The following is a 57671-nucleotide window of genomic DNA, read 5'->3' as shown; positions in this document are numbered from 1 at the left end:
CCCCGCCTGAAGCACGGTCACCTCGTAAGACAGACGGTCCAGCCGCGGCAGCGCGAGCAGCAGCAGCGCGATGCCGAGCGGGGCCAGCACCAGCTTGTAGCCCAGCCCCAGACCCAGTGCTTTTCCCCGGCCCCGCAGGCCGGACAGCCGCAACTGGTAGCCCACGGAGAAGAGCGTGAGCGGGGTGAGCGTCGAGCCCAGCCGCGCCAGCACCCCATCCACCCACGTGGGAAACGCCCACGGATGGGTGAGCAACGCGAGCACCAGCGCCACCAGGGGCATGAAGCCCACCAGCTTCTTCCACAGCGCCGCCGGGTGGGTCTCCCTCTGCGCGGCGCGCGCGGCGTAGATCGTCGCCACCGTGGCCAGCGCCAGGAACGAGCCCAACTGGTCGATGACCACCGCCACCCGCAGGGCCTCGGGACCGCGCAGGCCCTCGATGAGCGGCAGGCCCACGAACGACGTGTTGCCCAGGCCCCCCGTGAGCACGAGCGCCGCCACGCTGTCGGGCGCCAGCCCCAACCGGGGGCCCAGCGCGTGGAACAGCAGCCAGGCCGCGCCGAAGATGACCCAGGGCACGGCGGCGGACAGCAACAGCTCGGGCGCCAGCGTGAGCCCGTGCACCGAGCGCAACACCAGCGCGGGCAGCGCCACGTTGATCACATAGGCGTTGATGACGTGCGCCGTGTGCTCGTGGAAACGGCCACTGCGCCGGGCGGCCATCCCCAGCAGGAGGCTGGTGAACAGCAGGCCGAGAACGGAAATCATGACACCTGCCTCATGAAGGGCGTTTGAGCACCAGGGGCCACAGTTTCGCCAGCGCGGCACGCAGCTCGGTCGCGTTGCGGTAACGGTCCTCCGGGCGCTTCTCCATCAGCTTCAACACGACGCGTTCGAAAGGCTCCGGCAGCGCCGGACAGAGCAACCGGGGGGGCCGGGGCGCCTCCTGTACATGCAGGAACATCAACGGCACGGGCTGCGAATGGCGGAAGGGAAGTTGCCCGGTGAACAACTCATACGCCACCACGCCCAGGGAGTACAGGTCCGAGGCGGGTGACACGGGGGGAGTGCCCATCACCTGCTCGGGCGCCATGTACTCCGGGGTGCCGAGCGTGGCGCCCTGGGCCGTGGTGCCCGGCACGTGCTCGCTCTTGGCCAGGCCGAAGTCCATCAGCTTGAGCACCCCGGTCCGGGTGATGAAGAGGTTGCCGGGCTTGATGTCCCGGTGCAGCACCCCGCGCGCGTGCGCGTGCTCCAGGGCCACGGTGGCGTGGGTGAGCCAGCGCAGGGCAGCGGCCAGCGTGGGCCTGCGCTCCTGCAGGAGCTGGCGCAGGTCCATGCCCGCGAGCAGCTCCACGGTCAGGAAGTGCCGCTCCCCATCCCACCCCACGTCGAAGACGCGCAGGATGTTGACGTGCTCCAGCGCTCGCGCGTGCTCCACCTCCCGGCGAAAGCGCGTGACCAGCGTCTCCTCCGCGTGGGGCACCGCCAGGACCTTGAGCGCCACGTGCTGGTTCGTCTTCAGGTCCAGCACCTCGTACACCGCGGCGGTTCCTCCCGAGCCCAGCCACTTGCGCACCTGGTAGCGGTCCGCGACCACCTGACCCGGCACCAGGCCGCGCGCCACGACGGGAGCGGGCAGGGGCGTCACCGCCCCCTGGATGAGCGTGCCGCGAGGGGACACCGGTGGCGTCGCCGGCCGCAGGGTCTGCTCCAACGCATGGCTCGGGCGCCCACCCGGAGGCGACGCGGGGTGCCCTGGCGACGAGTCGCTCAGGTAGGTCACGCCACCGCCATCATCATCCGTCGAGTGCACCGCATCCTCCTCCCGCCAGCGCCGCGGCTGGCCCATCCCCGCTCACGTCTCCAGCAACGAGACGTGGGAAGGAGCCCCATTGCCCTCGATGTCCAGGTGGGGCGTGGGCAGGTTGTACTCGGCGGCGGCGGTGGTGGCTTCCACCATGATGGGGCCGGCGATCTCCGGGGGCTCGCCCTGGCACAGCAGCTCCACCACGTGCTCCAGCGTCCACTTGCCCAGCCGCTTCACCACCAGACGCGAGCCCTCGAGCTGGGCCGTGTCCATCAGTTGCTGGCTGGCCGCGAGCTTGGCCTCCGCCGAGTCTCCCAGGTAGCCGCGCGCCAGCGACAGCACCCGGTCCACCACCGTGTTCCACGCCTGCAGGTGCGTGCGATCCTGCGCCTCGTCGATGATGTCCAGGCCCACCTGCAGCCGCTCCATGCGCTCGAGGAACTGCTGCACCAGCGGCCCGCGGATGATGCGGCCGTGCTGCGGGGCGAGGATCTCCACCGCGGGCGTCAGCTTGCGGATGGCCGCCACCGCGCGCACCAGCGCCGTGTTCACCGGCATGTAGATTTGATGGAAGGCGCGGATGCCCGTCCAATCGGACTCGTCCGCCCACAGGCCCTGGGCCTTGGAGTCGGTGAGGCCGCCGAAGAGGTCCCCCGTGAAGAGCACCCGCGTCTGCGGATCGTAGAGCATCACCGCGCCCCGGAAGTGGCAGAAGGGCGAGGGCACGGGCAGCAGCTTGTGGCCGGTGGGCACGCTCAGCCCCTGGGAGAACTTCTCCGTGGGGATGAAGCGGTTGCGCGGCAGGTTCTGGTGGACGATGAGCCGCCAGGTGTCCTCGGAGCACAGGATGCTCGCGCGCGGCGAGTAGCGCGCGGAGATGATGCTCGCCGAGGAGCCCACGTCCGGATCCTGGTGGTTGATGAACAGGGCCGACAGCCGATCCATGCCACCAATGAGCGAGGCCACCTTGGTGTGGATGATGGAGAAGTCGCTGCTCGAGCCCGGATCGATGAGCAGGTTGAACTCCGCCGGCTTTTGCGTCCTCGAGTCCGTGCCGCGGAAGCGGCGCAGATAGGGGTTGGCGTAGAAGATATTGCCGGGTTCGCGCTTGCCCACCCAGAAGGTCTCGGGGGCGATCTCCACGGACACGCGGTGGGGATCCTGGGGGTGGTTCGGCGTCAGGGTACCGCTGCTCATGACGTTCCTTCACGCAAGAGGGGGCTCGACGGAGGCGACATTAACAGCCCGGGCGCCGCCGCGATGGCCGTCGCTCCAGGCAGACGGCCTGGAGGGCGCTCCCCCCTGCTATCTCCTGGCGCTCGCGAGGTCCACTCCCGCAGACTGCCCATTCGACATGAGCGACCTGGGCGAACGGTGGGTGAAGGAAGCGCGGGCGCTGGTGGGCGGCCTGCCGAGCACCTACTGGTACCTCTGGACAGGCACGCTGGTGAATCGCCTGGGCTCCTTCGTGGTGCCCTTCCTGGCGCTCTACCTCACGCGGGAGCGCGGCTTCCGGGTGGAGGAGGCGGGCGGGGTGGTGGCCCTGCACGGCGCGGGTGCCGTGCTCGCGGGACTGGTGGGAGGAACGCTCGCGGACCGCATCGGCCGGCGCGCGACCCTGCTCGTGGGCCTGTGGCTCGGCTCGGCGGCGATGCTCGCGCTGGGCCTCGCCCGGGACACCTGGCAGATCTGCGGGGCCGCCTTCCTCCTGGGCCTGCTCGGCGAGCAGTACCGGCCCGCCGTCTCCGCCGCCATCGCGGACGTGGTGCCCCCCGAGCACCGCGCCCGCGCCTTCAGCCTGCTGTATTGGATCATCAACGTGGGTTTCTCACTCGCCCTGCCCCTCGGGGGATTCGCCTCGCGCGCGGGCTTCCTCACCCTCTTCGTCGCGGACGCCTGCACCACCTTCCTCTATGGCGTCATCGTCTGGTGGAAGGTGCCGGAGACGCGCCCCACCCACCTGCCGCGCACCGCGTCCACTCCCGCGCGCTCGCTCCCCTCGCTCGCGCCCTTCCAGGACACGGTGTTCCTCGGCTTCTCCCTGCCCATCCTCCTCACCGCGATGATCTTCATGCAGTACAACGTGACGCTGCCCCTGGACCTGGCCGCGCGGGGCATGACCCCGGCCACGTTCGGCTTCGTGCTCTCGGCCAACGGCGTGCTCGTGGTGCTCCTGCAACCCTTCGCCGGCCGCCTCCTGGGCTCGATGCGGCGCTCCACGGCGCTCGCGATGGCCTCGGCCCTCACGGGACTGGGCTTCGGGCTGCACGGGCTCGGCGCACAGGTGCCCCTCGTCCTGCTCGCGGTCACGGTGTGGTCGATCGGAGAGGTCCTCCAGGCCCCCGTTGCCTCGGCCGTGGTCGCCGACCTCGCCCCACCCCACCAACGCGGCGTCTACCAGGGCGCGTACGCCACCCTGTGGGCCGGCTCCGCCTGCCTCTCGCCCCTGCTCGGCACCTGGCTGCTCGGACACCTCGGCCGCGCGGCCCTGTGGGGAGGGTGCCTCGCGGTGGGCCTGTTCGCGGCCTCCTGGCACCTGGCCGCCGCCGCCTCCCGCCGCCGCCACATGGACGCCCTGCGCCAGCTCTACCCCGACGTGAGCACCGCGCGCGACTGAGCCCCACCGCGCCCGCCCTCCAGCCACTCGCTCGAACGCCCGCTCGCCCACCCGCCTCGCTGGCGCGGCGTGTCATCCACTTCGCTTCGAGTGAAGGAGTGCTCACCAGTCGGCATCCGAGATGTCCTCGAGTGTCAATGATCCACGGAACAGGCAGCCGAGAGCCCGGACAGTCACCACTGTGAAGTGCCTGTCATGACTTCCTACCTCCTCACCGCCTTCCTCTCACAGGCCATCCTCGTACCTGGAGTGACGCTGGCCCAGGCCAGCCCTCCACCCGCGCCTCCCCAGGAGGCCACCGCGCAGCCACCTCAACCCGAGGTGTCGGACCCGATGCTGGCCCCTGTCCCCCCGGCTCCCGTCCAGGTGAGCTCCTGGGACGAGGCGCTCCAGTTGCTGCGTCAGCGCTCCACGGAGCTGGGGACCGCGCTGGCCCGGGTGGAGACGGCCTCGGGCCAGCGGCGCGTGGAACTCGCGGGCCTGCTGCCCACCCTCAATGGCTCCGCCTCCGTCCAGTACAACCTGCTCGGCCCCACCGTGGCGCTCGGAGGCGCGCCCGGAAACGGAACGGGCGGAGGTGGAGCGGGTGGAGGTGGAGCGGGCGGTTTCACGACGACCTCGCCCCTGGGCACCGCCAACGTGGCGGCCTCCCTGCCCCTGTTCGATCTCCAGGCGGTCCACTCGCTGCGCGCGGCGGACGCGTCCCGCCAGGCCGCGGAGTTCTCCCTCGGCGAGACGCGGCGGCAGCTCACCCGCACGCTGGCCCAGACCCTGGCCCAGGTGGCCGCCTCCGAGCGCCTCGCCGAGGTCAACCGCGTCAACCTGCGCTCCTCGCTGGAGCGGCTGGCGCTCGCGCAGCGGCGGATGGAGCTGGGCGCGGGCACCCGCCTGGATGTCATCCGCCTGGAGCAGGACGCGGAGGCGGCGCGCGCGCAGGTGGTGTCCGGCGACGAATCGCTGCGTCAGGCACGCGACGCCCTGGGCTTCCTGCTGGGCAGCCCCCAACCGGTCGGGCTCGGCGGCGGGCTGTCCCTGGAGGAGCTGATCCACCGGGGCCAGCGGGAGTGCCGCGCGCTGCAGGAGCTCCAACAGCGGCCGGACCAGGCGGCGGCACGCGCGCAGGTCGAGGCCGCGGAACGCCAGGTGTCGGCGGCGCGCTCCCAGTACCTGCCCACGCTGCAGGCGCAGAGCAGCGTGACGGCCCTCACGGTGGACCCGGGCTTCGCGCGCGTGCCCATCTGGAACATCGGCGCGGTGCTCACCCTGCCCTTCTATGACGGCGGCGTGCGCGAGGGGCTGGTGTGGCAGGCACGCGCCCAGGAGGACATCGCGCGGCAGGCGGCGGTGAACGTGGAGCGCTCGGCCACGGTGGAGGTGCGCCGCGTGCGCCGCAACGTGGACGTGACGGGCGAGCAGCAGCGCATCGCCCAGCGCGCGAGGGAGCTGGCGGCGGAGAACGACCGGCTCACCCGCCGCTCCTTCGAGGTGGGAGCGGGAACGAGTCAGGACCTGGTGGTGTCGGCGGCGGCGCTGCGGCAGGCGGAGCTGAACCTGGTGGTGAGCGAACTCCAGTTCTTCCAGGCGCGAATCGAATCATTCTTGGTGGAGGCTGCATGCGACTGGTGAGTCGTGGTGTAGGGGTGTGGTTGACGGTGCTGGCCCTGGCCGGCTGCCAGAGTTCCGGCGGCAACGCGGGCGGTCCCCAGCAAGGCGCGGGAGGTCCGGGAGGCGCCGCCGCGGGCAAGCCCATGCAGGTGGAGGTGCTCAAGCTCGAGCCCGGTCCGGTGCGCGACATCGGCGAGTACCTGGGCACGCTCATCTCCCGGCGCAGCATCAATCTCTATCCGCAGGTGGCGGGCTACGTGCAGCGCATCGCGGTGAAGCCCGGTGAGCAGGTGAAGCAGGGCCAGCTCCTACTGGAAGTGGATCCTCGGCTCGGGCGAGCGGGAGTGCAGAGCGCCCAGGCCCAGCGCAGCTCCGCCCAGGCCCAGCGCCAGTTCGCCCAGAGCACGCGCCAGCGCGCCGAGCAGTTGCTGCGCGAGGGGCTGATGAGCCGTCAGGACTATGAGCAGGCGGTGTCGCAGGCGGCGGCCGCCGAGGCCAACGCGCGCAACGCCGAGGCCCAACTGTCCCAGCAGGAGGTGGAGCTCGGCTTCTACCGGGTGACGGCGCCCTTCGACGGCGTGGTGGGCAGCATCCCGGTGAAGGTGGGCGACTACGTCACGTCCCAGGTGGCGCTCACCAGCGTGGACCAGAACCGCGCCCTGGAGCTGTCCGTGTTCATCCCCGCCGAGCGCGCGGCGGACGTGGAGGTGGGACGCACGCCCCTCGAGGTGCTCGATCAAGACGGCAAGCCGGTGGTGAGCGCCCCCGTCTTCTTCGTGGCCCCCGCGCCCAATCCGACGACGCAGCTCGTGGAGCTCAAGGCCGCCTTCGACAACGCGGTGGGGCTGCGCAACGGCCAGGTAGTACACGCCCAGGTGGTGTACTCCGAGCGCCAGGCGCTGCGCCTGCCCACGTACGCCGTGTCGCAGCAGAGCAGCCAGTTCTTCGCCACCGTCGTGGCCGAGGGGGATGGAGGCATCAGCGTGGCACAGCGCACGCCCGTGAAGCTCGGCCAGCTCCAGGACAACCACTACGAAGTGCTCGGCGGCCTGAAGCAGGGCACGCCCGTCATCATCGGCTCGCTGCAGGCCATCCGCGACGGCCAGCCCATCGACCCCAAACCGGCGAAGCCGAGGCCGGAGCAGGAGGAGCAGGGCGTGGGAGGCGCCGCGAACACCGGCACGGGCGAGCCCGCCGACACGGGCACCGCGGGCCCTCGCGACGCGGGCACGGGCGGCACGGACGGGGGCAGGTGACGGCACATGTTCTCCGACTTCTTCATCAAGCGGCCCATCTTCGCGAGCGTCATCTCCATCCTCATCACGCTGGTGGGGGCCATCTCCATCCCCAGCCTGCCCGTCGAGCAATACCCCAACCTGGCCGCGCCCCAGGTGACGGTGACGGCCAACTACCTGGGCGCCTCCGCCGAGACGGTGGAGAGCGCGGTGACGACGGTGCTGGAGCGCCAGCTCAACGGCCTGGAGGGCATGCGCTACATCTCCTCCACCAGCAGCAACAACGGCCAGAGCACCATCACCATCACCTTCGAGCCCGAGCGCGACATCGACGTGGCGGCGGTGGACGTGCAGAACCGCGTCGCCACCGCCTCGGCGCGCCTGCCCTCGGAGGTGAACGCGCTGGGCATCGTCATCAACAAGGCACAGTCGCAACTGCTCGTCTCCTACGGCCTGTATGACAAGGAGAAGCGCTATGACATCGGCTTCCTGAGCAACTACGCGGACGTGTACATCCGCGACGCGCTCCTGCGCGTCAAGGGCGTGGGCGACGTGCGCATCTTCGGCGAGCGCCGCTTCGCCATGCGGCTGTGGTTGGACCCCACCAAACTCGCCAGCCGTGGCCTCACCGCCGCGGACGTGACGAACGCGCTGCGCGAGCAGAACGTGCAGGTGGCCGCCGGCCAGGTGGGCCAGCCCCCCGCTCCCGCGGGCCAGTCGTATCAAATCAACGTGCAGGTGCTCGGCCAGCTCTCCACCCCCCAGCAGTTCGAGAACATCGTCGTACAGCGCGGTCAGGATGGCTCGCTCGTGCAGGTGCGGGACATCGGCCGGGTGGAGCTGGGCGCGGAGAACTACAACCAGATGCTGCGCTTCAACGGGCAGGAGGCGGTGGGCCTGGGCATCTCCCAGCTCGCCGGTTCCAACGCCCTGGAGGTGCGCGCGAACGTGGAGAAGGAGCTCGAGCGGCTCAAGGCCAACTTCCCGCCGGGGCTCGTGTACGAGCGCGCCTTCGACACCACGCTCGCGGTGCAGTCCTCCATCGACGAGGTGATCCACACGCTGTTCGAGGCCATCGTGCTCGTCATCGTCGTGGTCTTCATCTTCCTGCACGGCTGGCGCAGCATCCTCGTGGTGGCCACGACGCTGCCCGTGTCCCTCCTCGGCACGTTCGCCTTCGTGAGCGCGTTCGGCTTCTCGCTCAACACGCTGACGCTGCTCGGCCTGACACTCGCCACGGGCCTCGTGGTGGATGACGCCATCGTGGTCATCGAGAACGTCGAGCGCGTCATGGAACAAGAAGGAGTGGACGCGCGCGAGGCGACCCACCGGAGCATGAAGCAGGTGGGCGGCGCGGTGGTGGCCACGGCCCTGGTGCTCTCCGCGGTGTTCGTCCCGGTGTCCTTCTTCCCGGGCACCTCGGGCTCCATCTACCGGCAGTTCGCCCTCACGCTCGCCTTCTCCATCAGCCTGTCGGCGCTCGTGGCCCTCACGCTGTCCCCCGCGCTGTGCGCCATCCTGCTGCGGCCCCAGGAGGGCACCAAGTGGCGCGTCTTCCGCTGGGTGGACAAGACGATGAACACCTTCCGCGACCGCTACGCGCGCTTCCTCGGCCGGCTGCTCGGGCCGCGCATGCGCTGGGCGCTCTTGGGCCTGTTCGTGGTGCTCATCGGCGTCACCGCGCTGCTCTACCGCGTCACCCCCACCGGCTTCATCCCGGAGGAGGACCAGGGCTACCTGATCGTCGCGGTGCAGGGCCCCGAGGGCTCGTCGCTGGACTACACCAAGCAGGTGCTCATCCAGGCCGAGGGCATCCTCAAGGAGCAGAAGGAGGTGGCGAGCCTGTTCACCGTCGGCGGCTTCTCGGTGCTGGGCACCGGCCCCAACTACGGCACGCTCTTCGTCAGCTTGAAGCCCTGGGAGGAGCGAGAGGAGAAGGAGCAGAGCCTGGCGGGCATCATCGAGCGGCTGCGCGGGCCGTTCGCCGGCATTCCCGGAGCGCGGGTGCTGGCCTTCCAGCCGCCCACCATCCGCGGCGTGGGCAGCGTGGGCGGCTTCGAGTTCGTCCTGGAGGATCAGCTCGGCACGCGCACGCTCGACGAGCTGTCCGCGGCGACGCAGCAGCTCACGGGCAAGGCCAACCAGGGAGGACAGCTGCGCAGCGTCTTCTCCTCCTTCACCGCCACCACCCCGCTGCTCACCGTGTCCGTGGACCGGGAGAAGGCCAAGGCGCTGGGCGTGTCCCTGGACGCGCTCTACTCCACGCTTCAAATCTTCATGGGCAGCCAGTACGTGAATGACTTCACGCTCACCAACCGCGTCTACCGCGTCTACGTGCAGGCGGCCACGCCCTTCCGCAACGAGCCACGCGACATCTCCGCCTTCTACGTGCGCTCGACGACGGGAGAGATGGTGCCCCTGGAGAGCCTCATCACGGTGAAGCCCGTCACCACCGCGCAGAACATCCAGCACTACAACCTGTTCCGCTCGGCCTCCATCAACGGCCAGGGCGCGCCGGGCACCAGTACCGGCCAGGCGCTCGAGGCCATGGAGGCCGTCGCCCGGCAGAACCTGCCCAACGGCTACACCTTCGAGTGGACGGGCCTGTCGCTCGAGCAGAAGGAGGCGGGCGGCAAGGTGCTGCTCATCTTCGCGCTGGGCATCGTGTTCGTGTTCCTGGTGTTGTCCGCCCAGTACGAGAGCTTCGCCCTGCCCTTCGTCATCATGCTCGCGGTGCCGGTGGCCATGATGGGGGCGCTGGGCTTCCAGTTGATACGAGGGCTCGTCAACGACGTCTTCTGCCAGGTGGGCCTGTTGATGCTGGTGGGCCTCGCCTGCAAGAACGCCGTGCTCATCGTGGAGTTCGCCGAGCAGCTGCGCCACCAGGGCAAGGGCGTGGTGGAGGCGGTCATCCAGGCGGCGGACACGCGCCTGCGCCCCATCCTGATGACATCCTTCGCCTTCCTCCTGGGCGTGCTGCCCCTGGTGCTGGCGTCGGGCGCGGGCTCCTCCTCGCGCAAGTCCCTGGGCACGGCGGTGTTCGGCGGCATGCTCCTGTCCACCTTCATCAACCTCATCTTCATCCCCGTGCTCTACACGCTGGTGGAGACGGCCCGCTCCCGGCTGCTCAAGCGCCACGAGCACGCCAGGCCGCCTCCCTCGCAGCCCACCGGGGGCGAGGGAACGCCGCACCCGGCGTGACGGGACTCGAGTGAAGACAGGCGGCGGCGGGTGGAGCCGAGGAGGCCCACCCGCCGCCGTTCCTTTTTCAGCGGGGCTCAGCGCGTGTAGCGCTGCACGGTGGCACCGGAGGAGCCACCCGTCACCAGAACCTGTCCCGTGTGCAGGAGCGTCGCGGCATGGGCCGAGACCGGGGCCGGCAACGTCCCCGCGGACAGCCACGCATCCGTCGCCGGGTCATACAGCGACGCCTGCCCGGTGGAGTGAGTGACCAGCACCTCGCCCGAGTAGAGCCGCGTCGCGCTGATGGCCGTGCCACCCGAGGGGAGCGAGGGACCCGTGGTCCACGGGGTGGTGGAGCTGTACGGATCGTAGAAGTCCACCTCGTCATGGCCGCCACCGAGCACCATCACCTTGCCCGAATTGAGCCGGACGGCGACATGGCCGGTGCGCGCCCTCGGCATGGGCGCCGGCATCGACCAGTTGTCCGTGTCCGGGTCATACACCTGCGCGTCCTGGAGCACCCAGTCGAAGAACCTGCCACCCGTCACCAGCACCTCGCCTGAGTAGAGCAGCGTCGCGGTATGGCCGGCGCGAGGCATGAAGATAGAGGCCGCCGGGCTCCACGTGTTGGTCGCCGGGTCGTACAGATCCACGGAGTCCGTCTGGAGCGAGACCTCCGGATTGAGCCCATCGGTGGTGTCGCCCCCCACCACCAACACCTTGTCCGAGCCGAGCAGGGTCGCCGTGTGATTGCCGCGAGGCACGCTCATGCTGTCCGCGGACGACCAGGTGCCCGTCTTCTTGTCATACACCTCCGCGGAGTGGCGCCAGTAGAGCGGAAACTTGCCGATCCACCCGCCCGCCACCAGCACATTGCCCGATTCGAGCCGGGTCGCGGTGTGCTGGGTGCGAGCCCAGTAGGGAGACCCCGTGGCCACGGACACGTTGGAATAGGGGTTGAACACCTCGGCGGTGGTGCCACTCACCACCAGCACCTTGCCCGAGGAAAGCAGGGTGGCGGTGTGGCCGGAATGAGCGGAGGTCAGGTCACCCGTGAGGCTCCAGGAGCCCACGGACTGGGGCTCCAGGTCCGCCAAGGCGGCGAGGGAAGCGGCGGGGGCGCTGGACAGCTCCCCGCTGCGAATGGCGAGCTGGGACGGCTCTTCGGCCGCGGGCCCGCCACAAGCTGGAAACAGGAGGGCGACAGCGAGGGAGGTGGTGAGGTTCACGATGCGCATGCGTTCGGCATCCTTTCGCCTCGTCTTTCCGAGGCAAAGCAGACATACCATCAGGGGGTTGGAGGCGGGGGTAAAGGCATTCAGACGCACGCGGCCATGAAACTGCTGCAAAGTTACAGACCCAGCCGTGACGCTGCTGCAAAGTTACAGAGCTGGTGGGCCCGCAAACGTTGCGAAGAATCTCCGATGGGATTGAACTCTTCGTCCTACTTTTCACTCGTGGGAAAGCGCACCAGCACTCGCTGATCGCGCTCGCGCTGGTAACCAACGGTGAGCATTTCCCCACCCACCTGCACGCAAGCGCCATGAGGAGGACGCGGATGTTTTCCCAGCCATGATTCCGCCTCTTCGCGTGTAGCGAAGGAGCAGAGGGGAAGCAGAGGCGCATCGAGGTGAGCCAGGAACCGGGCGAAGTCCCGCGCGCAGCCCGCCTCGTGGACGAAGTGAAGGGCCAACGCGGCGGAGTGGAGGCCCTCCAGATCCTCCGGTGAGGAACTGAGTGCGGAGTGAGCCTCGTCGAGCGCGCGCCAGAGCAGATCCTGTCCCTGCTCTATTTCTGGCCTTCGCAGGGCTTCAAGGGGAGGAAGCCGCAACAGCAGGGGTTGTCCACTCGCGCGGGAGTAGCCAAGGGTATAGCGCTCTCCCGCGATCCGCAGGGACCCGCTGGGAGGAGGCTCGGAGTGAGTCTTCAACCAGGCATCAAGCTCTTCCCGGCTGGAGAAGGAGCCAAGGGATGGAAGAGATGTGCCTGAGAATGCAGCGAGATAATCCTCGAAGTTCTGCCCATGCCCATCGAGCAGGAAGTAGGAGACATTCAAGGCAGGAAGGAGTGCCTCGACGAGATCAGATGAGGCATCGAGACAGTCCTGGGCCTTGCGAATGGCGCCCACCATCCTGTCCACATTGAAAGTCATTGTCACTCCAAGGTGAAGCTCCGCCACATCCTTCTCGCCATGGACACGACCTCCTATGTAGCCGACTTATGGGGTATGTCCACTAAACTCCAAACCAGAACAGACTCACATCTCATCCACTCGGTGAGCTGACGGATGAGCGCCCGCCGCCGTCTCTTTTTCAGCGACCTCCCGGACGGCCTACCGCGAGTGGGCACTCACCGGCCCCGCACGTTCGAAGCCAAGCGCCGCCGGCAGGACGTACTGTCCAAACAAGACGAGCGGCAGCACCGAGCCGGAATCGTTGTAATGGCTGGTGTTGAAGGCGGCGGTGAGGCCGAGTGAGGGCGCCACGAAGAGATACTGGCCCCCCGTACCGCGTGCGAACGTCACCTCCACCGGGATGTCCTGGAGGGTGAAGCGGGCGCTCCACCACAACCGTGCGTAGCGAGCGTCGCCCAGCGTGCTGTGCGGTTGGCCCGACTCGGACACCCATGCCTCGGAAACCAGACGCTCGCCGTGCCACGTCCCGCCATCGAGGAACACCTGGCCCAGTTTCAGGAAGTCGCGCGGACGCAACCGCAGGTGCCCGCCCGTATCCGTCCCCCGTCGGCCCGCTGGCTGCCACTCGAAGTCCGCCACCCCCAACGGGTGGAAGAGCCACTGGCGGGAGAGTTCCGGGATGGACATGCCACTGGCACGCTCCAGGACCGCGCCCAGCAGGACCACGCCCCCCGTGCAGTAGCGCGCCACCGTGCCCGGCTCCTCCTTCATGGGAACGTCCACCATGAAGCGGGCCCAGTCGTCCGCGCGATACATCTTCTCTTCATTCCCTGGCGAGTTCGCATCCCAGTCATCGCACGCCAGACCCGTGCGCATCTCGAGCAGATGGCGCAGCGTCATGCGTTCCTTGCGTGGGTCTGGGTTGCGCACGGGGGCGAGGTCCGGAAGGAACGACAGAACAGGCACATCCAGGTCCGGCAGCAGACCCCGCTCGTGGGCCATGCCCACCAACAGCGAGGTGATGCTCTTGGTGGCCGAGCGCAGATCATGCGCGGTCTCGCGCGCGAAGCCGTTCCCGTAGCGCTCGTAGATGAGCCGGCCATGGCGGGCGATGAGCACCGCATCCGGCTCCTCCTGCCTGCCTTCCGCCACGTCGTGCTCCAGCCACTCCAACCACGAGCGCCGCACGCCCTCTTCTTCCAGTGCCGCCACCGCCCAGCCGTCGTCGCGCGCGTCCGGGGGTGAGCCGGGACCCGTGAGCACGCGCCCTCCCCCACAGGCGCTCAAGAGCAACAACAACAGGCACCGCGAGACGGCCTTCCTGGACATGGTCCTACCTCCTCATGACGGCTCGGCCCACGGGAATACCGGCGAGCCGGGCCCCACACCAACCATGAATCCGCCTCTTCGCGAGTGGCCCCCGCACCTCAGATCGAACTCGAATCCCAGACCCCAGAACTCCTCACCCCCCCACGTCTTCTTGTTGCTCATCTCGCGTCTCCCCTCTCACCGGTACGATGACCGCGACGGTTGTTTGACATTCAACAGCCCACCATGCACGGATGAACCCTGGACGACAGGGCCCGCATCTCGAGAGTTGAGAAAAACGGGCGGCGGAGGGAGGAAGAAAGCCGCGCCGTTTCCCCGGTATGAGACGCTCGCGTGCGGGTGTAGAAGCCCCGCACGCAGGAGGCTTCACATGGTGGTTCGCCCCGCCCGACATATCGAGAACGTCCGCTACGCCATCCGCAACGTCGTGGCCGAGGCGCACCGTCTGGAGACCCAAGGTCAGCACATCCTCTACCTCAACATCGGGGATCCGCTGAAGTTCGACTTCCAGACGCCCCCGCACCTCATCGAGGCGGTGCACCGGGCCATGCGCGATGGCCACAACGGCTACGCGCCCTCGGCGGGCATCCTCACCGCGCGCGAGGCCATCTCCCGCGAGTGCGAGCGCGTGGGCATCCCCAACATCACCCCCGAGGACGTCGTGGTCACCACCGGCGCGAGCGAGGCGCTGGAGCTGGCCCTCACCGCCCTGCTCGATCCCGGCGATCGCGTCCTCCTGCCCAGCCCCGGCTACCCCCTCTACAACGCCCTCATGGCCAAGCTGAACGCCCAGGGCGTGCCCTACTCGCTCGACGAGGAGAATGGGTGGTCGCTGGACCTGGAGGAGATTGATCGGCTGTGCACGCCCGGCACGCGCGCCCTCATCCTCTGCAATCCCAACAACCCCACCGGCGCGGTGCTCGACCGGAACGTGCTCGAGGGGCTGCTGGAGATCGCCCGGCGGCGCGGCCTCGTCATCCTGTCGGATGAAATCTACGACAAGCTCATCTACGACAAGCCCCACGTGGCCACGGCGTCGCTCGCCACGGACGTGCCCATCCTGACCTTCAATGGGCTCTCCAAGGGCTATCTCGCCTGTGGTTGGCGCGTGGGGTGGATGGTCTTCTGCAACGCCCACCTGATGCCGGAGCTGCGCGCCGCGGTGCAGCGGCTCGCCGACGCGCGGCTGTGCGGACCCGCGCCGCAGCAGTACGCCATCGCCCCCGCGCTGGACGGGCCGCAGGATCACATCCCCGAGATGATGGCGCGGCTGCGCCGGCGCCGTGACCTGATGGTCCGCCGCATCAACGCCATCCCCGGCCTGTCCGTGGTGGAGCCCGCCGCCGCCTTCTACGCCATGCCCCGGCTGCAACTGCCCGGGGTGACCTCGGACGAGGCCTTCATCATGTCCCTGCTGCGCGAGACGGGCGTGCTGTTCGTCCACGGCAGCGGCTTCGGGCAGAAGCCCGGCACCACCCACTTCCGCGTGGTGTTCCTGCCCTCCGAGGACGTCCTCACCGCCGCCTTCGACCGGCTCGAGGCCTTCGTCCACGCGCACCACGCGCGCTGACCTCACGGCCCTCCCTCGCCGGGAGGAGGGGCGGGGGAGCGCAATCGGAACCCCGCGCGGGGCTCGCGTGTTATGTGAGGCCCCATGCCTCCCCGACGCCCTGAAATCCTCGCGCCCGCGGGCGACCTCGAGTCCCTGCGCGCCGCGCTCGCCAGCGGAGCGGACGCCGTCTATTTCGGACTCGACGAGGGCTTCAACGCCCGGGCCCGCGCCGACAACTTCTCGCTCGCCCGGCTGCCGGAGACGATGGCGCTCGTCCACCGCGCCGGTGCCCGCGCCTACCTCACGCTCAACACCCTCATCTTCGAGCCCGAGCTGCCCGGCGTGGAGCGGCTGCTGCGCGGCGTGGCCTCGGCGGGCGTGGACGCGCTCATCGTGCAGGACCCGGCCATCGCCCTGCTCGCGCGCGCCATCTGCCCCCAGTTGGAGCTGCATGCCTCCACGCAGATGACCGTCTCCAGCGCCGAGGGCATGCGCTTCGCCCGGGGCCTGGGCGTCACCCGGGTCGTCGTCCCCCGCGAGCTGTCCACCGCGGAGATCCGCCGGCTGGCGGAGCACACGGACATGGAGCTGGAGGTCTTCATCCATGGCGCGTTGTGCGTGTCCTGGAGCGGCCAATGCCTCACCAGCGAGGCGTGGGGTGGGCGCTCGGCCAATCGGGGCCAGTGCGCCCAGTCGTGCCGGATGCCCTACGATCTCGTGGTGGATGGACAGACGCGCGAGCTGGGAGAAGTGCGCTACCTGCTCAGCCCCAAGGACCTGGCGGGCGTGCGCGCCGTGCCCGATCTGGTGGACATCGGCGTCCACAGCCTGAAGATCGAGGGCCGCCTCAAGGGCGCGCAGTACGTGACCACCACCGTGCAGGGCTACCGGCGGTGGGTGGACGGTGTCGTCGCGGGCAAGCCGGACGAGAAGCAGCTCGCGAGCGACCTGGCCGACATGTCCCTCACGTACAGCCGCGGCCTGTCCAATGGCTTCCTCGGGGGCTCGGATCACCAGACGCTCGTCGAGGGCCGTTTTCCCAAGCACCGGGGCCTGTACCTGGGCCGCGTGCGCTCCGTGTCGGGCAAGGAGGTGCTCGTCACCCCCGAGGAGCGTCCGTGGACGGGCGCGCTCGGCCTGGGCGAGGAGCGGCCCCAGGGGCCCGAGGGCAAGGTGTCCTCTCCCCTCCCCGGCGAGCAGCCCACTCCCGCCACCGTGGAGCCCCGTCCGGGCATGGGTGTCGTCTTCGACGCGGGCACGCCCGAGGACAAGCACGAGCCGGGCGGCCCCATCTTCCGCGTGGAGCGGCGCGGCAATGGTTGGGTGCTCGGCTTCGGGCACCCGGGGCCGGACCTGCACCGCGTGGCGCCCGGCCAGCGCGTGTGGCTCAACAGCGACCCCGCCCTCGCCCGCCGCACGGAAGCGCAGCTCGCCCAGGGCGAGCCCGAGGGCCGCGTCCCCCTCACGCTCCAGGTGTCCGGCGCCGAGGGCACCCCGCTGCGCGTGCGCGCGAGCGCCTGGGGCCATGAGGCTTCCGCCGAGAGCCCCACCCCGCTCACGCCCTCCAAGGGCAAGGGCCTGGACGAGGCGCTGCTGCGCGACAAGCTGGGCGCCTGCGGCGGCACGCCCTTCACCCTCGCGCACCTGGACCTCGCCGGGCTGACGCCGGGCCTGCACCTGCCCGTCTCCGAGCTCAAGGCGCTGCGCCGCGACGTCGTGGCCGCGCTCACCCCGCTCGTGGAGAAGGGGCCCGTGCGCACCGTGACGGAGACGCCGGTGCTCGACTCCGTGCGCGGCGCGTTGCTCTCCCGCGTCGCCGGACAGGCCGTGGAGCAGGGAGCCGACGCCGGCCCGCGCCTGCTGCCCCTGTGCCGCGACGACGCGCAGTTGGAGGCGGTCATCGCCGCCGGCCTGCGCGAGGTGGAGCTGGACTGGATGGAGATGGTGGGCCTGCAACGGGCGGTGGAGCGGGCGCGCGCGGCCGGGCTGCGCGTGACGATCGCCACCGTGCGCGTGCAGAAGCCGGGCGAGGAGGGCTACGACGCGCGCCTGGACAAGCTGCGGCCCGACGCGGTGCTCGTGCGCCACTGGGGCGCGATGATGCACTTCCTCGAGCGCCCTTCCGGCCAGCCGCGCCCGGTGCTGCACGGGGACTTCTCGCTCAACGTCACCAACTCGGTGACGGCGGCGCACCTGCTCGGCCTGGGGCTGGACACGCTCACCTGCTCGCACGACCTGGACGAGACGCAGCTCTTCGCCCTGCTGGAGCACGCCCCCGCGCACCGCTTCACCGTGGCGCTGCACCACCACATCGCCACCTTCCACACCGAGCACTGCGTGTACTCGCACACGCTGTCCAACGGGCGCGACTACCGCAGCTGTGGCCGGCCCTGCGAGCGCCACCAGGTCTCGCTGAGAGATCGCATCGGGCTGGAGCACCCGGTCATCGTGGACGTGGGCTGCCGCAACACGGTGTTCAACGCCCAGGCCCAGAGCGCGGCCTCCCTGGTGCCCAGGCTGCTGGAGCGGGGCGTGCGCCGCTTCCGCGTCGAGTTCGTCCGCGAGTCCCAGGCCGAGGCCGCGCGTGTGCTCGCCGCCTATCAGGAGCTGCTCGCGGGCCGGTGCGCTCCCGCCGAGGCGGTGCGGCGCGCGGCGGTGCACGAGCAGTTCGGCGTGACGCGGGGCACCATGAAGGTGCTCGGCTGAGCCTCGCCACGGGGCCTCGGGTGGTGACTGCTGTCACCACCCGATGACGGCGGACACCAGCCCGAGGGGGGCTCACCGCCCATGTACCCTCATGTACTCCCCTGGGCTGCCCGGCGGTTTCCAAGGATTCCAAGAGGATACGACTCTTCCCCCCCATCCTGGGAAGCCACTGGAGTCTGGCCCGTCTCCTGCTAAGGCAGCGACCGCGCGCCGCTCGACGGCGATCCGCTCTCCCCCTCACGAGGAGTCCCCGCCATGGCCGTCAACTCCATCAATCCCCGCTCGCTTCAGGCACTCCTCCTCACGGCCCTGAGCCAGGCGCGCGAGACGACCCCCACCCCGCCTCCTGCCCCGAGCCTCGAAGCGCCTCCGTCGGCGGAGCCGAACCCGTTCCAGGACCTGTTCTCGACCGACGGCTTCGATGCCTCGGGCACGGGAGGCACGCAGGATCTGACCCAGCAGCTCCAGGCGCTCATCGAGACGATGAGCCAGATCACGAACCTGCTCAACGGCGAGCCGGGCGCGGGTGAGGAGGGTGGAGTGCCCGAGCTGGGCGGTCCGTCCGGTGGAAATCCCCTCCCGCAGCAGGCCGGTCCGGCGCCCACCACGCCTCCCGCGCCCACCACGCCTCCCGCGCCCACCACACCTCCGGCGCCCACCACGCCCGAGTCGCAGAAGACCGCGGGACCCCAGGCGCCCAAGGGCAACAACCCGACGGGCGGCGCGGGCAACACGATGGACTTCACCAACGACGGCGACAAGCCGATGACCGTCACCTTCACGACCAACCCGGGTCAGCAGCAGATCCCGCCCGTGACGATCCAACCCGGCCAGACCATCCGGCAGGAGTTCCCCCAGGGCTGGAGCGGCAACTTCCGCAGCGACAAGGGTGATGGCACCGCGGTCACGCTGGGCGAGGTCGCCTTCAACGGCGCCGGCAACCAGACCTTCTACGATGTGAGCTACATCGAGGGGAACAACGCCAGCATGACGATCGCGCCGGAGAGCGGCCCGGGCAAGACGTCCGGCACCCTGGAGAACCTCGTCGAGGGTGCGCCCGAGAACATCCTGGCCCGGGACGCCAACGGCCAGGTCTACGGCATCAAGAAGACCACCACCTCCGAGGTGCGCGACCCGGAGATCATCAACTACTACCGTGGCAAGGTCGGCGCGGACGAGGGCTACGTGGACCCCAAGGACGACCTGAGCACGCTGGGCACCAGCGACACGCACCTGGAAGTGCACCTGAAGGACGTGTTCTAGCCCCAAGCCCCGTTCCAGGACCCGAGGCCCGGCCGCTCCCGCTGAACCCGGGCGCCCGGGCCTCATGTACATTGTCGGCATGATGGTCGGCATCGTGGGATATGGACGTTTCGGCCGTGCGCTCGGAGGACTGCTGGAGGAGGCGGGGGTGCCCTACCGGGCCCTGGATCCCCTGGCGGACATCCCCCAGCCCCACCGCGCTGCATCACTTCCAGCGTTGATCGCGGACGCCACGCACCTGGTGGTGGCGGTGCCCGTGGCGCACATGCGGGCGGTGCTCCAGCAGATGAGCCCCCACCTGCGCCCCGAGCAGCTCGTGCTGGACGTGGGCAGCGTCAAGGTGAAGCCCGTGCACGCCATGGCCGAGGTGCTCGGCGCCCGGGTGCCCTGGGTGGGCACGCATCCGCTCTTCGGACCCCTCAGCCTCGCCATGGCCGAACGGCCCCTGCGCGTGGTGGTCTGCCCCAACCCGCTCCACCCCGCCGCCACGCCCGAGGCCGTGCGCTTCTTCGCGCGCCTGGGCTGCGAGATCATCGAGCAGAGCCCCGAGGGGCATGATCGAGTGATGGCGCATACCCACGCGCTCACCTTCTTCGTGGCCAAGGGCATGGTGGACGCGGGCTCGGGGCTGGACGTGCCCTTCGCGCCCGCCAGTTTCCAGGCGCTCTCACGCACCATCCAGCTCGTGCGCTCGGACGCCGGACACCTCTTCAGCGCCATCCAGCACGACAACCCCTTCGCGCGCGAGGCCCGGGGACACCTGCTCGAGGCGCTCGGCAACGTCCACCGGGAGCTGGACGCGCTGCCCACCGAGGCGCCTCCGTCCGACGCGCCGCCGCTCACCCTGCCCACGCTCGACTCGGGCCTGCCGGAGCTGCGCGAGACGCGGGAGCACATCGATCAGATAGATCAGGAGCTGGTGGAGCTGCTCGCGCGGCGGGCGGAGTTGTCCCGGCGGGCGCTGCGCACCAAGGCCGAGGCGGGACAGCCCGTGCCCGACCCCGCCCGCGAGGACGCGATGATCGCCTCGCGCCGCGCGTGGGCCTCCGAGCGGGGCCTGGAGCCGGACGGAGTGGAGGCCATCTTCCGCGCCATCCTGCGCTTCTCACGGCGGGACCAACATCGCCGCGGGTGAGGTAGGGTGGCCCCCATGCGTTCCTGGTTGCTGCTCGCCGCGCTCCTGCCCCATGCCGCGCTGGCGTCCGAACATGGGCTGTCCCTTGGTGCCACGGCCGTGATCCTCACCAACGGAGCCACCTACAACGTGCTCAGTCCCCGGCCCGGTCTGGAGGCCGCCTATACCTACGGACGCGATGCCTGGCGTCTGGGAGGCGGCGTGCGCTGGGCTCCCGGGGGAGGCGGCGCGCTGCCCGCCGAGCTCTACGCCCGCGTGCTGCTCACCCCTCCGTCGGGTACCTGGCGGCCCGCGGTGGGTCCCGAAGTGGGACTCAGCGGGCTGCCCTTCATCGTCCCGCCCCGAGGGGGCTTTCCCGATGATCTCGCGAACGAGGAGGCCCGCGAGTTCGCGCCCGTCTACGTCGCCGTGCACGCCCAGCCCCTGCGCTTCGTCTTCCGCTCCTTCACCGTGAGCGCGCTGGAGTTGCAGTGGGGCACGCCCATCAACCGGCCGGGAGCGGCCCTGCGCCTGCAGCTCGGCTTGCTGCACCTCGGAGTGGTTCTATGAAGTCCTGGTCCACCGCCCTGCTGGCCCTCGCCCTGGGCTCCTGTGTCTCACGTCCCGCGCTGGACGAGGCCGTGCTCGCGCGTGTGCGCGGCTTCAGCGAGGGCGTGGAGCAGACGCGCCTCATGGCCGACGTGAACGCCCTCGTCGCCGCGCACCTGGAGGACACGCCGCTGTCGTGCGATCTCTTCGAGCCCGGGACGAACTCCGAGCGCCGGCCCGTGTGCCACATCACCCGGGATCGCAGCCGCCAGTGGATGCGCGAGCGCCTGGAGTCGCTCGGCCTGCGCGTCACCCCGCACACCACGGAGGATCCGCGCTTTCCCACCACCAACCTCATCGCCGAGCTGCCGGGCACCGAGCACCCCGAGGAGATCGTCCTGGTGGGGGCCCACTACGACGCGTATTTCCAGGGAGCGGACGACAACAGCTCGGGCGTGGCCGCCCTGTTGGAGATGGCGCGGCTGGCCTCGGGCCAGCGCTTCAAGCGCACCGTGCGCTTCGTCGGCTTCGATCTGGAGGAACTCGGCCTGGTGGGCAGCACGCGCTATGTCCAGTCGCGCCCGGGCGAGCGCATCGTCGCGTCGATCGTCTTCGACTGCGTCGGCTACCGGAGCACGGAGCCGGGCTCGCAGCAGGGGTTGCCGGGCTTTCCCCTGCCCCCCAAGGGTGACTTCATCGCCGTCATCGCCAACGAGGCCTCGCGCGCGCAGATGGAGGAGCTGCACGCGATGGGCGGCCGGCTCGGGCTCGTGCCGGTGATTGGCATCGTCACCCCCGGCAATGGCTCCGGTGCCGCCTCGGGCAACCTCATGCGCAGCGATCACGCCCCCTTCTGGCTCGCCGGCCAGAACGCCCTGTTCCTCACCGACACCGCCAACTTCCGCAACCCGAACTACCATCGGGACACCGACGTGCCCGCCACGCTCGACGCGGACTTCCTCACCGGCGTCACCCGGCTGTCCGCCGCCGGGCTCGCCTACTGGGCCGAGGGCCCCCTGCCATGACACCCGCCACGCTCCTCGTCCTCGCCGCGCTCGCCGATGCCCCGGCGGCGCCGCCCCCCGCGCACCAGCTCTCCGTCTACGCCCGCTCGGGCCTCACGGCGTACCTCTCCTCCGCGCGCACCCAGGGAGGCCTGGGCGGCGGCGTGGGCGTACGCGACACGCTCCAGGGGCTGTGGCTGCTCCAGGCGGACGTGAACGGGCTCACCGGCCTGGGCTCGGTGCTCGAGGTGCGTCTGGGCGCGGGGGTGCAACGTCCGGCGGGCTGGTGGCGGCCCGCGGCCCTGGTGTCCCTCACCGGGCTCTTCGGGGATCAACTCGGCTTCGTCATGCCCGGCGAGTCCGAGTACTCACGAGGCCCCGCGCTGGGCGTGGGCCTGACGCTGGCACCCGCGCGCTTCTCGCTCGGGAGCGCCCAGGTGTCACTGGTGGAGCTGGGGGTGGGCCTGGGCGGCGATGGCGTCGGCCGGGGCCCCCTCTACAGCCTCACGCTGCTCGAGGTGGGCGTGGCGCTGTAGGAAAAGCGCCCCGCCCGGCATCCCGAGCCTCAGGCGCCCGCGAAGCGGACCTGGGCCTTGCTCATGACGTACTCGACCGCCATCAGGTGCCAGGCCGCCTGATCGATGCGGGCGAACTGGTGCGGCTCCTCGCGCAGGGAGGCGGCGGCCTGCTCCAGCGGAATCCCGAGGGCGGCGGCCTCGGCCTTGAGGACCTCCTGCACCTTGGCCTGGGTGAGGGTGACGCCGTCGCGCGCGCAGATGGCGCCCAGCGCCAGGCCGATGCGCAGTCGGTGACGGACCGCGGCCCGGGTGGGCTCGTCCTTCAGCCACGTCTGCAGCGACTCCTCCTGCTGCTTCTCGGTGAACTTGAGCTCGGTCACGGCGCGGCCCTCGCTCGAGCCCCAGCGGCGGCGGACCTCCTCGTCCACGAGCGCCTCGGGGATGTCCACCTGCGTGCGGGCGGCCACCTCGTTGAGCACCATCTCCTGGGCCTGGAGCCGCAGCAACTGAACCGTCTCCTGCTCCAGCTCCTTCAACACGCTGTTCGTGGCCGCCTCCACCGTGTCCCCCCGGCCAAAGGCCTTGAGGAACTCCGGGCTCGTCGGATCCGGGAACTTCACCTCGCGCGCGGCCTGGATCTGCACGGCGAAGCGCGCGGGCTGACCGCGCAGCGACTCGACGGGGTAGTCCGTGCTCAAGACGATGTCCGCCAGCACGGTCTCTCCCGGCAGGTGGCCCACCAGCTGCTCGTACAGTCCGGGCAGCAGGGGCGCGGGCGCCAGGGGAACCCAGACATCGGCGCGCACGCTGAAGGGGATGAGCTTGCCGTTGGAGTAGCCCACGAGGTTGAGCAGCACCTCATCGCCCCAGGCGATGCGCTCGGTGCGCGGACGCATGCGCTCGGTGGCGTGCGCGCGCGCCAGATCCTGGAAGCGCTCCTGGATCTGCTGGGCGGTGATGCGCTCGGGGGCGGGCACGGTGATGGACAGACCCTCCAGTGACGGCGCGGTCACTGGAGGCAGTTGCACCGGACTGCCCTGTGCGGCCTTGCGGGCCAGCGGGAGGGAGAGCGGAACCTCGAAAGGCTTCTTGGCGGGAGGAGAAGGTTTCTGGGTGGAGTCCATGAAGGGTCCTTTCGAGGCCGCAGACTACCTCAACCGCCGAGGAGCTGCTTGAAGCCCTGGGTCGCGTTCTTGAGCGGGCCCGCGAGGCCCTCGATGACGGGACCGGCCAGGCTGGCGGCGGTGGAGACGGCCGCGCCTACCTGCGACAGGACGGGGATGTTGGTGGCGGCGAGCGCGGAGCCCCCGGCGGTGATGCCCGCGGTGACCTTCTGGCCCATGGTCGCGTTGGGATCCTTGAAGGTCTTCGCGGCATTGGCGATGTCCATGCCCGCCACGGCGATGTTGAGGCCCGGAGCGAAACGCCCGGCCGCCTTCGCCAGGGCACCGGTGCCGCCCTTGAGCATGTCCGCCATACCGGCCGCGCCGGAGAGGACGCCCTGACCCGCCGCCATGGCGGAGGACGCCGAGCCGGCCATGGCCGACGGGCTGGAGTGGCCCGCGGCCTGGGTCGACGCGTGCCCCACCTGGCTGCCTGGTCCGAACCCCGGAGCCTGATGCGCGCCACCCAGGCCACCCATGAGCTTCTGCGCGCCGCCCATCAGGGTCGAGGCGATCTGGCCCACGCCGCCCATCAGGGCCGAGGCCATCTGGGTCGCGCCGCCCGCGCTGATCCCACCCGAGGCGGCCGCCTGGTTGATGCCGCCCAGCATGCTGGTGGCCATCTGGTTCAGGCTCGCCAGCGCGCCCGTGGCGGCCTGATGCGCGGCGGCCGGTCCACCCTGGCCTCCCGTCAGGCCCCCCAGGAGCTGCTGGAACGCGGCCATGGGCTGCTGGGCCATCGCGAGGGCCTGCTGGAAGCCGCCCGGAACGGTCCCGGACTGCGCCGCCCCGCCCGCGCCACCCGCCGCGCCCGCGCCACCGGCCCCGCCACCCAGGCTCTGGGCCAGACCCACGCCACCCTGGGCCAGACCGACCGTGTTGTTGGCCAGACCCATGGCGTTGTTGGCCTTATCCATCCGACTCGTCTTGCCAGCCGTGAAACCATCGGCGGGCTTGGCGCCGGGGGTGGCGGTGCCTGCCGTCGGGTTCGCCGCAGCCGGGGTGGTGGGGCTGGTCGTCGGCTTCGACGCGGAAGTGGAAGCGGGGGCGGGAGAGGGAGGCGGAGAACGAACGCGCATGGGATCACCTGAGAGCAGAAGCGATTTCGATAGAATAACCAGAAAAGGACTGCTTCCTGGTAGTGGGCACAAGGGATTATCGCGCCGCGCCTCGGGAAGTTGCGCCCTCTTATTTGCAAGACGTTTGCCAATTCCTGAGAAAGGGAGACCCACCCTCGCCCGGCCGCCTTGCTAGCGGCCCGGAGACGAGGAGGGTGGAGGATCATCCAGGGAGAGCTCGAACAGGGGCGCGACGACGGAGGAGTCATCCGCGTCCGAGACGAGCCACAGGTGCAGACGGCCCTGCTCCACCCGCGCCGTCACGCCCTCCAGCTTCACCTTGCCCTCCACGTGCTCGAGCCACAGGGGAGTGCCGTCCCGGGCCAGCATGCCCACGGCCGAGCCCACCACGGCGCCATCGGCATAGGGGCCATGGGTGTCCTCGGCGGCGGCGGTGAAGACGACGCGGCCGTCCGGCAGCGGCGCCGCGTCCGAGAAGGACAGCCGCACCGAGCGGGTCCGGCCCAGCTTCCAGCGCTTCACGTCGCGCACCAGCTCCGGGCCGGGAGCAACACCGGCCTCGAGGGCGCGCGCGAAGCCCTCGCCCGCGATCATCACCACGGCGTCCGAGCCCTCGTCGCTGTTGCCCCGGTTGAGCAACCACAGGTGTCCGCCCGTCCAGACGGCCCCCTCCACGTTGACGGGGCCCAGCTCCCGGGCGAGCCGGGCATACAGGCCCGAGAAGTCCACCTCGCGCACGGTGCCGCCCAGCCGCCCATCCGCCTGGAGGGGGATCAGCGCCCCACGCATCCGCGCCGGGGCGCTCCCGGAGGGAACCGCCAGCAAGGCCCCCTGGGGCGCCGAGGCGAGGCCCTCCACGAGACAGAGCGCCTCCAGGTCCGGCTTCACGGCCTTGCGGTCCGCCGGGTCCCGGGGCAGCTCGCCCGGAAAGAGTCTCACCCAGTGTCCGGGCCCCTCGCCCTGGAGTGGAAAGGAGGCGAGTGACAGGGAATCGTCCGCGACGACATGCAGCCAGTCGCCCACCCGCACGAGGCCGCTCGCGGCGGAGACATAGGCCGTGCCCCCGGCCATCTCGGGCACCGGGAGGGTCAACATCCGCGAGCGCGTGAGTTGCAGCGGCGGCGCACGCCGGGGCCTTGGCGCCTTGGTGGCGCGCGCTCTCTCCTGGCAACCCGAGGACAGGCACAGCAGGAAGGCGGCGAGGAGACGGGAACGGAGGGCGGAGATGGGCATGGAGCGGGAGGACCTGGGGGCTTTCTATACCGGTGCGCGCCCACCCGGCTGCGCGGCGTGGCTCCGCGAGCGCCCGAGGCCCTCCGCCCCCCCGGCTCAGGACTCCTGGCCGAGGATGACGCGCAGCTCCTCGATCAGCTCCTTCTCCTCGGCCCGAAGCTGGCCGTCGCTCGCGATGAGGGCGCGCACCGCCTCGAAGACCTCGTCCGGACGGTCGCGCAGCAGCGCCAGGTCGGGCGCGGGGGGCGTGCCCCCGTGCGCCAGGAGCTTCTTGAGGGCGGCGAACTCCAACTCCGGAACGTTCCAACTGCGCGCCACGCCCTGGATGAGGCCCGACTCCCGCGCGTCGAGCCGCCCATCACTCCAGGCCAGTTGGATCATCAACTTGAGCACTTCGATGTTGAAGCGATCGTCCGCCGTGATTTGGCTCATAGGGTTCTCCCGGGCCCCGAGCCTCGCCCGTCCCGCCGCGGACCGCCACGACGTTCTTCCCGGTCGCGCCGCCAACAGTCCTTCCGTCGTCTGGTCCACATCCTCCGTCCGGAGGTGTCCACCTCCCGCCGGTCACCTCGGGCGCGGCCTCCCCCCGGGTCCACGTAAACCCTCCATTCCCAGCAATCCCTCTCAGGACGGGGACGCTCGTGCACATCTCCAGCCCATAACTGCGGCGGCGCTGAAGAACCGTCAGTCCGGCAAACTCCTGACAACCTTCGCCGCGCGTCCCTCAAGTCTTTGTTTACACGTCTCCAGGCAGGGTCCGTTCTCTCGGAGAGACAGCGGGCTTCTGGAGTCCTGGCCGGGCGGGGCGGACTTTTCCATCCGCATCGCGATGCCCGCGCGCGGTGAGCAATGAATGGCGAGACCCGCCTTGACGAAAGGGGTCATCGAGCGCTCTCTTTTCCTGCAAGGGATTGAGAGCCGTCCGGGACACCCCTCCTCCTGACGGCCAGGCGCGAGCAACCCGCGCCATCCCCCAAGCGGGAGAAAGCGCCATGCGTGAACATCTGGAGACTTCGACGGGACTGGCCCTCACCGCCGGCACCTACTCGGGCTATTCGCTGCACGCGCACGAGCCCGATCAAGGCATCAACCTCATCCTGTCGCAGCCCGGCATCAGCAGCAGCCGGGTGACGCGGCTGAGCCCCACCGTGGTGTGGGCCCTGCCGGAGCCGGGCACGGAGCTGCCCCCCCGCGAGCGCCCCGTGCAGCTGCTCCTGGACGACAATGGCCGCACCATCGGGCCGCTGCGCGGGGAGATCTTCTGGAGTGATCCGCGCCGCGCCGACGCGCCCTTCGGCATCCAGTTCGTCGACGTGACGCTGGAGCAGGGCCGGCAGATCCTCTCCGCGCTGGACTCGGCGGCGCGCGAGGGACGCGCCCTGCCCGCCGTGTCGCCGCGGCCCATCGAGGAGGCGCTCGTCGATTCCGAGCGCATCCGCTCCATCCTCAAGTCCGTGTGTGTCATGCAACACCAGGGGCTGCTGCGCCAGCCGGGCCGGACGCTGCGCGTGTCGCTCGAGTACTTCGACGTCGAGACCTCGCGGCTCCACTGGCGCCTGGAGGAGCCGTCGGCCCGGTGGGGGCAGGCGCCCCATGACATCGAGGTGGTGGGCTACAACTCCGCCTTCCGCATGCGCGTGCCGGAGCTCGAGGTGCGCGGCGACCGGTTGGTGACGCCCATTCCCCGGCGGCTGTGGCGGGTGCGCCACCGCGCGCGCCGGCGCGTGCCCGCTCCCGCCGGCCTGATGGCCCGCTTCCACCACCCCCTGTGGAACGAGCTGGGCGCGCTCGAGCGGGAAATCCAGGACGTGTCCTTCACCGGCCTGTCCCTGTTGGGCTCGGCGGACGATCTCGCCTTCCCGGGCCTGCTCCTGCAACCGCTCGAGCTCCTCCCCGAGCACGGCGAGCCCTTCCTGCTGCGCGGAGAGGTGCGCTACGTGGGCAAGCCGCGTCCGGACGGCCAGCGGGTGCTGGGCCTCCAGGTGACGCCCCAGACGCCCGAGGACGAGGCGCGCTGGATGCAGCTCGTCTCCCAGGCGCTCAGCCCCGACACGCGCGAGGGCGAGCAGTGGCTCGAGCCGCTGTGGCAACTGCTCGCCGACACGGGCTACCACCAGCTCGCGGGCGACACGCCGGAGGACTTCGAGCAGCAGCGCGCCAGCTTCGTCGACACGAGCCTGCGCGCGGCGCGCGAGCCCCAGCTCTTCTGCCAGGCGGTGTGGCCGTCGGAGCGGGGCGTGGAGGCCACGCTGTCCTCGGTGCGCGCCTGGCATCATGGCTGGCTCGTGCACCAGCTCGCCAAGCGCCCGGGGGCTCCCGTCCCGGAGGTGGCCCCGGGGCGGATCCTGCGCGAGCTGCACCTGCGCGCGCTGGAGCACGCGCAGAGCGCCCCCGACTTCCGCTGGCTGCTCGGCTACGTCGACTCGAGCGTGCCCTTCTTCGAGCGCGTCTACCTGTCCTACGCGCGCCAGCACGCCGACACGGGCGAGGCCCTGGTGCTGCCCGTGCACCTGTGGCGCGCGCGATGCGACGAGCCGAGTGGACTGCCCTCGGACGGCTTCGACATCGGCCCGGCCACCGCCGAGGAGACGGCGTTCCTGGCGAGCGAGCTCGCCCGCACCCGGCCCGCCTGCTACGTGGAGGCGCTGGATCTCTCGCGCGAGCGGCTGGCGATGACGGACGCCACCCAGGCCTGGCACGAGGCGGGTCTGGAGCGCGAGCGGCAGGTGCTGGTGGCGCGCCGCGAGGGCATGGCGGTGGCCGCCATCGTGCTCGAGCGGGGACCGGAGGGAATGAACCTCCTGCGCCTGCTGGACACGGCACGGCTGTTCCCGCTCGCGCCCGGAGGACAGGACGCCTACGTCGCGCTGCTGGACGCGGCGCGCGCCTGGTACGCCGCCCGCGGCCTGCCCTCCTTCGTCCTCGTGTCCGAGGAGGACGACAATGGCCCGCTCGCGGCCGCCCGGTTGCGCGAGGGGCCCGGCACCAGTCCCTGTCTGTGGCTGCTCTCCGCCCATCTGCTGCCCGAGTTCCTGGAACACGTGAGCGAGGCGACGGTGGGCCGACTCCCCTCCCCGGCTCCCACCGCCTGAACCCACACCCCGACTGCACACAGCGAAGGAGCCGACATGAGTCTGGTCAAAGAGCTGTACGAGCCCTACGTCCTGGCCGCGCGCGCCCGCGTCGCCACGGATCCGGTGATGCGAAGGGTGGTGGATCCCGCCATCTCCCCGGAGCTGCTCGAGCGCTTCCTCCTCCAGTTCCACGCCCTCGGCGTCTACCTGGCCGAGCCCCTGGAGGGATGGAACCGCCGCGCCGGCCACCGCAACCTCCTGCTGAGCCTGGACGCGCTGGGCAAGAGCCTGCTCGCGCACGCCAAACAGGCCTCGGGTCTCGCCCAGACGATGACCGAGGACGTGCAGGTGCTCGTGCGCCGGTGGAACCAGCGCTTCCACCCGGTGCTCCACGGCGAGCGGTTGCTCTCGCAATACCCCACCGACGCGATGCGCTCCTACCGCCGGCTCGTCGAGGAGACGCTCGCCGGGGAGTTTCCGGCGGCGCAGATCGCCATCGAGTTCGAGAGCACCCTGCTCATGCAGATGATGGGGCCCCACCTGCTGGCCAACGTGACGCGGGTGCTCGGCCGCGAGGCGCTCGAGAGCCTGTGCGCGCTCAAGGCCCAGTCCCAGCCGGATGCGCCGCGCGCGGTGACCCAGGCGCGGCTGATGGAGGATCTGGTGCGCGCGATGCCGGAGAGCGCCCGGACGTTCGCGGAGCTGAGCGCCGAGGCGCTCGAGCTCCAGCTGCACTTCATCGAGGACTGCCTCGAGTCGGCCGAGGCTTCGCTGGGCACGCCCGTGTCGGCCTCCGTGGCCTGACGCCGCGCACCGCTAGCGCCCGAGCAGGGCCTCGGGGTGCTCCAGCCCCCGGGCCTTGGCGATCGTCAGGAGGATGTCCTGGGGGGGCTCGTCCGCGGTGAGCAGCAGCGCCCGCACCGCCGTCTCCACCACGTCCTCGGAGCTGGGACGCACCAGGCCCCGGCGCGCGTCCTCCACGCGGCGCTGGCGGTAGGCGTCGAAGCGCTCCTTCACCCGCGCGGCGATGGCGGTGATGGCCTTGTCCCCCGCCTCCACGCGCAGCTCCGCCTCGCTGCGCAGCTGCACGGGGTCCGCCAGCACGCCCACCTTGTCATAGGCCTTGTTCGACGAGTCCTCGTGCAGCGCCGCGTAGTCCTCGGTGTGCGGCGAGGCGCCCGCGGCGTCCTTGGCCAGGTCCACCAGGCGCTCGGTGACGGTGGCCGTGAGGGTCAGCTTGTGCAGCTCCACGTCATAGGGGTAGTCCGCGTAGACGGGCTCCTCCACCGTGAGCGGCTCGCGGTACCAGGCGTCCCGGCCGCGCTGCACCTCGCGCCGCTGCGCCTCGGCGCTCTCCTGCGCGCCCTCCAGCCGCTGCTCCAGCTCCCTGGCCGTCGCGGCGCGCTGGGCATAGGCGCGCTCCTCCTGCTCACACTGCGGATTGCACAGCGAGGGGTCGCACTCGCGGGGCACATGCCCGGGCTTCACGCGGGTGATGGCCTCGGTGCACTCGGCCAGGGCCTTGCTGCACGCCTTGCGCTCGCGGTCACGGCAGCGCCCGGCCACCTCGCGCGCCTGCACCAGCTCGTCCTGCCGGCGCAGGTACTCGCGCAGCACGCCTCCCATCTTGCGCTCCACCTCCTCCAGCTTGCGCTCCTCGGCGAGCAGGGCCGTCTCCAGCTCGAAGCGGCGCGGATTGGGCACGGCCTTGTTCGTGAGCAGGTAGCGCGTCGAGCGCTGGCCCTGCTCCACCGACTTCACCGGCAACACCCGCTCCAGCGCCATGCCCAGACGCACGCCCTCGTGGTTCTTGGGCGCCTCGGTGGTGATGACGCGGATGGGCACCTCCTGCGGCAGCATCGCCGCGAGCCGTCCGGGCGACAGCCGCTGCGCCACGTCCGGCGCGCTGGCCTTGTCCTCGGCCGGCGCGGTCACCACCATGAAGGCCACCTCGTCCTGGAGCAGGCGGCGCACCGCCTCGGCGCGCTCACGCGCCTGCGTGGCCCCCGCGAGCTCCTGGTCCGCGCGCACGTACGCCAGGAGCGCGTTGCCCAGCTTGCCCTCGTCCTCCAGCCGCTTCGCCGTGGAGAACCACCGGCGCGCCCACGCCGTGCGCACCGCCGTCACGCCCTTGCGCGCCGCCGCGTGCTCGCCATCCACCGCCAGCACCGCGTCGAACTCCGCCCGGGCCTCCTGCAGCTTCTCCGCCTGGAGCGCCTTCTGGGCCCCCTCCACCCGCGCATCCAGCGTCTGGGCGAGCAGCGCGCCCACCTCGGCGTTGCCCTCGTCCAGTTCGAGCGCGCGCACCAGCAGCGGCGTGGCCGCGGCCAGGTCCCCCTCGGCGTGCTTGCCCTGGGCGGCCTGGAACACCTCGGCGCTCCACAGCCGGCGCATGTCGCGCAGCTTCACCTTCGCCTCCGAGTTGCCGGGCTCCGCGGCGAGCGCCCGCTGGTAGGCGGCCTCCGCCTGGCTCCATTGGCGCTGGGTGGTGAGCGTGTCGCCCTCCTTCACGGCGCGGGCGAAGGTCGAACATCCCACCGCGGCGAGCAGGGCGAACAGCGACAGGGCGAGCAGCCCCAGCCGGCGGGTGGGGGGACACGGCGAGCGGGTAGACGGGGAACGCACGGGCGCATCTTCGGGGAAAGCCCGCGCTGGATGAAGCACGGAGTCTCGGCCCGCCTGCTCCCCGGGCGGCCCCTCGCGTCTCGATTCTCACCTCGAGAGAGGACCCGCCCCGGGCCCTCCCATCGGGAATGAGGAGATGTACCGGAGGGTAGGACCTTTTGCAGAGGGGGGACTCATCCCAACATCAGGAGTTTTCGCCATATGGCCTGCTTGCCACCCAAGCCCAACCCCACCGAGCTCCGCTTGCCCATTTGGGCGGAGCAGTACCGCATCGAGGACTATCGCAACGTGCACTGCCGCCTCTACGCCCGGTGCATCGACGCCGCCGTGCGCGAGGACTGGGAGGGCTTCACCTGTCAGAAGTGTGCCCTGTTCCGCCGGGACGAGGCTCCCCACGCGGCGAGCCACGCCTTCGACCAGCCGGCCGACAACGGCCGGCCGTAGTCCCGCTTCCTCCGGGGCCCGGCCCCGGGATGTGCTCCAGCACACGGGCCCGCGTCCGCCTCCGTGAACTGGCGCACGCACCGTCTTCTCTGGCCCCTCCGCTTTTCCGGTCTCGTACTGGAGGCCCTGGTTTTTTCCGGGAGCACGACCACAACTTTCCAGACCCTTCAAAGGGGGAGCCAGACAGGCTCGGGGGAGGGCGGTGGTGAGGGTGCGACGACGAAGCGGAAGGAGGCCCCGCCATGTGGCCTCCCGATGAATCCCAGCACCAGGTGCCACGGGAGGGCGAGGAGAGCGTGGCCGGAGTGCTCGGACCGCTCCTGCCCGCCCAGGCCCTGCGTGGCTCCGCGCTCTTCGTGACGGCTCATCCGGACGACGCGGTACGCGGGGCATCGTGGCTGTTGCGCCGCAGCCCCCACGCGTACGTCGTCCACGTCACCCCCGGCACGCCAGAGGCCCACGACCAACTCCTCGAGCAAGCCTCCTTCGAGGCCTTGTCGCTCGCCGGACTGGGTCCGGAGCGGCTGTTGTCACTGGGGACGAGGGAGCGCATGGCGAGCCAGGAACTCGCGACCCTCACCGAATGCCTGGTGGCCCTGCTCAAGGCCCTCCGCCCGACCCTCCTCGTCGTCCACCCCTACGAAGGAGGACACCCGGACCATGACGCCGCCGCCTTCATCTCGCATGCGGCCGTGGCCCTGCTCGTGAGGGGCGGGCGCACACCGCCCTCGCTCCTGGAGATGGCCGTCCCCGCCTGCGGGCACCCGGCGCCCCACCCCAGCGGCTTCCAGTCCGCGTGGGACGACCGGCCCGTGGCCACCGTGGCCCTGTCCGCGGAGGATCGCGCCCTCAAGCAGCGGATGCTCGCCTGCCAGGCCTCGCACGGGTGGGACTCGCGCTCCGCGTCGAGCGCGCCGGAGCACTACCGGCTCGCGCCCCGCTACGACTTCACCCGGCCGCCGCGCGCGGGAAGGCTGCTGTATGACGTGCCCACACCGGGGATGACGGCGGTGCGCTGGCGGCGGCTCGCGCGCCGGGCGCTGGAGCAGCTCAAGCTCACGGAAGCGTCCGCTCACTGAGGAGCGTGGTAGGACGAAAACCAACCGGCGGGGACTCACGTGCTCGAACATCGGGTAAAGAGCTGGGTGGAGTTGCAGGAGCTACTCTTCGAGGGCTCGTGGAACGAAGCACTTCATCGCTTCCGCCCCACGCTCGCCTTTCGTGGCATGCCGGACTCCAACATGGACCTGGCCACGGGGCTCAACCGGCGGGGTGGGGATTACTCGCGCCAGGAGCACGTCATGCTGCGCGCCTTCCGCAAGTACGCGCGCGGCACCGCCTACCCCTGCGGCAGTGTCTGGGATTGGTTGGCGCTCGCCCAGCACCATGGCTTGCCCACGCGGCTGCTGGACTGGACGTTCAGCCCCTACGTGGCGCTGCACTTCCTGTCGGAGAACCTGGAGCTGTACGGCACCGACGGCGTGGTGTGGAGCGTGGACTACCGCGAGACGAACCGGCTGCTGCCGCGGCCCCTCAAGGAGCAACTGCGGCAGGAAGGCGCGGATGTCTTCAGCGCGGAGATGCTCGAGGAGGTGGCCCCGAGGCTCAAGGACTTCGATCAACTCACCCGCCGCTCCTTCGTGCTCTTCTTCGAGCCGCCCTCGCTCGACGAGCGCATCGTCAACCAGTTCGCCCTCTTCTCGGTGATGAACGCGCCCTCGAGCCGGCTGGACACGTTCCTGGAGAAGCAGGAGCGGGGCGTGCGCCGCATCATCGTCCCCGCGCAACTCAAGCGCGAGGTGCGCGACAAGCTCGACCAGGCCAACATCACCGAGCGGGTGTTGTTTCCGGGCCTGGACGGGCTATCGCGCTGGCTGCGGCGCTACTACAACCCCAAGCCCCCCGGTCCTCCCGAGGGGCTCTAGGCGCATGGACTAGGGCACCACCGAGGCGCCCTGCTGCGTGGGCAGGCGTTGATCCCGCGTGGGACGCCCCTCCAACGCCACGCGCCGGTCCCCCAACTTGCTCACGCCTCCGAAGACGATGGTGAACAGGATGGCGAGGAAGAACAGACCGAATCCGATGAGGAATCCCATGGAGCGACCTCCTTTTGGAACAAGGTAGGTCCCCCGAGCAACCGGGGCAGCCCCAGGGCCTCCGCGCATTCCGCGACTCAGACGCCCGCCAGCCCCCCGGACGAGGAGCCGAGCGAGGCCGGGGCGGAGGGCCCCTGACGCGGCAGGTTCATCCAGAAACACGTGCCCTCGGCCTCCGTGGAGAGCACCTGCAGGGTGCCCCCGTGCGCCTTCACGATTTCATGGGTGATGTAGAGCCCGAGCCCCAACCCCGTGCGGGCCCGGGACACCTCGGCGCCGCGCACGAAGGGATCGAAGATGTGGGGCATCCGCTCGGCGGGGATGGGCGGGCCGCCATTGCGCACCTCCACGCGCACACCCGGACCCTCGTCGCACGCGCTCACCCGCACCACGCTGTCCTCGGGGGAGTACTGCACCGCGTTGCCCACCAGGTTGGAGGCCGCCTGGGCGATGCGGCCCATGTCCCACGAGCCCCAGCCGGTGCCGGACACGTTCAGCTCGAACTTGCGCCCCGGGTGCGCCACCTCCAGCTCCTCCACCACCTGCCGCAGCACGTCGTGCACGTTCATCTCCGTGCGCTGCAACGTGTAGCCCCCGCCCAGGCGCGTGCGCGTGAAGTCGAGCAGGTCGCCAATCATCCGCGCCATGCGATCCGCGGAGTTGGAGATGCGGTGGACGGCCTTGCGCTGGGGATCGGACAGGCCGCCGTAGCGCAGGAGCAGCGCGGCGTTGCCGGTGATGGCCTGCAGGGGGTTGCGCAGATCATGCCCGAGGATGCCGAGGAACTGCTCGCGGAAGAGCGCCGTCTGGCGCGCGGCCTCCTCGCGCTTGAGCCCCTCCTCCACGCGCTTGCGCTCGATGGCGTAGCGCAGCGCGCGCACGAGCAGCGGCCCCGTCACCTGCCCCTTCACGAGGTAGTCCTGCGCGCCCGCGTGCACCGCGCGCATGGCGAGCTCGTCGTCGTCCGTGCCGGTGAGCACCACCAGGGGCAGCGTGGGCGCCGCCTGCACCATGCGCTGGATGTTGGACAACCCCTGTCCGTCCGGCAGCGACAGGTCCAACAGCACCGCGTCCAGACCGGGCTCGCCCACCTGCGCCTCGGCCTCCGCCAGGCGCATGACGTGGCGCACGTCGAAACTCACGGACGGCACCCGCTTGAGTTCCTCCTTCAGCAGCCGGGCATCTCCGGGGTTGTCCTCCACCAGGAGCAGCCGCAGCACGCGCCCTTCGTCCTTGCTCATGACGGTCTCAATCTCCTCCGGGCAGGCGCACCACGGAGAGCCAGAAGTCATCGATGGAGCGCACCACGGAGATGAACTGGTCCAGGTCCACCGGCTTGTTGATGTAGCAGTTGGCGTGCAGATCGTAGGTGCGCAGGATGTCCTCCTCCGCCTTGCTCGTGGTGAGCACCACCACGGGGATGCGGCGCAGCTTGGCATCCGCCTTGATCTCCGCCAGCACCTCGCGTCCGTCCCGGCGCGGCAGGTTCAGGTCCAACAGGATGAGGTCCGGCCGCGGGGCACTGGCGTGCGCCCCCTCGCGGCGCAGGAAGGCGAGCGCCTCCACCCCATCGCGCGCGACGGAGAGGCGGTTGCTCACCTTGCCCTCCTTGAGGGCCTCGATCGTCAGACGCACGTCGCCGGGGTTGTCCTCCACGAGGAGGATTTCGATGGGACGTCCAAGACTCTCGCCGTTCATGAGCTCGACCCCTTGTTCACGGGGAGGGAGGGAAGCGCGGGCAGGGTGAACCAGAATACCGTGCCCTGGCCCGGGTGGGACTCCAACCCGATGCGGCCACCGTGGCGCTCGACGATCTTCTTGCAGATGGCGAGTCCGATGCCCGTGCCGGGGTAGTCCTCCTTGTTGTGCAGGCGCTGGAAGATGATGAAGATGCGCTCGAAGTACTGCGGCTCGATGCCGATGCCGTTGTCCGACACGGTGAAGCGCCACGAGTCGCCCTGGCGCTCGGCGTCCACCCGGATGCGCGTGGGCTTCGGGCCCCGGAACTTCAGCGAGTTGCCCACCAGGTTCTGGAAGAGCTGGGTGAGCTGGCTTTCGTCCGCCATCACCCGCGGCAGCGGGCCCTGGGTGATGCTGGCGCCCGTCTCGTCCACCAGCGTCTTGAGGTTGGCGAGCGCCTTGTCCAGCGCGTGGCCCGCCTCCACGGGCTTGAACTCGTGGCCCTTGGTGCCCACGCGCGAGTAGGTGAGCAGGTCCTGGATGAGCCGCTGCATGCGGTTGACGCCATCCACCGCGAAGGCGATGAACTCGTCCGCGTCCGAGTCCAGCCGCCCCTTGTAGCGCCGCGCCAGGAGCTGCGTGAAGCTGGCCACCATGCGCAGGGGCTCCTGCAGGTCGTGCGAGGCCACGTAGGCGAACTGCTGCAACTCCTCGTTGGAGCGCGCCAGCTCCGTGGCATGGGCCTGCAGGGCCAGCTCGGCGCGGCGGCGCTCGAGTCCCTGGGACAGCGCCTCCGCCACCGTGGACAGGGTGATGAGCGTCTCCTCCTCCAGCGGCTGCATCCCGAAGAGGGTGAACACGCCCACGAGCTGCCCGCGCACCTGCAGGGGGATGCCCACGAAGGACGTCAGCGCCTGAGCCTCCAACCAGTCGCGTGCGCGCGCCACGCCCGGGTGGCGTGACGCGTCGTTGGAGTACAACAACTGACGGCTCTGGCCCACCCGTCCCGCGACGCCCTGGCCCAGCTCCTGCCGATCCGTCTGGATGGAGGGCGGGACGGACGGCCCCGCGTGCCCCTTGAGCCGCAGCACCTTCGCCTCCCGGTCCCACGCCCAGAGCTGCGAGAGCGGGAACATGGGCAGACAGCGCGTCATCACCTCGGCGCACTCCTGCATCATCCGCTCGGGCGCCACCTCCTGGGAGAGCACCTCGCTCACCCGGGCGTGCAGCGCCTCGAGCTGACGGGTGCGCTGCTCGCTCTCCAGCCGGCGCGAGGACTCCTCCGCGTGGCGCTGGGCGGTGACGTCCAGGCTCGTGCCCACCCACTCGCGCACCTCGCCCGGGGCCGAATACAAGGGCACGGCACGCGACAGGATGGTCGCATGGCTGCCGTCCTTGCGGCGCACGCGCATCTCCACCTCGTAGGGCCTGCGGAGCGCCCGCCCCGCCTCCCAGCCCCGCCGCACCCGCTCCTGGTCCTCGGGGTGCACGGCGCTCAGCCAGCCAAAGCCCCGGTACTCCTCGTACGTCTGCCCGGTGAATTCGCGCCACGAGGGCGAGTCCTCGATCACCAGCCCATCCGGACGCGTCACCCACACGGCCTGGGCCGTGGCGTTGATGAGCGAGCGGAAGCGCTCCTCGGACTGGCGCGCGCTGGCGTACAGGCGCGCGTTGTCCAGCGCCACGGCGGCCTGCGCCGCGATGCCCTCGGCGAGCTGGGCATGCACCCGGGTGAAGCGCCCCGGCTCGGGATGGACGAAGAACAACCCGCCCAGCACCTCGCCCGAGCGGCTCTTCACGGGCACCCCGAGGTAGCTGCGCACGGGCAGGTGCTTGGAGGACAGGCTCTGGAAGGGGGTGCTCTTGCCGTACTCCGGATGCCGCGGCACGTCGTCGAGCAGCAGCGGGGGCTCGCCGCGGAAGATGGGCGCGAAGAGCGGGGTGTTGCGCGGCAGGGGCAGCGTGGAGAGCCGGGAGGGCTCGCCGTTCTCCTCCACGCGCTTCTCGAGGAAGGCACCGAAGGACGCGCCCGTGACGGACACCCCCGCGTCGGTGGCGCTCTTGATGAGCCGGACGGGCTCCAGCTCCGAGGCGAGCGACAGGCCCATGCGGTGGAGCGTCTCGGCGACGCGCTGCTCCTCCTCCTTGCGCCGCAGGGCGGCCTGGGCGTCGCGGTAGAGGCGCGCGTTGTCCACGGCCAGGGCGGCGCGCTCGGCGAGCTGCTCGAAGAGCGAGACATCCGCGGCGGAGAAGGTCCGCTTGGACTCGGCGGAGATGAGCTGGAGCGCGCCCAGGACGCGGCCCCGGGCCTTGAGGGGCACCGTCACGAACGAGCGCAGACCCAGCTCGCGCACGATGCGCAGGTGCTCCGCGTCCCGCGTGGCCTTCACCAGCGTCTCCTCGGAGACGGTGGGGGACCATTCCGGGCGCCCGGTGCGGATGACCTCGTAGACACCCGAGGAGGCGTGGGGATCCGGCGGGTAGAGCTGGTTGAGTGCCCAGGCGAGCGCCACCTTCTCCGCGGCCACGTGCGCGACCCCGAGCAATTGCACCACGCCGTTGTCGCCGACCATGCGCAGGGTGCACCAGTCCGCCAGCCGGGGCACCGCGAGCCGGGTGAGCGCGTCGAGCGTGGCCTCGTAATCCAGCGGGGACGCCAGCAGGGAGCTCGCCTCGGCGAGCACCTGCAGCGAGTCCACGGCCCGCTTCTGGTCGTCGATGTCGGTGCAGGTGCCGAACCACTTGACGATGCGGCCCTCGGCGTCGCGCACCGGCTGGGCCCGTCCGATGAACCAGCGGTACGCGCCATCATGGCGCCGGCAGCGGTACTCCACGTCATAGGGCTCGCCGGTGCGCAGCGAGTGTTGCCAGCGCCGCTGCGCCTCCGGCACGTCATCGGGATGGAAGGGCAGTTGCCAGCCCTCGCCGTCCGTGTCGCCCGGCTTCATCCCGGTGTAGTCGTACCAGCGCTGGTTGAAGTAGTCGTGGTAGCCGTCGGGCCGGGTCGTCCACACGAGCTGGGGAATGGTCTCGGCCATCTGCCGGAAGAGGGACTCCCCCTCGGGACCGCTCGCGACGAGGCTCGACGACGAAGAGACTTCCGGGGCGTATTGCTCGGGGGCGTTCATGACGGGGGGCGCGAGGACGTTAGCAGCGACGCGGCGCCCCCTCACGAGGGCCGTCCATACACCTTCGTCCGATTTCTATCACCCGGCGAAAAAGATGCGGTGGCGGAGCGCCCCGAAGCCGGGCAGACAGGCGCGGCTCCCCCTGCTTCCGAGCAAAGGTGTTCCCGGATGTCCTGGCTCCTCCCTCGCGCGCTCCTGTCCCTCGCCCTCGCCCAATCCCCTTCCCCGGCGCCCGAAACGCCTCCCTCCGGAGGGACTCCCGGCGAGACGATGGTGGTGGCGCCCCGGGTGCCCACGCCCCTGAACCGCACCCCCGCGGCGGTGAGCGTCGTGGAGGGGGAGGACATCCAGACGGGCCGCCCCACCCTGGGCATGTACGAGGCCCTGGTGGGAGTGCCAGGGCTCGTGGTGCAGAGCCGCAACAACGCCTCGCAGGACCTGCGGCTGTCCCTGCGGGGCTTCGGGGCGCGCTCGGCGTTCGGCATCCGGGGCATCACCGTGGTGGTGGATGGCTTCCCGGAGACCCTGCCGGATGGGCAGTCGAACGTGGATCTGCTGGACATGGCGATGGTGTCGCGCATCGAGGTGCTGCGGGGACTGGCCTCGTCGCTGTACGGCAACGCGGCGGGCGGCGTGGTGAGCCTCACCACCGAGGACGGCCCCGAGCGCCCCTACGTGGAGGCGCGCACGGTGAACGGGGAGTACGGCCTGTGGAAGTTGAACGTGAAGGGCGGAGGGACGAGCGGGCCGGTGCGCTGGCTGGTGGGTGCGTCGCGGCTCGCGCAGACGGGCTGGCGGCGGCAATCGGCCACGGAGCAGGTGCTCTTCAACGGCAAGGTGGGCTGGACGCCGAGCGGGAACTCCGAGCTGACGGCGGTGCTGTCGCTGGTGGACGCGCCCGAGGCCCAGGATCCGGGCGCGCTGACGGAGGAAGAGCTGGAGGCCGAGCCCCGGCAGGCCGCGCCGCTCAACCTGGCGGCCCGGGCGGGCGAGGCGGTGCGCCAGGGGCGGCTGGGGCTGACGTACCGGCTGCGCCTGGGCGAGGCGCACGCGATGGAGGCCCGGGGCTTCCTGTCGCTGCGGCGCTTCCAGAACGCGCTGCCGGGGGTGGTGGTGGCGTTCGACCGGACGTTCGATGGAGTCTCCGCGCGCTATGACAACCGGGCGCCGCTGGGGGGCCTGCGCAGCCGCTTCACCCTGGGGGCGGAGGTGCAATCACAGGCGGACCGGAGGAAGAACCTCGACAACGTGGAGGGCCGGCCCGGAGGCGCGGTGCAGCTCGACCAGGACGAGAACGTGCTGGCGCTGGGAGTGTTCGCGCAGGAGGAGCTGGCGCTCGTCGAGCACCTGACGGCCGTCGCGGGGGTGCGCTACGACGTGTCGCGCTACGCGGTGGAGGACTTCCTGAAGGAGGACGGGGACGCGACGGGAGCACGGACCTTCCAGCAGCCCACGGGGCGGCTGGGGCTCATCTGGGCGCCCCGGGAAGAGGCGTCTGTCTTCACGAGCTTCACCCAGGCCTTCGAGGCGCCGACGACGACGGAGCTCGCGCTGCCGCCGGGAGCGGGCGGCGGCCTGTCGCGGGAGTTGAGACCCCAGCGATCCAACGGGGTGGAGGTGGGGGCGCGGGGACTGCTCTGGAGCCGGCTGCGCTACGACGTGGCGCTGTACTCGGTGTGGCTGCGCGATGGACTGGTGCGCTACGAGGACGAGTCGACGCGGGCGTACTACCGCAACACGGCGCGCTCGCGGCACGTGGGGGCGGAGGTGGCGCTGGAGGCGCGGGTGACGGAGTGGCTGCGGCTGCGGGCGGCATACAACGCCCTGAGGGCCACGGTGGAGGGAGGCAAGCGCGTGCCGGGCATTCCCACGCACCAGGTGAGCGCGGAGGCGATGTACCAGCATGCGAGCGGCGCGCTGGCGGCGGTGGAGGTGTTCAGCACCGGAGGGATGTACGCGGACGACGCGAACACGGTGCGGGTGCCCATGGCCTGGGTGGTGAACGCGCGGCTGGCGCACCGCATCCCCATTGGCGGGTTCGAGCTGAGTCCCTTCCTGGGCCTGCAGAACCTGCTGTCGGCGCGGGCCATCGACAACGTGCGGGTGAACGCGAGCCGGGGCCGCTACTTCGAGCCGACGCCTCCCCGGTCGCTCTACGGGGGCCTGGGCGTGGCGCATCGCTGGTGAACTCACAGGTTCGCCATGAGTTCACACAACCTACGGTCTCGACGTACGTCAAAATCATCGTACGTCATTTCCATCGTACATTTTGCGTGTTGAGCCGCGACAAAGCGAAGGTCATCGCTGGTCAGCACGTGATGGGTCATTCTGGGGATGGCATCTGCTACGGTGGAAGAAAAGGTCATCCACCCTGGCAATTCCCCCGTCATTTCATCGTCCTCTTGCTCGTGGACGGGTCGGCGGCAATGACGCACCAGCCGACTTTTAACACCAAGCAACAGGACAGCCCCCTCCTCACTGCTCCGGGAGAGGCTCTCGCGCTACTTCAAAAACCACGTGAACTGGCAGGCGCATCCCTCACTGCCAGCCAAACACAGACACAGCATTTCCATATCAAGGAGCCCTCATACCGATTGCGTCAAAACTTCTTTTTGCACTCAAGGCATTTAGCCTCATCACTGGTCTTGCCAATTGCAACCACAGGTCCTTGCAGCAACGGGAACGGCGGAGTGTTCTTGTCGTTGTGAAGCATGAGATCGAAGGAGCGCGCGACGTTCTTGCCCTCGAACATCACGTCGAAGGAATAATTGACGAACTCAGCCTTGCCTTTCGTCTTGTTCGAGGCAACGCCGCCGCCTGCGGTACCGGCCTCATCCCCGGTGCTAGTACTAAAATTCGAGTCCTTCACGCACACGGGCTTGCCGTCCACCTCCACCGTCTTGGTGCCCTGCGCCGTATCCGCTGAGCGCGCGATGTTGGGGTACGGAATGGGCACAGGTCCAGCAGGACTCGGCGTCTTGCACACGTCCGGAAAGGCCGTGGTGATGCCGTTGGTGTCCTGGTGCACGACGGACATCTTGTTCACGCCGACACTGGTGCTCATGGATCCCTCCTCCAAGTAAGCCTCAGCAGGAGAATGGCATCCTAGCACAAGGAGTCCAGGTCAGGTACACTCCGCGTTGGACATGAGCCACCCCGCCATTGACAACCGCACGCCCTTCGCCTTCGAGCCGATGCTTCTCATGGACGAAGACGGGAGCCCGCTCCTCGTCCCACTTGTGAAAGCCACCTATACCATCGGTCACAACGCCCTTGCACTTGCCGACGAAGGATTGCCGGTGTGTATGGAGGGCGAGTCCTGGGGAAAGCCTGGCCGCTCCAGCTACCGCTATGAGCCCGAGTGCGCCTTCTTCAAGCCAGCCATGGACGTGGTGCTGGTGGGACACGCCCATGCACCGGAGCGCGGCACGCGCGAACTGCTGGTCACGTTGAGAGTAGGCCCCGTGCAGAAGAGTGTGAGGGTGGTGGGCGACAGGATATGGTTCAAGACCCTGGGCAGCGTCAGCATGACAAAGCCCCTGCCGTTTGAACGCGTGCCCCTCGTGTACGAGCGAGCCTTCGGCGGTTGGGATAGGAGCCATCCGGATGCATCGAAGCACGCCCTTGAACCCCGTAACCCCGTGGGCGTGGGCTTTCGCGCGAGCCCCCGGAACTTCGAGGAGGGGCTGCGACTACCGAACCTGGAGGACCCAGAGCAGCCCGTGAAGCAGTTCGGCCAGGCGGTGGCACCCACGGGCTTCGGCTTCACGTCCCCGGACTGGCAACCGCGGGCCTCGTATGGAGGGACCTACGATGCAGCCTGGGAGAAAAACCGTGCCCCCCTGCTGCCCAAGGACTTCGACCGGCGCTTCTTCAACGCCGCATCGTCAGGGCTGGTGGCGCCCGGCTATCTGCGAGGCGATGAGGCTGTCACCGTCGTGAATGCCTCGCCCGGCGGATACCTCGCCTTCAAGCTTCCGGGACAGCCGCCTCCCACCGTTACCGTGGAGTTCGCTCACGGCCCAGACATCCGGCCGGTACTGCGCCTCGACACCCTCATCATCGACACGGATGAGATGCGCGTGCTTCTCTTGTGGCGAGGCAGCGTCCCGCTGCTCCGAGGTCCACACGACGTACGGAGCCTCGAAATCCGCACGGAGGCCGTATGAGTCCAGGGCCCGTGGCATGGAGCCATCCAGGCGCCACAGTCATACTCCCCACCGAGAGCTATTCACCGTAGCATCCCGTACGCAAGACGAGAACCAGATGCTGAGAATCGACACCCTCACAGCAGACGAACTGGTCGGCGCGGAACTCGCCGATGTGGTCGCACTCCTTGTCGCTCGCGACTCCGAAGCCTTCCGCGAGCAGCTTGCAGCCAAAGACCCGGCTCCCCTGACAGAGCTACGCAGCGGCTTCGAGCGAACCTTCGGCTGGGCGCCCCCAGAGGAGTTCCAGAAGTGGTTAGCCATTGAGGGAGCGCTTGGCCTCGATACCGGTGAGGCAGACTACTGGAAGTCTGGAGACCGGTCCCTCTTCCTGGACTTTTTCAACGCCGAAAGCCCCCGTGCACTCGAAGCGCTCACCACCGGAAGCTTCGTGCCCCAGAATGCCGAGGAGTTGCTAGCCGGCCTCTTTCGCCTGAGCGAGGACGCCTCGGGAGACCGCGTCCTCGCAAGCCTTCTGCCAGACCCGCTGGGGCTCCTGCGCGTCCACGCCTTCAGCCACGAACGAGGGAACCTCGGGAAAGCCCAGAGCATCAAGTCGTTCCTCCTCAGCGGGTGGGCGTCGGAGGAGAAACCCGAAAAAGGTGGCCCCCCAGGGGACGTGGGGCGGCCTCGCTATGAGGAACTCCTGGCCGTCGCGGACGCGGCGGATGAAACCCTGGAAACGATGCGGCGCACGAAGCAGCCAGGACAGAGGATTCCTGACAGCCAGACGCTCTACCAGCGCTCACGATGGCTTATCCGAATGGTGTGGGGGCGCCCGAGCCCCTCCCTCGCCGAGCACCTGACCCGGGCGCCAGGAATGACCGATTGGGAGGCCGAGCGTCCGCAGCTGACCCACCACCCCGTGCTGGCGAACTACTGGATGCTGGCCCATTACTTCCTGAGTAATGACGCGGCATGCGCCGAGGCCGTCGCCGCTGGTCGGCAAGCCCCTGGGCTCCTCACCCAGCGCCTTGCGGAACTCGTCGAGAATCTCCGGACTACCCCCCGAGAAGCCCGCCTCGGCGAACTGGGCCCGGAGAAACTCACGGAGTTGCGGCGCATAGCACGAGCTGAGGCCCAACCCGGCCAGCTGGCCGGCTGACGTCAGATGCATCGAGAGAATTCAACAATTGTTGTGTTGCTCGGGGGATGTGCGTGAGCGCCAGAGAGCACCTTGTTGACTGGAAGGAAAATGAGCATAAGAGCAACCCGAAGAGCACGGGTTGCCTATGGCGTCATGCTGACTACGGCTCCAAGGAGTTCCCGCGGTGCGATTATCGCAAGAATGCGCACGACTACTCAAAAGTGGCCGAACTCTACATCTACAATATCCCCAGCATTCGCACTCCTGAGAGCTGGGTGCGTGTCTGGGTGGACCACCTCGGCCCGACCTTCACCAAGCGTGGCACGATCGTGGAGAGGAGTCATGCTCCCGACCCGCTCACCGGCGCATGGGACATCAATCGCCCCGGCAACTTCACCGAATGGAAGACGCCCTACTGGCACAACACCCACCACGTCATCGCCTGCGGGGAAATCAAGGCAGCGTTCCCCGATGACGATGAACAAAGAATCATCCTGGCCAGCCGCTGGAACATCAACGAGATGCCCAACATCATCATCCTCCCCAAGCAGTATACCGTGGCGAGGATTTTGAGGCTTCCCACGCACGTCCCACCAGATGGCGCCGCAGAGCATGACAAGTATAGCCAGGAACTGGGCAAGCTACTCAATAGACTCAAGGCCAAGCTCGCCAAGAACAAGAACCAGACGGACCACAAGCTCACTGACGACAACAAGAATGATTGTCGTCAGGAACTGGAGAAGGCGTCCACCGCCATCCGCAAGTTCATCATCGACTCGGGTGGGAAGAATCCTGGCATCAATCTCGACAACCTCAAACTTGACAGCATCAACTAGTGAGGGTTCTTCGTGCCAGAGCACTTCATCATTACAGCTGATTTCCACGGGGACAGTTGCATCCTGGATCGCCACCCAGAGTACTTTGAGCACATCTGGCAAGCCGCCGAGGGAGTACGGCTCGGAAGCCTGTACCCACCCCAACCGCTCCGCTTGGCCATGTCACGACGCATGGGGGGTAAAGCTGTCTTCGACATCATCGCGAATACGCTCGGCTACCTCATCGTCTCTGAGCGCGTCCGTGGCGTCTTGGAACGGAACGCGACGGCGGACATCGAGTTCCTCCCCATTCAGCTTGTCGACCATAAGGGGCGTGACGAGACGCGAGGATTCTTCATCGCCAACGTGCTGGGACAGGTGGACTGCGTGGATTTGAAGGCAAGCCGCTACGAGGAGAGCGCGCTCTCACCCGGTGAATTCTTCGCCCTGACGAAGCTCGTGCTGGATGAGACGCGCGTGGACGCCAGACGAAACATCTTCCGCATCACGCGCTTGCCGCAGGTCATCCTTGTGCGGGAAGAGCTCGCCGCCGGGCTGCGTGAGAGCGGGGCCACGGGTCTCTCCCTCCTGCAACTGGGTACCGAGGTGTCGCTGTGACAGAACTGGACCTCGCCACGGAGACGCTGGAACTATTCATCTCCATGCTTCTGGAGAAGTTGCCGGAAGATGAAACCTACCCGCCGGATGAAGATGGCCACCTGACCAATCTCTCGCTGTATTACCGGCTACGCAGTATCGCCCGCTACCTCGCCACGGGGGACACGAACAATTATGTCTCGGACCTCCATCGCTCGGGGCAGACCCGGCTCTATTACCTGAAGGGCTGTGCGAACGGCTCCACCGGCAACGAGCGATTCTATCGCACCTCGCGCAACCGCGCCTTCTTTGACTGTATTGCTATCAACGACTTCGCCACGGCGGAGGTACTCGCCGAGCTTTGCGATGGGCGCTGGGTTGAATCGCTGGAGTACGAGGACGACTTCCTTTTCGTGCACTTCCTTCAGGTCCTCTTCCTGACGCTCCGCGGACGGCGCCCGCCGGAGGCCACCCGTGCGGTGTTGCAACGCTTCCGCGTCGTCATCGGCACGGAGGACAGTCCCTTCTTCAATCTCTGTTTCGCGCTCCAGGAGCAGCAAGCAACCGTGGTGGAGAAGAACCTCCAGCACATCATGGAACGGCGTGGGGCCAACTACGCGCGCGCGGCGGAGCTGGGCGATCTGCATGCCGTCTTCCTGCATACTGAGCGATTCATCGACGTACAGGCGGTGGCGATCGTGCGCATGGCGGCTGAGTTGGGACTACCCACGACTTCCTGGAGATTTCCCCGCGTTCCGAGCGAACTTTGTGAACTGGCGGGAGCCCGTCACACCTACCCGTCCGTCGGCTCATGGCGCCAGGGGGCGTGAGGTCTTGCCATGTCTACCATGCCACTCACCATCTCTGGTCTCGGCCTCGTCACGTCAGTGGGGCACTCAGTGGAGGGAGCCTGCGCCGCCATCCGAGCCAACATCACCCGGCCGCGCCCCGTGGATGGGATGCTCGTATGGGACGCGGATGCACAAGAGGAAGTACCGCTCACCGGGCACCCCATTGTCGGCCTCACTGATGGCTTCCAGGGCATCGGCCGCTGGTTCCGGCTGGGGCGCCTCGCACTTTTGGACATGCTGCGCTACGCCGGATTGGTCGAGACCGAGGACTCCTTCTGGCGAACATGTGGCTTCATTCTGTGCACACCTGCGATTTCGCCAGCACGCTTCGCCTTCCCGATCGATGAAGTCCACGCCCTGGCCTCGCGCCTACCGGACGCATTCGGTTTGCCCGTCGCAGCGTCCAACATCGTGTGCCTGCCAACCGGGCACGGAGGACCCTTGCAGGCCTTGCATCTCGCGCGGCAGAAGGTGTCCTTCGGGGCATGGCACCGGGCAGTCGTCCTCGCGGTAGATAGTCTCCTCGACGAGACGTCCCTTCGCTGGCTCCACGGCACCAGACGCTTGAAGACGCCGGAGTACGCGGTGGGCCTCATACCGGGCGAAGCTGCGGCCTGCATCCTGGTGGAAGGCCCGCGCCGGCTGAGCCAGAAGCCCGAGGCCACCCTACAGTCCGTCGCGCTCTCAGAGCCAGCCAGCACGGAGCTACCGGCAACCCACCAGGGACTTGCCTTGGCCACCGCAGTACGTGAGGCCATAGCTGGGACGCAAGGAAGGCCCGTTGGAGACATTCTCGGCAACCTCAACGGCGAGGAGCTACGAGCCATGGCCTGGGGCACCGCACGAGTGCGCATCCCGCGCGAGACGCTGGCGGAGACGATGCGGGAAACATGGACTGCTACCTCATTGGGGGATGTAGGGGCAGCAAGCGCTGCCGTCTCGCTGTGCGTGGCCGTGCGTTCTTTCGTCCGGGGCTACTCGCGTAACGGAGCTGCGCTCGTCTGGAGCCTCTCTGACGATGGAGCAGCCAGCGCGTGTCTCGTGCGAAAGCTGGTTGAGGAAGCAGCGAAATGAGGGAACGGACTGCTGGCAACGGCCCGGCCGTGGGATAACGAGAGGAGCCATGACCGCTCCCGCCTCCAATCCCCTGCTCTCCGACCGTGACGTGGACTTCCAGCTCTATGAGGTGCTGGACGCGGAGTCCCTCTGCAAGCTGCCCGCCTTCGCGGACCACTCGCGCGAGACCTTCACCCTCTTCCTGGACAGCACGCGGCGCCTGGCGCGGGACGTGCTCGCCCCCACCTACCGGCTCATGGACTCCGAGCCGCCCACCTTCCGGGATGGCCGCGTCCACGTACACCCGCTGATGCGCACGCTCTACCCCCAGCTCGTCGACCTGGGCCTGCTCGCCGCCACGCGGCCGGTGGAGGTGGGGGGCCAGCAACTGCCGCTCACCGTGTACTCGCTGGCCTCGGCCTACCTGATGGCGGCCAACCTCAGCGCCTACGCCTTCATCGGGCTCACCACCGGCGCGGCGCACCTCATCGAGGCGTTCGGCAGCGAGTGGCTCAAGGACACGTTCATGGCCAAGATGTACTCGGGCCAGTGGACGGGCACCATGGCGCTCACCGAGCCCCACGCCGGCAGCAGCCTCGCGGACGTGCGCACCCGGGCCACTCCCGCCGAGGACGGCACCTACCGCGTCTCCGGCTCGAAGATCTTCATCAGCGGCGGAGACCACGACTTCGGGGAGAACGTGGTGCACCTGACGCTGGGGCGCGTCGACGGCGCGCCCGCGGGCGTGCGCGGCCTGTCGCTCTTCGCCATCCCCGCGCGCCGGCCCGAGGGCGGACGGCTCGTGGACAACGACGTGCGCGTGACGGGCGCCATCCACAAGATTGGCTGGAGGGGCATTCCCAGCCTGGCGCTCAACTACGGCGAGGGCGGGGACTGCCGCGGATGGCTCGTGGGACAGGCGGGCAAGGGACTGGCCCACATGTTCCAGATGATGAACGAGGCGCGCATCATGGTGGGCTTCAATGGGGTGGCCACCGCCTCGGTCGCCTACCAGGAGGCCCTGGCCTACGCGCGCAACCGGCCCCAGGGCCGCCTCTCCTGGGAGAAGGACGCCGCGCGGCCCCAGCGCCCCATCATCGAGCACGCGGACGTGCGGCGCATGCTCCTGCGCCAGAAGGCCATCGTGGAGGGAGGCCTGTCCCTGCTGTCCATGGCCTCGTGGCAATCAGACGTGGCGGAGCATGGCGCGACGCCGGAAGCACGCGAGCGCGCGGGCCTGCTCGCGGACCTGCTCACGCCGCTGGCCAAGACGATCCCCGCCGAGAAGGGCTTCGAGGCCAACACCCTCGCCGTCCAGGTGCACGGCGGCTACGGCTACTCGACCGAGTACCTGCCCGAGGCGTGGCTGCGCGACCAGAAGCTCAACAGCATCCACGAGGGCACCACCGGCATCCAGGGGTTGGATCTGCTCGGGCGCAAGGTGGTGGCCGCGGGAGGCGGCGGCCTGCGTGCCTTCGTCGAGGAGGTGGAGGCCACGGTGGAGCGGGCGCGCCGGGCGGGCGTGGAGCCCTCCTGGGGTGAATCGCTCAACGAGGCGCTCCAGCGCGTGGTGGCGCTGACGATGGAGCTGGGGGCGGCGGGCATGGCGGGCGACGTGGAGCGGATGCTGCGCCACAGCGCCGACTACATGGAGCTGTTCTCGGTGCTCGCGGTGGCGTGGCGGTGGCTCGCGCAGGCGGCCGCGGCGCGCGAGGGGCTCGCCCGGGGCACGGACGGCCGGGACTTCTACGAGGGGAAGCTCGCCGCGGCGCAGTACTGGATCCACACGGAGCTGCCGCGCGTGGCCGCGCTGGTGGAGCTGTGCCGCTCGGGAGAGGACTCGTACACGCGGATGCAGCCCGACTGGTTCTGAGATGTCCGTCTCCTTCCACCTGTGCCAGCCCGGCCGGGGCGCCTCGTGTGGGGCCTGCTGCGGCCTCTACAACTTCCGCGACCACTCGCGCGCGAGCCTCACCGCGCGCCTGAACGAGCAGACGGAGGCCTTCGCCGCGCTCCCTCCGGAGCACGGCGCGTGGCGTACCCGGGCTCTCGCCCTGCTCGAGTCGCGCCGTGCCTCGCCCCTGTTTCCGGCAGTGCGCGTGTGTCCGCTGCTGGGCTTCGTCGACGAGGGGCGCACCCGGGTGGGCTGCCTGGGCCACCCGAAGGTGACGGGGGGCGTGGACTTGCGCGACTGCGGCGTCTACCACGCCGAGCTGTGCGAGACCTTCACCTGCCCCTCCTTCACCTGGCTCACCGATGCCCAGGCGCGGCTCATCCAGGTGGCGTGCGCGGACTGGTACCTCTACGGCCTGGTGCTCACCGACGTGGAGTTCGTGCGCGGCTGTCTGCGGCTGCTCGAGTGGGAGCTGGCGGGGCCGGTGGACCCCGAGCGGCTCACCACCCATCCCGAGGCGCTCGCCGCCGTGCGCCGGCTCTTCGCGCTCAAGGAGTCCGCGCCGGACCGGGGCACCCACGCCGCCGTGTTCGGCCGCTTCATTCCCGATACCGAGGGCGAGCCCCTCTCGCGCACGCTCGACTACGCGGCCCTGGGCGCACGCACCGCGCCCGAGGACGAAGTGGTGCTGTGCCTGGGGTACGTCCCCACCACGTTGGAGGAGCTCACCCGGGCGCGGGAGCTCGTCCGCTCGCACGTCCGGGCCGTGGCCGACGCGCTGTCCCCCTGAAGACCCGCGGGGGCCAGCGACGGCCCCCGTGCCGCCCCCCGCTCACTCCTCCTCGGGCGGGGCCTCCATGTACTCGGGGGCATTGATGCCCAGCAGCGCGAAGGCACTGCGCAGGGTCTGCTTGAGCGCCGCCACCAGCGCCAGCCGGCCCTGCGTCTTCTCCGCGTCCGTGCTGATGATCGGGTCCGTCTTGTACTTCGTGTAGTAGCTGTGGAAGTCGGTGATCAGCTCCTGGCAGAAGTAGAGCACGTGGTGCGGCTCGAGCCGCTCCGCCGCGCTCGCCACCACGTCGGGCAGCTGGCTCATCTTCTTGAGCATCACCAGCTCCTCGGGCAGGGTCAGCCGCGCGAGCTGCGCTGGCGTGAGCTGCTCCGCCCCGACGAACGGGGTGCCCTTCTCCGCCGCCTTCTTCAGGATGCTCGCGCACCGCGCGTGGCCGTACTGGAAGTAGAAGACCGGGTTGTCCTTGGACTGCTTCTGCACCAGGTCCAGGTCGAAGTCGAAGCGCGCGTTCGCCGTCTTCATCAGGAAGAGGAACCGGCACACGTCCGGGCCCACCTCTTCGATGAGATCCTCGAGCTCGAACACCGTGCCCTTGCGCTTGCTGACCTTGACCTCCTCGCCGCCGCGCATGATGCGCACGAGCTGCACCAGCAGGAAGTCGAGCCGCTTCACGTCCAGCCCCAGCAGGCTCATCCCCGCCTTGATGCGCGGCGTGTGCCCCGCGTGGTCCGCCCCGAGCACGTCGATGATGCGGTCGAAGCCCCGGTCGTACTTCTCCTTGTGGTAGGCGAGGTCCGCCGTCAGGTACACGGGCGTTCCGTCGCGCCGGAGGATGACGCGGTCCTCGTCATCCCCATGCTGGCTCGTCATCAGGAACGTGCCGCCCTTCTGGCGATCCGTGTACTGCGCGGCCTTGCTGTCCTCGCTGCGGACCTTCTCCGTATCGCGCCGGGCCTCCGCCGCCTCGTATGTCGCGCCGCGGCGGGTGTACTCCTCGGCCACCGCCTTCACCTTGCCCGCCGCGTGCAGCGACGCCTCGCTGAAGAACACGTCGTGCCGGATGTTCGCCTTCTCCAGCGAGGCCCGGATGGACTTCATGTTCTCGCGGATGGCCACCGCGATCGCCAGCGGCAGCCACTCGGACTCCGGCGCGCGCAGGTACCTGTCGCCCACCTCCTCCTTCCAGGTTCTCGCGATGTCGATGACGTACTCGGCCGGGTACTCGCCCTCGATCAGCTCCACCTGCTCGCCGAAGAGCTGCCGGTAGCGCTTGTGCACCGTGCGGCCCAGCGTCTCCACCTGCTTGCCGTAGTCATTGATGTAGAACTCGCGCGTCACGTCATGCCCAGCCGCATCCAGCAACCGGGACACCGCATCGCCCATGAACGCTCCACGCGCGTGGCCGATGTGCACCGGGCCCGTGGGGTTGGCCGACACGAACTCCACGATGATGCGCTTGCCCGTCGACTTCGGCGCCCGCCGCCCGAACGTCTCCCCGGCGCTCAGCACCTCGCGCGCCACCTGCTGGATGACCTGCTCCTTGAGCGTGAAGTTCAGGAAGCCTGGACCGGCCACCTCCACCTTGGCGACCATCCCCTCCTTGTCCACCAGGCCCTTCACGATGGCGTTGGCGATGTCGCGCGGCGGCTTGCCCTCGGGCTTCGTGAGCAACATCGCCACGTTGACCGCCCAGTCGCCGTGGGCAGGGTTCTTCGGGGGCTCCACGGTGTAGCCAGGCACCTGCTCCAACTTGAGCGTGCCGGCCGACTTCAGCGCCGCGAGCGTGTCAGCAATGAGAGCGAAAACCTTCTGCCGCATGGGGACGTCTTCTCCGATGGCGAAACTCGAGGGGCGGGCACTCTAGAGCTGAACCGGCGCGGGATTCACGGCTTCCGTGCACCCACCCTCCCAGGAATCCCCACAATGGGGCCCTGTCCCGACCCCGTGGGCGGCCCCGCGGGGCAGGCCTGCTGTCGCACCGGCGACACTCGGGGCACTCCCCTGTCATCCGGGCAGCCGGACGAGCAGGCACTCGAGCGAGGGACCTGTGCCAGATCGCCCGGGCGTCCCCACCCTGTCTGCACCAACGAATGACGGGGGAGGGGTCGGATGGTCGGACGGGTCATGGGGTTGATGATGTTGGGGTGTGTGCTGGGGACCACCGGATGCCGCAAGGCCGAGCGAAAGCCAGCCCCGGAGACGGCCGAGACGGTGGCAACCCGGACGGAGACCACGGAGCCGGCCGCTCCGGTGAGGGCCGTCGAGCCGAAGCCCGAGGCCGCTCCGGTCCAGGCGGCGCCCCAGGAACGAGGGGACGCGATCGTCCTCCAGGAGAGCGCGACGACGGGGGAGCGCGAGAAGCAGGCGCCCGCGCGCCCGGGGAAGGGTGGGCTGCTGGATGACGAGGATCGCATCTGGCTGAGCGAGAGCGCCGAGGCGGCTCGGGCCGCCAACGCGAATATCGCTCCGGACACGGCCACCGAGGACATCACCATCGCCAGCGGCACGGTGGATGGCCGGGTCAAGCGCGTGGGTGCCCGCACCATCGAGGTGAGCGATGGCGAGGGCAACGTCTACGAGCTGCGCATCGATCGTCGCAGCCGGGGGCTGCACCAGGGCCGCCGGGTTCCGCTGCGGGAGATCTCCGAGGGCACTCCGGTGCGCGCGTCGTTCGATCTCGTCGGAGGAGGCGACAGCCTCGCGCGCGACATCGTGCTGCGCCGCTGAAACAGCGGGGCCCGCCCGCGCCACGTGGCGAGGACGGGCCCCGGAGTGCATCTCGGTCCCTGCTCACATCCCGGAGGGCGCGCACGCCTCCTGGCCGCCGTTCTCGTGGTCGTGCCGGCACGCGTGCAGGGTGCGAGGCACGGGCAGCTCGTAGATGTACTGCAGCACGTCCGTGTCGGTGGAGACCTGCGCCTCGGTGGCCTGCGACTTGCCGGGCTCGACGAACAGGGTGCTGTACCTCACCTGCCCCGTCTTCGACACCTGGATGGCCGTGGTCGGCTCGGGCGGAGGGGCCAGCACGAAGCGCGTCTGGTAGCGCACGTAGCCATCAGTGCCCAGCAGGCCCGCCGCGCAGTTGGGGGCGCCGGTGAGGAAGTCCGCCTGGTGCAGGCGGGCCAGTTTGTTGACGGAGCCCGAGCAGGCGCTGGCGGAGCTGGTCGCCTCCGGGTACATGGAGTTCCACATCGCGCAGCTCGCCAGCACCACCGCGCCGCCGGCCGTCTTGTGCTGGAGCCCCTCGTACTCATAGAACCAGCCGGGGTCCTCCGGCCCCGCCAGCAGCTTGCTGGGGCACACCTTTCCGGACGCGCACGCGCATGAACCGGAGGCATCGCACTGGAGGTTCGTCACGTCGACGAGGCCGCCCGTCCCGTTGATGCCACCGGTATCGCTCAGCCGCCGCCCATCGTAGTCCTTGGCCAGGTTGTTCATGGTGGGCGCCGCCGACAGGCTCTCGTCGAACATGCGCGCCGGAACGCCGCCATAGACCCAGAGGCCGTAGAAGCGGTTCTTGCCGAGCGTGCTCGGCGTGGTGGAGGCGCTCAGGTCCAGGTCGTTCATGTTCAGCGTGTTGCCCGGATCACGCACGCGGCAGTCGTAGACCCCCTCCGCGTTCTGACCGCACTCCACCCTCGTCCGGGCGAAGTCGTAGCTGTTCGTCCCGCCGCCGGAGGGCCTGGGGCACGAGTTCGCGTTGCGCGACTCGAACTCGGCCGTGAGCAGGTTCGTGCTGCCCGGCGTGCCACAGACGTTGGAGGCGGCCGCCCTGGAGAAGGGCGTATAGGTGCCCTGCGAGTAGAGCCGATCCGTCCACGCGTTGCTCAACCGCTGGATGTCCGTGCCATTGCGCGTCAGCTTGTAGCTGGACTGTGTCTGGTCGCACCCCAGCTTGGAGCACGCCTGTGGGTTGTCGAAGCGGCAGGTGCCCACGCCCGTCTCCAGCAGCGAGTAGCGGTTGCCCGAGCCCACGAAGGCGCGCAGGGCCTGGTTCTCCGGCTGCACCGCCATGGAGGCCAGGTAGTAGATGGGCGAGCGGTTGCGGATGCTCTGCGCGTTGGAGGCGGACACCCCGTCCCGGTCCATCGAGAAGGAGCGCGCGCCACTCCAGTTGCCGACGAGCCGGGTGGAGGCGTCGAGCACGCCGGGCTGGAAGAAGCGCAGCGTCCAGACCTGGCCGCCCAGGTCTCCCACCACGGCGGTGTCGAAGAAGCCGTCGAAGCGCGGCTTGTCGTTGGCGCCGTAGTCCACCAGGGCCGCCGGCGCCACGAAGCCGTACGTCATGGCCCTGCGGGGCTCGTCCGTGCCACCAGAAGCGGACTCGGAGAACTCCCACTTCCACAGCAGGTTGTCGTCGCGGCCGTTCACGGTGCCGTTCCACACATCCACCATGTAGAGGCCACGCCCCTTCTCGCCTCCGGGAGACCAGCCACCCGACAGCATCGCCACCCAGCGCTCGGAGCTCGTGGGCCCCTTCTCGCCGTGGCGCTTCTGTCCGGTGGTGGAGCTCATCAACACGGGCCCGATAGGGGGCGCCTTGGGGCTGAGGCTGAAGAGCGTCTTGCCGAAGCGCAGCGACTCGTCCGTGCACGGCTGCGGGAACATCCAACGGAAGCCGGGCCGCGGCTTCGCGGTGGCCGTCGCACCGCCCGCCGAGTCCCACAACAGCTCCAGGGCGAAGTAGTGCGTGCCGCCACGGCCCTCGGCCGCCACGGCCACCGTGTGGTACTCGTCCCAGGACTTGCGGCCATCCCCGTTGTCGTCCGCCCAGATGTCGCGGATCATGACGTCGCCGTCGACGAAGTAGGCGTGGCCCTGGAGCATCTCCTGCAACCGCGGCAGCATGTCCGCCGGGATGAAGGCCCACCGCTCCGTGCCGCCCCCGGCCGCGTTGCTCAGGTACTTCACGTCACACGTCGACGTGTCCTCCTGGCCCAGTCCATCACTGAAGGCGTGCAGCATGCCGTCGTTGGCGCCCACCAGGATGAGCCGCTCGCGCTTGCGGTTGACGAACGCGTAGGCGTCGTAGGCATCACGCCGCAGGGGCGTGGCGACTTTGCAGGAGGTGGGCAGGTCCTCCCGTGGGTCCATCGGCGTGGACTCCACGCCGGTCTTCTGCTGGGTGGCGTAGAGGGTGCGCACGCACTGGGTGGAGACGCCCAGGTCGCACAGGAACTTGTCCGCCGGGGGATCCACCACCAGCGGCGAGGAGTGGAAGATGTCGCCCAGCACGGACGGCCGGGTGTCGTCCCGCTTGCCGTTGCCGTTCTCGTCGAACAGATCCTGGCCGCGCACGTACTGGATGATCAGCGCCGTGCAGAGCAAGTCGTAATCGTCCTGGGCGGACAGGCTGATGAGCGGCAGCCCCTTGAGGCCCGCGGCGATCATGAGCGGCACGGCCTTCAGGGTGAGGTCCAGGTACGTGGGCATCTGCATCCGGGTGAGGATGGAGCCCGGCTTGTAGGTGAGGCCCAGGCCGCTGGGGCACAGCGGCGCGCCATTCACGGCCAGGTACTGGCGCAGGTGGGAGATGTTGTCGAGCGTGAAGGCGACGAGCCCATCCTTCTGCGTCAGCAGCCCGTCCTTCGTTCCGCCACCGCCCGCCAAGCCGTTGTCCGTCACCGTCCAGATGTTGCGTTGGGCATGCCCGAGCTTCTCGAGCTCGTCGCTCGCCTCCCAATAAGGCTCGGCGGAACCGCCGAAGAGGGGCGTGCCGTTGGTGCCGCCGTTGGTGGACAGCAGCTTGCGGTACTCGCTCGAGGAGTCCTCCGCGACGATGCTCCCCGCCTTGTCGACGAGGAAGAGGTCGGAGCGGTCGCCATCGCCATTCTTGTCCTGGTCCTCGACGAACTCGTTGAACTGCTCGTAGCGGTACAGCTTGCCCGCCCAGGTGTTGTCCTTGGCGGGCATCATGCGCGGGACGATGGCCGTGAGCGCCGCGTCCTGCGTCTGCAGGGTGCTGACGGCCGCCGTGGAGAACGAGGTGTTGCGCGCGTTGATGTCATCCAGGATGGTGAGCATCGCGCGCTTGAGCTCGCTGGTGCTGCGGGCCGAGAAGAACTTGCCGCCCCCCAGCCGCGCCGTCTCCTGCAAGAGCTTGCTGTCCTTCACGTCCTCGGAGAAGCCGATGGTGTACGTGGCCAGGCGCTGCTCGCCCGTCATGTCGAAGCGCAGATCCTTCTCCCACAGGAAGCGGGCCACGTTGTGCAACTGGCTGGGCGAGCAGCCCTCGCACGGCGCTGGATTGGAGGTGATGGCGGAGGGGAGCTTGACCACCGTCTGCTCGTCCTTGGGCTCGCCGCTCGACAGGAGGATGACCGCGTTGAAGCCGCACTCGAAGCAGACACCATCCGCCGCGCTGAAGTTGGAGCTCGTCGGGTGGCTGCCCAGGTAGGAGGCGAAGGGCGTGGGGGAGGCCTTGGACTCGAAGAGGTAGCCCGCCGCGTAGAGCGCATCCGCGAGCGGAGCGTTGCAGCCATCCCAGCCGAGGCCGTTGCTGTTGTTGGCGTTGACGTTGGTGAGGCCGTTGAGCACCGAGTTGCGGTTGTTCTCCACCGAGCTGCTGTCCAGCGGGTAGGACTTGGCGCACGTGGGGCCCATGGGCTGCTGGAGGCAGAGACACTGGTTGTTGGTGCCCGCCTTCTGACCCCAGCACGTCCTCTCCGCGCGGGTCTGCAAGCCCATCACGCCGAAGCGCACCTCGCGCAAGTCATGGACGACCTCGGTCAGCACCTTCACCGCGCCCGAGTCGCGCGGAGCGTAGAAGTTGAGGAAGTTGCCCTTCACCCGCCGCGTGCCGCCGTCGTGGAGGTAGTAGCCCTGCGTCTCGAGGCAGCTCTGACAGGTGGTCTGGTCCGTGGCGCCGATGTTGTTGATGGACTTGCACGCGTCGGCCGCGCTCGCCCAGGTGGCGGTGTTCTGCGGGGCATTCCCGAAGATGACGCCGTACCCCTGCTTGGGCGCCTCGTAGTAGGTGGAGTTGGCGAACCAGTCGTCGGACTGGCTGCCGATGCCCGTCCTCATCCGCTCGTATGCCTGGTCCTTGTTGTAGCCCAGCTCGTTGAGGAAGGGGTCCGAGCAGCCCCGGGGGCCCGCGGGCCAATCCTTCGGCCAGTCATGCATCGACGAGGAGGTGTCGATGACGAAGAGGATGTTGGGAGGCCCGCCCTGGCGCGAGAAGAACTTCTCGTCACCGCCCCGGACCGGATTCATCAACGCATCCAGGC

44 protein-coding genes (2 of these 44 running past the window's edge) are annotated in these 57671 nt (G+C 69.4%); 26 read left to right on the top strand and 18 right to left on the bottom strand.

Annotated elements, in window-relative coordinates; all coding sequences use genetic code 11:
* The 3 genes in view from F0U63_RS05495 to F0U63_RS05485 are tightly spaced (at most 42 nt apart) and all read right to left on the bottom strand, a layout consistent with a single transcriptional unit that may run on beyond the window.
* A protein-coding gene (locus F0U63_RS05495; RefSeq protein WP_395844414.1) for an AEC family transporter crosses the window boundary here: on the bottom strand, positions 1 to 768 show its 5' portion. Its footprint begins 135 nt before the window's first position; only the first 768 of its 903 coding nucleotides appear in the window; it begins with the start codon at positions 766 to 768; its stop codon lies beyond the left edge, outside the window.
* A gap of 10 nt (positions 769 to 778) precedes the next feature.
* A complete protein-coding gene (locus F0U63_RS05490) occupies positions 779 to 1816 on the bottom strand; it encodes a serine/threonine-protein kinase (RefSeq protein WP_395848319.1) in 1038 nt (345 codons plus the stop codon).
* Between the two features lie 42 nt (positions 1817 to 1858).
* Complete coding sequence (locus tag F0U63_RS05485) at positions 1859 to 3007, bottom strand: hypothetical protein (protein WP_395844412.1); 1149 nt, start codon at positions 3005 to 3007, stop codon at positions 1859 to 1861.
* A 157-nt stretch (positions 3008 to 3164) separates the two neighbouring features.
* On the opposite strand from F0U63_RS05485, the gene F0U63_RS05480 reads away from it, so the two are divergent.
* The 4 genes from F0U63_RS05480 to F0U63_RS05465 all read left to right on the top strand — a co-directional run bounded on the left by F0U63_RS05480 (position 3165) and on the right by F0U63_RS05465 (position 10468).
* A complete protein-coding gene (locus tag F0U63_RS05480) occupies positions 3165 to 4427 on the top strand; it encodes an MDR family MFS transporter (RefSeq protein ID WP_395844410.1) in 1263 nt (420 codons plus the stop codon).
* A gap of 195 nt (positions 4428 to 4622) precedes the next feature.
* Complete coding sequence (locus F0U63_RS05475) at positions 4623 to 6053, top strand: TolC family protein (RefSeq protein WP_395844408.1); 1431 nt, start codon at positions 4623 to 4625, stop codon at positions 6051 to 6053.
* Positions 6041 to 7288, top strand: a complete 1248-nt coding sequence (locus F0U63_RS05470) for an efflux RND transporter periplasmic adaptor subunit (protein WP_395844406.1) — start codon at positions 6041 to 6043, stop codon at positions 7286 to 7288. The genes F0U63_RS05475 and F0U63_RS05470 overlap by 13 nt, the downstream gene beginning before the upstream one ends.
* 6 nt (positions 7289 to 7294) lie before the next feature.
* Positions 7295 to 10468 (top strand): efflux RND transporter permease subunit, encoded by a 3174-nt coding sequence (locus tag F0U63_RS05465; RefSeq protein WP_395844404.1) that lies wholly within the window; start codon positions 7295 to 7297, stop codon positions 10466 to 10468.
* A 77-nt stretch (positions 10469 to 10545) separates the two neighbouring features.
* Here the strand turns inward: F0U63_RS05465 and F0U63_RS05460 are convergent, their stop codons facing one another.
* From F0U63_RS05460 to F0U63_RS05450, 3 genes are all read right to left on the bottom strand, one after another.
* Complete coding sequence (locus tag F0U63_RS05460; protein WP_395844402.1) at positions 10546 to 11688, bottom strand: Kelch repeat-containing protein; 1143 nt, start codon at positions 11686 to 11688, stop codon at positions 10546 to 10548.
* A 206-nt stretch (positions 11689 to 11894) separates the two neighbouring features.
* Positions 11895 to 12602 carry a hypothetical protein gene (locus tag F0U63_RS05455; RefSeq protein ID WP_395844400.1) on the bottom strand — a complete coding sequence of 236 codons (708 nt, stop codon included), beginning with the start codon at positions 12600 to 12602 and terminating at the stop codon, positions 11895 to 11897.
* Positions 12603 to 12782: 180 nt separating this feature from the next.
* Positions 12783 to 13913: a serine hydrolase domain-containing protein gene (locus F0U63_RS05450; RefSeq protein ID WP_395844398.1), complete on the bottom strand. Its 1131-nt coding sequence runs from the start codon at positions 13911 to 13913 to the stop codon at positions 12783 to 12785.
* Between the two features lie 370 nt (positions 13914 to 14283).
* On the opposite strand from F0U63_RS05450, the gene F0U63_RS05445 reads away from it, so the two are divergent.
* The 7 genes from F0U63_RS05445 (at position 14284) to F0U63_RS05415 (ending at position 22637) form a co-directional block, all read left to right on the top strand.
* Positions 14284 to 15483 (top strand): aminotransferase class I/II-fold pyridoxal phosphate-dependent enzyme, encoded by a 1200-nt coding sequence (locus tag F0U63_RS05445; RefSeq protein WP_395844396.1) that lies wholly within the window; start codon positions 14284 to 14286, stop codon positions 15481 to 15483.
* Positions 15484 to 15567: 84 nt separating this feature from the next.
* Positions 15568 to 18171, top strand: a complete 2604-nt coding sequence (locus F0U63_RS05440; RefSeq protein ID WP_395844394.1) for a DUF3656 domain-containing protein — start codon at positions 15568 to 15570, stop codon at positions 18169 to 18171.
* A 255-nt stretch (positions 18172 to 18426) separates the two neighbouring features.
* Positions 18427 to 19434, top strand: a complete 1008-nt coding sequence (locus F0U63_RS05435) for a hypothetical protein (protein ID WP_395844392.1) — start codon at positions 18427 to 18429, stop codon at positions 19432 to 19434.
* Positions 19435 to 19513: 79 nt separating this feature from the next.
* The gene (locus F0U63_RS05430) at positions 19514 to 20569 is read left to right on the top strand and encodes a prephenate dehydrogenase/arogenate dehydrogenase family protein (RefSeq protein WP_395844390.1); all 1056 of its coding nucleotides are present in this window, start codon (positions 19514 to 19516) and stop codon (positions 20567 to 20569) included.
* 15 nt (positions 20570 to 20584) lie between these two features.
* Positions 20585 to 21118: a hypothetical protein gene (locus F0U63_RS05425; RefSeq protein ID WP_395844388.1), complete on the top strand. Its 534-nt coding sequence runs from the start codon at positions 20585 to 20587 to the stop codon at positions 21116 to 21118.
* On the top strand, positions 21115 to 22122 hold the full coding sequence (locus F0U63_RS05420) for a M28 family peptidase (RefSeq protein ID WP_395844386.1): 1008 nt from the start codon (positions 21115 to 21117) through the stop codon (positions 22120 to 22122). The genes F0U63_RS05425 and F0U63_RS05420 overlap by 4 nt, the downstream gene beginning before the upstream one ends.
* Positions 22119 to 22637 carry a hypothetical protein gene (locus F0U63_RS05415; RefSeq protein ID WP_395844384.1) on the top strand — a complete coding sequence of 173 codons (519 nt, stop codon included), beginning with the start codon at positions 22119 to 22121 and terminating at the stop codon, positions 22635 to 22637. The genes F0U63_RS05420 and F0U63_RS05415 overlap by 4 nt, the downstream gene beginning before the upstream one ends.
* A 29-nt stretch (positions 22638 to 22666) precedes the next feature.
* Here the strand turns inward: F0U63_RS05415 and F0U63_RS05410 are convergent, their stop codons facing one another.
* The 4 genes from F0U63_RS05410 to F0U63_RS05395 form a co-directional block, all read right to left on the bottom strand.
* A complete protein-coding gene (locus F0U63_RS05410; RefSeq protein WP_395844382.1) occupies positions 22667 to 23743 on the bottom strand; it encodes a peptidylprolyl isomerase in 1077 nt (358 codons plus the stop codon).
* A 29-nt stretch (positions 23744 to 23772) separates the two neighbouring features.
* Positions 23773 to 24861: a hypothetical protein gene (locus F0U63_RS05405; protein WP_395844380.1), complete on the bottom strand. Its 1089-nt coding sequence runs from the start codon at positions 24859 to 24861 to the stop codon at positions 23773 to 23775.
* A 171-nt stretch (positions 24862 to 25032) separates the two neighbouring features.
* A complete protein-coding gene (locus F0U63_RS05400; RefSeq protein WP_395844378.1) occupies positions 25033 to 26094 on the bottom strand; it encodes a DUF6929 family protein in 1062 nt (353 codons plus the stop codon).
* Between the two features lie 96 nt (positions 26095 to 26190).
* A complete protein-coding gene (locus F0U63_RS05395) occupies positions 26191 to 26526 on the bottom strand; it encodes a TerB family tellurite resistance protein (protein WP_395844376.1) in 336 nt (111 codons plus the stop codon).
* Positions 26527 to 27086: 560 nt separating this feature from the next.
* On the opposite strand from F0U63_RS05395, the gene F0U63_RS05390 reads away from it, so the two are divergent.
* Together F0U63_RS05390 and F0U63_RS05385 are read left to right on the top strand one after the other, a co-directional pair.
* Positions 27087 to 29186, top strand: a complete 2100-nt coding sequence (locus tag F0U63_RS05390) for a hypothetical protein (protein ID WP_395844374.1) — start codon at positions 27087 to 27089, stop codon at positions 29184 to 29186.
* A gap of 36 nt (positions 29187 to 29222) precedes the next feature.
* Positions 29223 to 29972: a hypothetical protein gene (locus F0U63_RS05385; RefSeq protein ID WP_395844372.1), complete on the top strand. Its 750-nt coding sequence runs from the start codon at positions 29223 to 29225 to the stop codon at positions 29970 to 29972.
* Between the two features lie 12 nt (positions 29973 to 29984).
* Here F0U63_RS05385 and traC read toward each other — a convergent pair whose 3' ends face one another.
* Positions 29985 to 31793, bottom strand: coding sequence for an outer membrane exchange accessory lipoprotein TraC (gene traC, locus F0U63_RS05380; RefSeq protein WP_395844370.1), 1809 nt, complete (start codon positions 31791 to 31793; stop codon positions 29985 to 29987).
* Between the two features lie 201 nt (positions 31794 to 31994).
* Between traC and F0U63_RS05375 the strand changes: the two genes are divergently transcribed.
* The 3 genes from F0U63_RS05375 (at position 31995) to F0U63_RS05365 (ending at position 34162) form a co-directional block, all read left to right on the top strand.
* Positions 31995 to 32237: a hypothetical protein gene (locus tag F0U63_RS05375; protein ID WP_395844368.1), complete on the top strand. Its 243-nt coding sequence runs from the start codon at positions 31995 to 31997 to the stop codon at positions 32235 to 32237.
* Between the two features lie 242 nt (positions 32238 to 32479).
* Positions 32480 to 33316: a PIG-L deacetylase family protein gene (locus tag F0U63_RS05370; RefSeq protein WP_395844366.1), complete on the top strand. Its 837-nt coding sequence runs from the start codon at positions 32480 to 32482 to the stop codon at positions 33314 to 33316.
* Between the two features lie 39 nt (positions 33317 to 33355).
* Positions 33356 to 34162 carry an FRG domain-containing protein gene (locus F0U63_RS05365; protein ID WP_395844364.1) on the top strand — a complete coding sequence of 269 codons (807 nt, stop codon included), beginning with the start codon at positions 33356 to 33358 and terminating at the stop codon, positions 34160 to 34162.
* A gap of 9 nt (positions 34163 to 34171) precedes the next feature.
* On the opposite strand, the gene F0U63_RS05360 is transcribed toward F0U63_RS05365, so the two are convergent.
* From F0U63_RS05360 to F0U63_RS05345, 4 genes are all read right to left on the bottom strand, one after another.
* Positions 34172 to 34333, bottom strand: a complete 162-nt coding sequence (locus tag F0U63_RS05360) for a hypothetical protein (protein ID WP_395844362.1) — start codon at positions 34331 to 34333, stop codon at positions 34172 to 34174.
* 77 nt (positions 34334 to 34410) lie between these two features.
* A complete protein-coding gene (locus F0U63_RS05355) occupies positions 34411 to 35574 on the bottom strand; it encodes an ATP-binding protein (protein WP_395844360.1) in 1164 nt (387 codons plus the stop codon).
* A 7-nt stretch (positions 35575 to 35581) separates the two neighbouring features.
* Entirely contained in the window at positions 35582 to 36031 is a 450-nt protein-coding gene (locus tag F0U63_RS05350; RefSeq protein WP_395844358.1) for a response regulator, read from the bottom strand.
* Positions 36028 to 39141 (bottom strand): PAS domain-containing protein, encoded by a 3114-nt coding sequence (locus F0U63_RS05345; RefSeq protein WP_395844356.1) that lies wholly within the window; start codon positions 39139 to 39141, stop codon positions 36028 to 36030. The genes F0U63_RS05350 and F0U63_RS05345 overlap by 4 nt, the downstream gene beginning before the upstream one ends.
* A gap of 168 nt (positions 39142 to 39309) precedes the next feature.
* Here F0U63_RS05345 and F0U63_RS05340 point away from each other — a divergent pair, with 168 nt between their 5' ends.
* Positions 39310 to 41328, top strand: a complete 2019-nt coding sequence (locus F0U63_RS05340) for a TonB-dependent receptor family protein (protein WP_395844354.1) — start codon at positions 39310 to 39312, stop codon at positions 41326 to 41328.
* A gap of 412 nt (positions 41329 to 41740) precedes the next feature.
* On the opposite strand, the gene F0U63_RS05335 is transcribed toward F0U63_RS05340, so the two are convergent.
* Positions 41741 to 42205, bottom strand: a complete 465-nt coding sequence (locus tag F0U63_RS05335; RefSeq protein ID WP_395844352.1) for a DUF4150 domain-containing protein — start codon at positions 42203 to 42205, stop codon at positions 41741 to 41743.
* Between the two features lie 82 nt (positions 42206 to 42287).
* Between F0U63_RS05335 and F0U63_RS05330 the strand changes: the two genes are divergently transcribed.
* The 8 genes from F0U63_RS05330 to F0U63_RS05295 all read left to right on the top strand — a co-directional run bounded on the left by F0U63_RS05330 (position 42288) and on the right by F0U63_RS05295 (position 50439).
* The gene (locus F0U63_RS05330; RefSeq protein ID WP_395844350.1) at positions 42288 to 43310 is read left to right on the top strand and encodes a DUF2169 domain-containing protein; all 1023 of its coding nucleotides are present in this window, start codon (positions 42288 to 42290) and stop codon (positions 43308 to 43310) included.
* A gap of 97 nt (positions 43311 to 43407) precedes the next feature.
* Complete coding sequence (locus tag F0U63_RS05325; protein WP_395844348.1) at positions 43408 to 44454, top strand: hypothetical protein; 1047 nt, start codon at positions 43408 to 43410, stop codon at positions 44452 to 44454.
* 53 nt (positions 44455 to 44507) lie between these two features.
* On the top strand, positions 44508 to 45272 hold the full coding sequence (locus tag F0U63_RS05320; RefSeq protein ID WP_395844346.1) for a hypothetical protein: 765 nt from the start codon (positions 44508 to 44510) through the stop codon (positions 45270 to 45272).
* 12 nt (positions 45273 to 45284) lie between these two features.
* A complete protein-coding gene (locus F0U63_RS05315; RefSeq protein ID WP_395844344.1) occupies positions 45285 to 45869 on the top strand; it encodes an imm11 family protein in 585 nt (194 codons plus the stop codon).
* Entirely contained in the window at positions 45866 to 46678 is an 813-nt protein-coding gene (locus F0U63_RS05310) for a hypothetical protein (RefSeq protein ID WP_395844342.1), read from the top strand. Before F0U63_RS05315 ends, F0U63_RS05310 begins: the two co-directional genes overlap by 4 nt.
* 9 nt (positions 46679 to 46687) lie before the next feature.
* On the top strand, positions 46688 to 47773 hold the full coding sequence (locus F0U63_RS05305) for a hypothetical protein (protein ID WP_395844340.1): 1086 nt from the start codon (positions 46688 to 46690) through the stop codon (positions 47771 to 47773).
* A gap of 49 nt (positions 47774 to 47822) precedes the next feature.
* Positions 47823 to 49628, top strand: a complete 1806-nt coding sequence (locus F0U63_RS05300; protein WP_395844338.1) for an acyl-CoA dehydrogenase — start codon at positions 47823 to 47825, stop codon at positions 49626 to 49628.
* A 1-nt stretch (position 49629) separates the two neighbouring features.
* Entirely contained in the window at positions 49630 to 50439 is an 810-nt protein-coding gene (locus F0U63_RS05295; protein ID WP_395844336.1) for a hypothetical protein, read from the top strand.
* A gap of 42 nt (positions 50440 to 50481) precedes the next feature.
* Here the strand turns inward: F0U63_RS05295 and F0U63_RS05290 are convergent, their stop codons facing one another.
* A complete protein-coding gene (locus tag F0U63_RS05290; RefSeq protein ID WP_395844334.1) occupies positions 50482 to 52260 on the bottom strand; it encodes an arginine--tRNA ligase in 1779 nt (592 codons plus the stop codon).
* A 291-nt stretch (positions 52261 to 52551) separates the two neighbouring features.
* Here F0U63_RS05290 and F0U63_RS05285 point away from each other — a divergent pair, with 291 nt between their 5' ends.
* A complete protein-coding gene (locus F0U63_RS05285; protein ID WP_395844332.1) occupies positions 52552 to 53169 on the top strand; it encodes an SPOR domain-containing protein in 618 nt (205 codons plus the stop codon).
* 63 nt (positions 53170 to 53232) lie between these two features.
* On the opposite strand, the gene F0U63_RS05280 is transcribed toward F0U63_RS05285, so the two are convergent.
* Positions 53233 to 57671, bottom strand: the 3' portion of a protein-coding gene (locus tag F0U63_RS05280; protein ID WP_395844330.1) for a pilus assembly protein PilY. It continues 109 nt past the right edge of the window; only the last 4439 of its 4548 coding nucleotides appear in the window; its start codon lies beyond the right edge, outside the window; the stop codon is at positions 53233 to 53235.

Source organism: Cystobacter fuscus (genome assembly GCF_044360685.1).
Lineage (GTDB): Bacteria > Myxococcota > Myxococcia > Myxococcales > Myxococcaceae > Cystobacter > Cystobacter fuscus_C.
Note: the sequence above shows the minus strand (reverse complement) of the source record. Positions and strands in the feature narration are given on the sequence as shown.

What these genes read in the sequence shown, in the direction of transcription:
- F0U63_RS05350 (WP_395844358.1), bottom strand. Translation starts at nt 36,031, where the DNA reads ATGAACGGCGAGAGTCTTGGACGTCCCATCGAAATCCTCCTCGTGGAG.
- F0U63_RS05360 (WP_395844362.1), bottom strand. Translation starts at nt 34,333, where the DNA reads ATGGGATTCCTCATCGGATTCGGTCTGTTCTTCCTCGCCATCCTGTTC.
- F0U63_RS05390 (WP_395844374.1), top strand. Translation starts at nt 27,087, where the DNA reads ATGCGTGAACATCTGGAGACTTCGACGGGACTGGCCCTCACCGCCGGC.
- F0U63_RS05400 (WP_395844378.1), bottom strand. Translation starts at nt 26,094, where the DNA reads ATGCCCATCTCCGCCCTCCGTTCCCGTCTCCTCGCCGCCTTCCTGCTG.
- F0U63_RS05385 (WP_395844372.1), top strand. Translation starts at nt 29,223, where the DNA reads ATGAGTCTGGTCAAAGAGCTGTACGAGCCCTACGTCCTGGCCGCGCGC.
- F0U63_RS05470 (WP_395844406.1), top strand. Translation starts at nt 6,041, where the DNA reads ATGCGACTGGTGAGTCGTGGTGTAGGGGTGTGGTTGACGGTGCTGGCC.
- F0U63_RS05425 (WP_395844388.1), top strand. Translation starts at nt 20,585, where the DNA reads ATGCGTTCCTGGTTGCTGCTCGCCGCGCTCCTGCCCCATGCCGCGCTG.
- F0U63_RS05330 (WP_395844350.1), top strand. Translation starts at nt 42,288, where the DNA reads ATGAGCCACCCCGCCATTGACAACCGCACGCCCTTCGCCTTCGAGCCG.
- F0U63_RS05335 (WP_395844352.1), bottom strand. Translation starts at nt 42,205, where the DNA reads ATGAGCACCAGTGTCGGCGTGAACAAGATGTCCGTCGTGCACCAGGAC.
- F0U63_RS05465 (WP_395844404.1), top strand. Translation starts at nt 7,295, where the DNA reads ATGTTCTCCGACTTCTTCATCAAGCGGCCCATCTTCGCGAGCGTCATC.
- F0U63_RS05375 (WP_395844368.1), top strand. Translation starts at nt 31,995, where the DNA reads ATGGCCTGCTTGCCACCCAAGCCCAACCCCACCGAGCTCCGCTTGCCC.
- F0U63_RS05445 (WP_395844396.1), top strand. Translation starts at nt 14,284, where the DNA reads ATGGTGGTTCGCCCCGCCCGACATATCGAGAACGTCCGCTACGCCATC.
- F0U63_RS05475 (WP_395844408.1), top strand. Translation starts at nt 4,623, where the DNA reads ATGACTTCCTACCTCCTCACCGCCTTCCTCTCACAGGCCATCCTCGTA.
- F0U63_RS05455 (WP_395844400.1), bottom strand. Translation starts at nt 12,602, where the DNA reads ATGACTTTCAATGTGGACAGGATGGTGGGCGCCATTCGCAAGGCCCAG.
- F0U63_RS05450 (WP_395844398.1), bottom strand. Translation starts at nt 13,913, where the DNA reads ATGTCCAGGAAGGCCGTCTCGCGGTGCCTGTTGTTGTTGCTCTTGAGC.
- F0U63_RS05355 (WP_395844360.1), bottom strand. Translation starts at nt 35,574, where the DNA reads ATGAGCAAGGACGAAGGGCGCGTGCTGCGGCTGCTCCTGGTGGAGGAC.
- F0U63_RS05325 (WP_395844348.1), top strand. Translation starts at nt 43,408, where the DNA reads ATGCTGAGAATCGACACCCTCACAGCAGACGAACTGGTCGGCGCGGAA.
- F0U63_RS05290 (WP_395844334.1), bottom strand. Translation starts at nt 52,260, where the DNA reads ATGCGGCAGAAGGTTTTCGCTCTCATTGCTGACACGCTCGCGGCGCTG.
- F0U63_RS05420 (WP_395844386.1), top strand. Translation starts at nt 21,115, where the DNA reads ATGAAGTCCTGGTCCACCGCCCTGCTGGCCCTCGCCCTGGGCTCCTGT.
- F0U63_RS05415 (WP_395844384.1), top strand. Translation starts at nt 22,119, where the DNA reads ATGACACCCGCCACGCTCCTCGTCCTCGCCGCGCTCGCCGATGCCCCG.
- F0U63_RS05300 (WP_395844338.1), top strand. Translation starts at nt 47,823, where the DNA reads ATGACCGCTCCCGCCTCCAATCCCCTGCTCTCCGACCGTGACGTGGAC.
- F0U63_RS05480 (WP_395844410.1), top strand. Translation starts at nt 3,165, where the DNA reads ATGAGCGACCTGGGCGAACGGTGGGTGAAGGAAGCGCGGGCGCTGGTG.
- F0U63_RS05410 (WP_395844382.1), bottom strand. Translation starts at nt 23,743, where the DNA reads ATGGACTCCACCCAGAAACCTTCTCCTCCCGCCAAGAAGCCTTTCGAG.
- F0U63_RS05395 (WP_395844376.1), bottom strand. Translation starts at nt 26,526, where the DNA reads ATGAGCCAAATCACGGCGGACGATCGCTTCAACATCGAAGTGCTCAAG.
- F0U63_RS05435 (WP_395844392.1), top strand. Translation starts at nt 18,427, where the DNA reads ATGGCCGTCAACTCCATCAATCCCCGCTCGCTTCAGGCACTCCTCCTC.
- F0U63_RS05405 (WP_395844380.1), bottom strand. Translation starts at nt 24,861, where the DNA reads ATGCGCGTTCGTTCTCCGCCTCCCTCTCCCGCCCCCGCTTCCACTTCC.
- F0U63_RS05370 (WP_395844366.1), top strand. Translation starts at nt 32,480, where the DNA reads ATGTGGCCTCCCGATGAATCCCAGCACCAGGTGCCACGGGAGGGCGAG.
- F0U63_RS05295 (WP_395844336.1), top strand. Translation starts at nt 49,630, where the DNA reads ATGTCCGTCTCCTTCCACCTGTGCCAGCCCGGCCGGGGCGCCTCGTGT.
- F0U63_RS05430 (WP_395844390.1), top strand. Translation starts at nt 19,514, where the DNA reads ATGATGGTCGGCATCGTGGGATATGGACGTTTCGGCCGTGCGCTCGGA.
- F0U63_RS05345 (WP_395844356.1), bottom strand. Translation starts at nt 39,141, where the DNA reads ATGAACGCCCCCGAGCAATACGCCCCGGAAGTCTCTTCGTCGTCGAGC.
- F0U63_RS05440 (WP_395844394.1), top strand. Translation starts at nt 15,568, where the DNA reads ATGCCTCCCCGACGCCCTGAAATCCTCGCGCCCGCGGGCGACCTCGAG.
- F0U63_RS05305 (WP_395844340.1), top strand. Translation starts at nt 46,688, where the DNA reads ATGTCTACCATGCCACTCACCATCTCTGGTCTCGGCCTCGTCACGTCA.
- F0U63_RS05460 (WP_395844402.1), bottom strand. Translation starts at nt 11,688, where the DNA reads ATGCGCATCGTGAACCTCACCACCTCCCTCGCTGTCGCCCTCCTGTTT.
- F0U63_RS05485 (WP_395844412.1), bottom strand. Translation starts at nt 3,007, where the DNA reads ATGAGCAGCGGTACCCTGACGCCGAACCACCCCCAGGATCCCCACCGC.
- F0U63_RS05285 (WP_395844332.1), top strand. Translation starts at nt 52,552, where the DNA reads ATGGTCGGACGGGTCATGGGGTTGATGATGTTGGGGTGTGTGCTGGGG.
- F0U63_RS05340 (WP_395844354.1), top strand. Translation starts at nt 39,310, where the DNA reads ATGTCCTGGCTCCTCCCTCGCGCGCTCCTGTCCCTCGCCCTCGCCCAA.